Origin of the sequence: Massilia sp. GCM10023247, from assembly GCF_042653325.1 — a bacterium.
Taxonomy (GTDB): domain Bacteria; phylum Pseudomonadota; class Gammaproteobacteria; order Burkholderiales; family Burkholderiaceae_D; genus Telluria.
In genome coordinates, this window is sequence record NZ_JBHSIB010000010.1 from 31882 (window position 1) to 89552 (window position 57671).

A 57671-nucleotide genomic window follows, 5' to 3' on the forward strand; every position below is an offset into this window, starting at 1 on the left:
GGCTCACGCGCTGCTGGAGGCTGGGGGCGTCGCCGGAACCGGCCGGCCCCAGCGCAGGAGGCGGCAGCGGCGGCACCGGCGGCACCGGCGGCACCGGCTGCGCAGGGACGGCCGGGACCACCGAAGGGACGGCGCGAGGCGCGGCGACCGGCGCCGGTGCCGGCGGCGGCGCGGGAGGCGCCAGCATGCGCGCCGCGCGCTCGCCCTGCAGCCGCTCGAGCTCGGCCGCGATCCAGCTGCGCCTGTCCTCGGCGGGCAGGAAGCCCCAGCCGCCGTGGCGGCGGTAGCGCCGCGCGAGGTCGCTATTGAGTTCATCCAGCCGGTCGAGCTCGATTTCCGTGGCATAGGTGCCGAAGCTTTCCAGCACGTTCTGGCGCAGCAGGAAGACGGCGCTGGCCGTCACCGCCAGGATGGCGAGCAGGACGGAGGCGAACAGGCGCAGGCCGATCGATATCTTCAAGGGAGGTCGGGAAAAGATTGCGGACAGGCCATTCTAGGCCAGTTCCGCGGCAAGATGTCGGTGCGACGCGAGGATCCAGGCGGGGCAGCTTGCCGGGTTTTCGTGTCAGTAGACGTCGCGCCGGTAGCGTCCCTGCGCCGCCAGCTCGTCGAGGGCGCCGGCGCCCAGCGTGTCGGCCAGCACCGCGTGCACGCTCGAGGCCATGCCCTGCAGGCTGCCGCACACGTAGAGCGCGGCGCCGCGCGCGACCCATGCGCGCAGTTCGTCGCCGTGCGCGGCCAGCAGGTGCTGCACGTAGCGGAGCGCGCCGCCGTCGCGCGAGAAGGCAAGGTCGAGCCGCGCGAGCTGGCCGGCGTCAAGCCAGGCTTGCAGTTCCTCGCCGCACAGGAAGTCGTGTTCGGCATTGCGTTCGCCGAACACCAGCCAGTTCTCGTGCACGCCGGCCTCGATGCGCGCTTTCAGGTGGGCGCGCAGGCCGGCCAGCCCGGTGCCGTTGCCGATCAGGATCAGCGGCCGGCGGGCGTTCTCGCCGAGGCGGAAACGGGCATGCGGACGCACGCGCAGGGCGACGGTGTCTCCGGCGCCCGCGCCCTGGCACAGCCAGCCCGAGGCAGCCCCAAGGCTGCCGTCGGCATGGCGCTGCAGCCGCACCAGCAGGACGATGCCGCCTTCGGCCGGCACCGAGGCGATCGAATACTCGCGCGGCAGCGCCGGGTCGCTTGGCGCGCAGACCTGCACCAGGTCGCCCGCCTCCCAGTCCGGCAGCGCGGCATCGAGCGGCTGCAGCACGATGCGGTAGAGCGGGCCGCCGGCGCTGCCGGGGTTGAGCAGGGTGCGCTCGAGGATGCGCCAGTCGCCATAGGCCGGCGCTTCCCAGTCGGGCGCGTCGCTGGTGCCGGCCAGGTGGCTGAGCTGGTGCTGCCAGGCGGAGATCGCGTCAGGGTTGCCCCGGTCGACGTCGATGCGCTCGAACAGGGGCGTGGCGCCGCGCGCGCGCAGCCAGACGTCGAGCGCGCGCCCGAAGCCGCAGTAATTGGCGTAGCTGCTGTCGCCCAGGGCCAGCACGCCGTAGTGCAGCTGCGCGAGGTCGGCCTGGCCGGCCATGGTCACGCCGGCAAAACGGGCGGCGCTGTCGGGCGAATCGCCTTCGCCATAGGTGCTGGCAACGAACAGGGCGCGCGTGGCCGAAGCGAGGGTGGCGGCATCGAGCGCCGAGATGCAGACGACGCGCGCCGACAGGCCGCCGGTGATCAAGGTGGCGGCGGTCTGCTGCGCCAGGTATTCGGCGTTACCGGTCTGGCTGGCATACACCACCAGCCAGTCGGCCTCGGCGGCGGGCGCCGCCGCGGCGGGCCTGCGCAGCATGGCCGCGCACATGCCGCCGTAGGCCAGCACCAGGGCGAGGGCGCTGCCCCAGCGCACGGGATCGATCGTCATCATTGGAGCATCGCGCGCCAGGCGCTGGTAGTCAATTCCGTGAGTCCGGCGGGTTCGGCGGGTTCGCCACCCCTGGCGCCGCCGCGCAGCAGCAGGCGCGCGGCCAGCCGGCGCTCCTCGGCAAAGGCCAGGCCGGCCTCTGCCCCGAGCACGGTGATGGCGGTGGACAGGGCGTCGGCCGCCATGCAGTGTGCATGCAGCACGGTGCAGGAAGCCACGCCATTGGCGATCGGCATGCCGCTGCGCGGGTCGATCGTGTGCGATGCATGGGTGTCGCCGTGCGTGAACTGGCGCCGGTAGTCGCCCGAGGTGGCGATCGCGAGCCCGTGCAGCGCGGCCACGGTAGGGACAGTGTCCAGGCCAGGCACGGCTTCCAGCGCGACCCACCAGGGCTGGCCGTCCGGCTTCATGCCGGCGCCGCGCAGCTCGCCGCCGATCTCGACCACGTAATGGCGCACGCCGTGCCGTTCCAGGCACCAGGCCAGGCGGTCCACCGCGTAGCCTTTCGCGGTCGAGGACAGATCGAGCTGCACGCCGCCCGGCTGCAGCAGCCGGGCGCCGGCCAGGTCGAACGCGGGAGCTTGCGCGGCGCGCCGGCTGAGTTCCGCGCGCACGTCTTCCAGCGCGGGAGGCCGGAAGCCCGGCTCGTCATGACGGTTGGCCGGGCCGAAACCCCACAGGTTGACCAGCGCGCCGGCGAAGGGATCGTAGGCGCCGCCGCTGTCCCGGGCGACCTCGAGCGCATACGCCACCACTTCCAGCAAGCGCGGCGGCAGCCGGTGCCAGCTGCCGGCCGGCGCCCGGTTGTAGCGCCCCAGCACGGAATCGGCTTCCCAGTGGCTCATCTCGGCGACAATGCCGTCGAGTTCGCGCTGCATCTGTTCTCCGAGCGCGCTGCGCACGCCAGCCGGGACCAGCATATGCGCCGACCAGCGCGTGCCCATGGTCGCGCCGGCCGCGTCCGTGAGGACGCTGCCGGGCGGCGGCAGGGCAGGATCGATGTCGGCGGGAACGAGGACGTTGCGCATGTCGGGAACGGACGCGCAGGCGCGTCCGCAAGCGGCTTTACTCGGGCAGCACTTCGAGCGTTGCCGTATAGGCGTAGCGGCGCGATTCCGGCGGACCGTCCTCCGGCATGCCCTTGCCGGCATTGGCCGGCCAGACCGCGTTCATCCAGTACATGTTCGCCGCCGGCAGCTTGAAGCTGGCTTCGCCCTTGGCGTCGGTGCTCAGGCGGATCTCGCCGTTGACGCCGCGGTACTTGACGCCGCCGCCGACCAGGCTGAACGGCAGGTTCGGCACCGGTTTGCCGTCGAGCTGGAAGCGCACCCGCATGGTTTCGCCGGCACGCAGGTCGTTCGGGTGGGTCAGCGGTACCATTTCGAGGCCGGCGCCGGTCGGCTTCAGGGCGCCGTCGCTCGGCTCGTGCGCGGTGACGAAGGTTTCGATGCGCGCGTGGGTGACGGCCTTGCGCACTTCGGTGGCGCCGGCCGGCACTTCCTTGGCGAAATTGGCTTCGCTGCCGCGGAAACGCTTGATCTCGTTGCCGAGCTTGTAGCTGCCCATCACGTTGTTGCTGACCAGGGCGATGCGGTAGGTGCCTTCCTTCGGCAGCGGCAGGTCGATGCTCGAGCGCATCTTGCCGACCACCGGCGCCGGGGCCGGGGCCACGCTGCCGTCCGGGCCGGTGACGGTGGTGCCTTCCATGCGCAGCGGCACGTGGTTGACTTCGAACAGGCCATCCGAGACGGCGCCGTCGATGGTGACCCAGGCGTCCTTGGTCTCGACGATGGTCGAGGAAGGCAGCATCCAGCCGCGGTGGGCGCTGGCGCCGCCGGCCGTTGCCGCCAGGATCAGGGCCAGCAGGCCATGCTTGATGAAGGTGTTTTCCACTTTACGCTCCGCTTGTGTGACTTATTTAATCTGGATGGACACTGCGCCCAGTTCTTCCTGGCCCTTGGCATTCGCCGCGACCGCGCCCTTGGCCGGCAGCGTGAACGGCACCCGCACCAGTTCGCGCCCGCCCGCTTCGCGCGCCGCTTCCACGACCAGCTTGTAGTCGCCGGCCGGCAGCTTGTCGATGCCGGTCTGTGCCGGGCCGAAGCTCATCGTATGGGTGCCGGCCGCGCGCGTGGCGCCGGAGACGCCGTCGATCGGCAGCGTCGCCTCGCGTCCCGCCTTGCGCCACCAGGTGCGCATGTCCTTCACCCATTTCTCGCCGCCCTTGTCCTTCTTCTTGACGTCGTACAGCACAGCAAGCGTGGAAGCGATGGAGCCGTCGGCCTTTTCGATCCACATCGCGACATACGGCTTGTGGTACTCGGCCACGTTCAGTTGCGGCAGTCCGAACTTGACCGACAGGTCGGCGGCCACGGCGCCGCCCGACAGCAGGGGCAGGGTCAGGGCGAGCGAGGGAGACAGTTTCATGCAATGCCTTCGGTAGGGAGTGGTGATGATTAATGGATGAACAGCAGCGCCAGCACGGCCGGCAGCACGATGCCGAAGCCGATCACGGGCCAGGTCGAGGGCCGGTTGGCGGCATGCATCTTCATGATGAGGAAACCGGTGATGCAGAACACCAGGCTGGCCAGCGCGAAGAGGTCGATGAACCAGCTCCACACCGGGCCGGTGTTGCGGCCCTTGTGCAGGTCGTTCAACCAGGAAATGGCGCCGCGCGAAGTGACTTCGTACTCGGCCTTGCCGTCCAGGCCGACGCGCAGCCAGGCGTCGCCGCCGGGGCGCGGCAGGGCGACATAGGCGTCTTCCTCGCTCCATTCGGCGGAGCGGCCGCGCAGATCGACCGGGAAGGCGCCGTTGGCCCACTGCGCCAGTTGCGGCGGCACCGGCGCTTCGCCGTCGAGGTGCTGTTCGGCATAGTTCTTCAGGAGCGGGAGCAGGGCCGCCGGTACTTCGGCCGTGGTGCGCGTGACCTGCGGTGTCGATTCGATTTGCGCCGCATGGTTGAGCGTGAAGCCGGTGATGCTAAAAAGCAACATGGCCATCAGGCAGATCGCCGAGCTGATCCAGTGCCACTGGTGCAGCGTCTTGAGCCAGAGCGAACGCTTGGCGCCGGGGAGGGCGGCAGCGGAGGCATCGAGCGGACGCGGCGGGTTCTGGACAGACATGCAAGATTCCTGTTGAGTAGGTGCTGCAAATGATAACGATTATCATTTAGCCGGTCAACAAAATTCAGCCGTGGGCCTATGCGTGCCGTATGTTGCGTTACAATACCAGCCGCTATTGTGGAGAATCAGGCTAGGCTTGACTCGCAATAATTGTCCTTCCCCCACAACTTGATGTAAGTAAGTGCGATCCGCTAACCGGTCAGGCCGTGTCGCGGAAGGTTAAACCAACCCGCCAAACTCGCGAAGCGCGAAGAAAGGTGAGCAAGAATGATGCAACAACAGAACGCGAACTCGTACCTGTTCGGCGGTAATGCGCCGTACGTGGAAGAGTTGTACGAAGCCTACCTGAACAATCCAGGCTCGGTGCCGGACAACTGGCGCGCCTATTTCGACAACATGCAGCATGTGCCTGCAGTCGATGGCAGCAGCCGTCCCGACGTGGTCCACTCCTCGGTCATCGCCTCGTTCGCCGAGCGTGCCAAGCAGGGCCCGATCCGCACCGTCAGCGCCAACGCCGAATCCGATCCGGAAATGGGCCGCAAGCGCGTCGCCGCGACCCAGCTGATCGCCGCTTACCGCAACCTCGGCCTGCGCTGGGCCAACCTCGATCCGCTGCAGCGCCAGGAGCGCCCGCCGATCAACGAGCTCGACCCGTCGTTCTACGGTTTCACCGACGCCGACCTCGACACCAAGTTCAACATCTCGAATACCTATTTCGGCGGCGACAGCGCTTCCCTGCGCGACCTGCTGCAGATGCTGCGCGACACGTACTGCCGTTCGATCGGCGCCGAGTTTATGTACGTCAGCGACCCGACCGAAAAACGCTGGATCCAGGAGCGCCTGGAGTCGATCCGTTCGACCCCGACCTTCTCGGCCGAGAAGAAGCGCCACATCCTCGAGCGCCTGACCGCTGCCGAAGGCCTGGAGCGCTACCTCCACACCAAATACGTCGGCGCCAAGCGCTTCTCGCTCGAAGGCGGCGAGTCCTTCATCGCCTCGATGGACGAGACCATCCAGCGCGCCGGTGAAAAGGGCGTGCAGGAAATCGTGATCGGCATGGCCCACCGCGGCCGCCTGAACGTGCTGGTCAACACCCTGGGCAAGAGCCCGGCCGACCTGTTCGAAGAATTCGAAGGCAAGCACGCCGACGACCTGCCGTCGGGCGACGTCAAGTACCACCAGGGCTTCTCGAGCGACATCTCGACCCCGGGCGGCCCGGTCCACCTGTCGCTGGCTTTCAATCCTTCGCACCTGGAAATCGTGAACCCGGTCGTCGAGGGTTCGGTCAAGGCGCGCATGGACCGCCGCGGCGACCGCAAGGGCAAGGAAGTGCTGCCGATCCTGGTGCACGGCGACGCCGCATTCGCCGGCCAGGGCGTGGTCATGGAAACCCTGAACCTGGCGCAGACCCGCGGCTACGGCACGGGCGGCACCATCCACATCGTCATCAACAACCAGATCGGCTTCACCACCTCCGATCCGCGCGACGCCCGTTCGACGCTGTACTGCTCGGACGTCGTGAAAATGATCGAAGCGCCGGTGCTGCACGTCAACGCCGACGATCCTGAAGCTGTCGTTCTTGCGACGCAAATCGCGCTCGACTACCGCGTCGAATTCGGCAAGGACATCGTCGTCGACATCATCTGCTACCGCAAACTGGGCCACAACGAGCAGGACACGCCGGCGCTGACCCAGCCGCTGATGTACAAGAAGATCGCCAAGCACCCGGGCACCCGCAAGCTGTACGCGGAAAAGCTGTCCACGCAAGGCACGATTGCGGCCGACGAAGGCGACCAGCTGGTGGCCGCCTACCGCGACGCGATGGACGCCGGCAAGCACACTGTCGACCCGATCCTGACCGACTTCAAGAACAAGTACGCCGTCGACTGGGCGCCGTTCCTGAACAAGAAGTGGACCGACGCCTGCGATACCGCCGTGCCGCTGACCGAACTGAAACGCCTGGCCGAACGCATCACCAAGGTGCCGGAAGGCTTCAAGCCGCACTCGCTGGTCGAAAAAGTGCTGGCCGACCGCGGCACCATGGGCCGTGGCGAAATGAACCTCGACTGGGGCATGGGCGAACACCTGGCGTTTGCATCGCTGCTGTCGTCGGGCTATGCGATCCGCCTTTCGGGCCAGGACGCCGGCCGCGGCACCTTCGTGCACCGCCACGCCGTGCTGCACGACCAGAACCGCGAGCGCTGGGACCAGGGCATCTACCTGCCGCTGGCCAACGTGTCGGAAACCCAGGCACAGTTCACCGTCATCGACTCGGTGCTGTCCGAAGAAGCGGTGCTCGGTTTCGAGTACGGTTATTCGACCGCCGAACCGAACACGCTGACCATCTGGGAAGCCCAGTTCGGCGACTTCGTCAACGGCGCCCAGGTCGTCATCGACCAGTTCATCGCTTCGGGAGAAGTGAAGTGGGGCCGCGCCTCGGGCCTGGTCATGATGCTGCCGCACGGCTACGAAGGCCAGGGTCCGGAGCACTCGTCGGGCCGTATCGAGCGCTTCCTGCAACTGTGCGCGGACAACAACATGCAAGTCGTGCAGCCGACCACGGCCGCGCAGATCTTCCACCTGCTGCGCCGCCAGATGGTGCGCCAGTTCCGCAAGCCGCTGGTGATCTTCACGCCGAAGTCGCTGCTGCGTAACAAGGACGCCGGCTCGCCGCTGACCGACCTGGCCAAGGGTGCCTTCCAGACCGTCATCGGCGAATGCGACGACAAGATCGAGGCCTCGAAGGTCAAGCGCGTCATCGTCTGCTCGGGCAAGGTGTATTACGACCTGGTCGGCGCACGCAAGACCCGCGGCGTCTCGGACGTGGCGATCATCCGCCTCGAGCAGATGTATCCGTTCCCGCACAAGTCGTTCGCGGCCGAGCTGAAGAAGTTCAGCAACGCTACCGAGATCGTGTGGGCACAGGACGAGCCGCAAAACCAGGGTCCGTGGTTCCAGATCCAGCACAACATCTTCGAAAACATGGACGAAGGTCAGCGCCTGGCGTATGCCGGACGCCCGGCATCGGCAGCGCCGGCTGTCGGCTACTCGGACAAGCACGTGGCGCAGCAGAAAGAGCTGCTGGAAACGGCGTTCTCGAAGCTCAAGGGTTTCGTCCTGACCAAATAAGGTCCAGCGCAAACCGGTCGCCGCAAGGCGCCCGGTTTTTTAAGCGTTGACTTTTAGACTAAAGAATAACTAACGGAGTTTTACATGGCACAAATCGAAGTCAAGGTTCCCCAACTGTCGGAATCGGTTGCTGAAGCGACCCTGCTGTCCTGGCACAAGAAAGTCGGCGAGGCAGTCTCGCGCGACGAAAACATGATCGACATCGAAACCGACAAGGTGGTCCTTGAGCTGCCGGCGCCGAGCGCCGGCGTGATCGTGCAACTGCTCAAGGCCGACGGCGCGACCGTCGTCGCCGGCGAAACCATCGCCGTCATCGATACCGAAGCATCGGCACAGACCAGCCCGCTGCCAGTGAAGGCGATCCCATCGGCCGCCCCGGGCGCACCGATCGCAGCCGCAGCTCCTGCCCCGGCCGCCGGCGGCGCCATGTCGGGCGTGGCGATGCCTGCCGCCGCCAAGATCCTGGCTGACAACAACATGAGCGCCGCCGGCATGGACGGTTCGGGCCGCGATGGCCGCGTGACCAAGGGCGACGCCCTGGCCGCCGTTGCCAACAAGCCAGCCGCTGCAGCCGCACCGGCGCCTGCCGCCAAGCCTGCGCTCCAGCAAGTCGCTGCGCCTAGCGTGAACCTGGGCGACCGTCCGGAAGAGCGCGTGCCGATGAGCCGCCTGCGCGCCCGTATCGCCGAGCGCCTGCTGCAATCGCAACAGACCAACGCCATCCTGACCACCTTCAACGAAGTGAACATGGCCCCGGTCATGGACCTGCGTAACAAGTTCAAGGACAAGTTCGAGAAAGAACACGGCGTCAAGCTGGGCTTCATGTCCTTCTTCGTCAAGGCCGCCGTTGCCGCACTGAAGAAGTACCCGATCCTGAACGCTTCGGTCGACGGCAACGATATCGTCTACCACGGCTACTTCGACATCGGTATCGCCGTCGGTTCGCCGCGCGGCCTGGTCGTGCCTATCCTGCGCAACGCCGACCAGCTGTCGATCGCCGATATCGAGAAGAAGATCGGTGAATTCGGCCAGAAGGCCAAGGACGGCAAGCTGACCCTGGAAGACCTGTCGGGCGGTACCTTCTCGATCTCGAACGGCGGCGTGTTCGGCTCGATGCTGTCGACCCCGATCATCAACCCGCCACAGTCGGCGATCCTGGGCATCCACGCCACCAAGGAACGCGCTGTCGTCGAAAACGGCCAGATCGTCATCCGTCCGATGAACTACCTGGCGATGTCGTACGACCACCGCATCATCGACGGCCGCGAAGCCGTGCTGGGCCTGGTGGCAATGAAGGAAACGCTGGAAGATCCATCGCGCCTGCTGCTGGACTTGTAATCAGCGCAAACGGTAGAAGATAGGTGTGGTAAGTGCAGCGGGCTGGGCCAACGCTTTTTGGCTTGGACCAGTCCGTTTGCCTGACTTTTCAGGAGGAATACCATGATCTCCGACGAAATCCGTCGCCTGCACGAGCTGCACCAGGCCGGCGCCCTGAGCGACGCCGAATTCGAGCAAGCCAAGGCCAAGGTCCTGGCGGGAACGTCCTCCGGCAATGCCTATGGCAGCGCCGGGCCGCGCATCAACCTGGACAAGGACGAGGGGACGGCCGGCAACGGCTACGGCCCCCGCTGCACCTCCGCCGTGGAAACCCAGCTGCGGTCGCTGCGCCGTTCGCGCGCCGACCGCTGGCTCGGCGGCGTCTGCGGCGGCCTGGCCGGCATCCTCGGACTCGAATCCTGGGTCTGGCGCCTGATCTTCACCGTCTTCACCCTGATTACCTCCGGTTTCGGAGCGCTGGTCTATCTACTGATGTGGATCTTTGTCCCAGAAGAATAAATAAGGATTAATTCATGAGTAACGAGAAACAATTCGACGTCGTCGTCATCGGTGGCGGTCCTGGCGGCTATATCGCGGCCATTCGCGCAGCCCAGCTGGGCTTCAAGACCGCCTGCATCGATGAGTGGAGCAACGCGGCAGGCAAGCCGGCCCCGGGCGGCACCTGCACCAACGTCGGCTGCATCCCGTCGAAGGCACTGCTGCAGTCGTCGGAACACTTCGAGCACGCCGGCCACGCGTTCTCCGAGCACGGCATCAATGTGTCGGGCCTGGAACTGAACCTGCCGCAAATGCTCAAGCGCAAGGACACCATCGTCAAGCAGAACAACGACGGCATCCTGTTCCTGTTCAAGAAAAACAAGGTGTCCTTCTTCCACGGCCGCGGCGCGTTCGCCGGCAAGGCCGAGGGTGGCTACACCATCAACGTCAGCGGCCCGACCACCGAGACGCTGACGGCCAAGAACGTCGTTGTCGCCACCGGTTCGAACGCACGCCAGCTGCCGGGCGCGGAATTCGACGAGAAGCTGATCCTGTCGAACACCGGCGCGCTGGCCATCGAGGCCGTGCCGTCGAAGCTGGGCGTGATCGGCGCCGGCGTCATCGGCCTGGAAATGGGTTCGGTGTGGCGCCGCGTGGGTGCGGACGTGACCGTGCTCGAAGGCCTGCCGACCTTCCTCGGCGCAGTCGACGAGCAGATCGCCAAGGAAGCCCACAAGCTGTTCACCAAGCAGGGCCTGAAGATCAACCTGGGCTGCAAGATCGGCGCCATCACCAAGGGCGAGAACAACGTCACGGTGCAGTACGCCGATTCGACCGGCGCCGAGCAGACCGCCACGTTCGACCGCCTGATCGTCTCGATCGGCCGCGTGCCGAACACGACCGGCCTGAACGGCGAAGCGGTCGGCCTGCAGCTGGACGAGCGCGGTTTCGTCGTCGTCGACGACGAATGCCGCACCAGCCTGCCGGGCGTGTGGGCAGTCGGCGACGTCGTGCGCGGCCCGATGCTGGCGCACAAGGCCGAGGAAGAGGGCGTTGCCGTCGCCGAGCGTATCGCCGGCCAGCACGGCCACGTCAACTTCAACACGATTCCATGGGTGATCTACACCTCGCCGGAAATCGCGTGGGTCGGCAAGACCGAGCAGCAACTAAAGGCAGAAGGCGTGGCGTACAAAGCCGGCACCTTCCCGTTCATGGCCAACGGCCGCGCGCGCGCGCTGGGCGACACCTCGGGCATGGTGAAATTCCTGGCCGATGCCACGACCGACGAAATCCTGGGCGTGCACATCGTCGGCCCGGTGGCCTCGGAGCTGATCTCGGAAGCCGTCGTCGCGATGGAGTTCAAGGCCTCGTCGGAAGACATCGCCCGTATCTGCCACGCGCACCCGTCGCTGTCGGAAGCGGTCAAGGAAGCGGCCCTGGCCGTCGACAAGCGCTCGCTGAATTTCTAAAGCCGGCGCTGTTCCGTAGGGTGGGCGGATTTCCCGCCCACGCGTTCAAATCACGTGTCCTGGCCCGCTCCGTGGCTCGCATACGATGGTTGCACGCGTGGGCGGGGAACCCGCCCACCCTACATCCATTTTTGCCGACGGTGTGTTAATCCACCAAGGCCCAGCAACACGAACATGCAGATGAACGTCCAAGAGTTCTACCAGCACGCCCTCGCCGAACGCGGCTTCCAGTCCGATCCCGCCCAGCAGGCCGCGGTCGACCGCCTGCAGCAGGCGTACGACGACTGGGTCCAGTACAAGGCCCAGCGGTCGTCCGCTTTCAAGCGCCTCATCAACCGCCCGGACGTGCCGCGCGGCGTCTACATGTGGGGCGGGGTAGGGCGCGGCAAGTCCTTCCTGATGGACAGCTTTTATTCCGTGGTCCCGGTGGTACGCAAGACCCGCCTGCACTTCCACGAATTCATGCGCGCCGTCCACGGCCAGCTCGACGAACTCAAGGGCGTGGCCGATCCGCTCGACGAGGTCGCCAAGCGCATCGCCAGGAAATACCGCCTGATCTGTTTCGACGAATTCCACGTCTCGGACATCGCCGACGCGATGATCCTTTACAACCTGCTCACAGCCCTGTTCAACAACGGCGTCAGCTTCGTGATGACCTCGAACTACGAGCCGTCGACGCTGTATCCGGACGGACTGCACCGCGACCGCATGCTGCCGACCATCGCGCTGTTGAAGGAAAAACTCGATGTGCTCAACGTCGACGCCGGCAACGACTACCGCAAGCGCGCCCTGGAGCAGGTGCAGGCCTATTACACGCCGCTCGGCGCGGCCGCCGACCACGCCTTGCGCGAAGCCTATGCCAAGGTCGCCGATACCGCCGACGAAAGCCCGCTGGTGCACATCGAGAACCGCGAAATCCGCGCCTTGCGCCGCGCGGGCGGCGTCATCTGGTTCGATTTCGCGACCCTGTGCGGCGGCCCGCGCTCGCAGAACGACTACCTCGAACTGGCCACGCGCTTCCATACGGTGATCCTGTCCGGCATCCCGGCCATGTCGGCCGGACAATCGTCCGAGGCACGCCGCTTCACCTGGCTGATCGACGTGTTCTACGACCACAAGGTCAAGCTCCTGATGTCGGCGGCGGTCGAGCCCGAAGAGTTGTACACCAAGGGCGTGCTGTCGAACGAATTCCACCGTACCGTCTCGCGTATCATTGAGATGCAGTCGCGCGAATACATGCTGGCCGAGCGGCGCGGCGCCGCCGACGCCATCGCATAAGCGGCACAATCCGTAAAAAGAACAAGACAGGGAACACGATGAGAACAGCACAGTCCATGTTGCGCAGCGCCTGCGCCTTCCTCGCCTGCGGCCTGCTGGCCGCCTGCGCGTCGAACCGCGTGGTTCCGGAGAATGTCGCCGTCGCGCCGACCACCTCGGTGGCCCAGGCCGACCAGCGGCTGGCCGACGTCGCCGCCGAGCGCGCCGCGATCGAGGCGCGCTACGCCGCGCGCGAAGCAGCCTGCTACGACAAGTTCTTCGTGAACAGCTGCCTGGACGAAGCGAAGGAACGGCGCCGCACCGCATTGGCGGCGCAGGATGCGATCGAGGTCGAGGCGGAGTATTTTAAGCGCAAGAACAAGGTCGAGGAACGCGACCGCGCAATGGCCCAGGCGGCAGCCGACTACGCGGCCGAGGAAGCGCGCGCGGGCACCCAGCCACCGGCTGCCCCGAAAGACATTGCGCCGGTGCCGCCGGCGCGTCCCACGGCGGTCGCCAAGCGCATGGCCGAGCGCAAGGCACGGCTGCAAAAGGAGGCGGCCGCTGCGCCGGCCGAGGCCGCCAAACGGGCCGCGAATGCCGCTGCGTTCGACGAACGGCACCGCAAGTCGGAAGAGCGCCAGCGCGTGGTAGCCGAACGCAAGGCCCAGCGCGAAGCCAAGCGCGCCGCCAAGGCCGCGGAGGAAAAAGCCGCGGCAGAGAAGGCGGCGGCCCAGAAAGCGGCCGAAGCCACCCGCTGAAGCAGGCTCGGCGGGCTCGGAACGCCTACGCTTGTACGGCGAGGCGCTGCAACGCAGCTAAGGGGTTTTGTCAGGCGTTCCTAGCGGGCGGGCGTGGCCGGGAACGCGCCCGGGCTCTCCGGCACCGGTTTGACCAGTTTCAGGATCGCCATCGAGCAATTGCCGCCTTTGCCTTGCGCGCGTTCGCTCGCCTTGTCGATCAGCATTTCCGATGCCTGGCGCGGCGTCGAACGCGCCAGCGCCGATGCCAGTTCGGCATCGGTGAAGAAATGCCACAAGCCGTCCGAGCAAAGCAGGAAACTGTCGCCTGGCGCCAGGCCCATCTGCCAGCCGACCGTCACGAAGGGTTCCTTTCGGCTATTGCCGAGTACGTTGAGCAGCAGCTTCGAGCGCCGGTGGTTGCGCGCCGCGTCGGGCGGCAGCTTGTCGAGCGAGACCAGGTGTTCGACGTAGGCCTCGTCGCTGGTGCGCATCGCGGGCTGGCCGTCGTCGAAGCGGTACAGGCGCGAGTCGCCCACATGGGCCCAGGCCGCTTCGCCATGGGGCGAGAGCACCAGGCCGACAAAGCTCGCGTGCGATTCCTCGCCGGTGGTCACGGCGTTCATCTTGATGACGGTGTGCGTTTCCGCGACGATGTCGCGCAGCAGCTGGGCCAGGCGTTCCGGGCTGGCCGTCTCGCCCGGCTTGAATGCGTCGAACACGTGGCGCGCCGTATGCAGCACCTGCTCGCTCGCCGCGGCGCCGTTGATGCCGTCCGACAGCACGGCCAGTACATAGCCGGGCGCACGCGCGCCAGTGAGCAGGGCGACGCGATCGTTCTGGCGCGGGCGGTTGCCGATGTGTTGCGCGGTACCCGCCTCGATCTTGAAGTGATTCATAAACTTTGATGCTTTCCGTGGCTCAGGGCCGATCTTTGTTGGCGGCAACGTCGCTCTAGATTAAACTATGCACCGAGAAGCCTCCGTGTTGCAAGCCGCAAGCGTATATAAGCACTGCGCGGCCCTGCAGAGCCGGCACTGCGCGGCACAATGCGGCACAACGCCCGCCACCGCCAGCTGCCGCCCCGTCCTGTCAAAACTTCGTTTGGAACCGCCATCATGACCGATGTCCAAGACATCCAGCGCCGCATTATCGAACTCGACGTGGAACACCGCGACCTCGACGCGGTCATTGCGATGCTGACCGCGGATGGACATGCCGACCAGCTTCAGCTGCGCCGCCTGAAAAAGCGTAAACTACAGCTGAAAGACCACATCACCCTGCTGAAGATGCAACTCGTGCCGGACGTGCCGGCCTGATTGTCTTCGGCTCTTGCATTTACATCCGAAACCCGCCCATTTTGACCGATCACCTTCCCGTGCCCGGCGCCGCCGAGGCGTCCGGCAACCGCTCCGCCGACGCGCATAGCGATGCGCCGGTCGGCAAGTACGATGCCGAGCTCGACCGCCTGTTCGGCGTCGGCGGCCCGCTCGCGCCCGCCGTCGGCACCTACAAGCCGCGCCAGTCCCAGACCGAAATGGCGAAAGCCATCGCCAGCGCGATTGCTGACCAGCAAGTGCTCATGGCCGAGGCCGGTACCGGTACCGGCAAGACCTTCGCCTACCTGGTCCCGGCGCTGCTGTGGGGCGGCAAGACCATCGTCTCCACCGGTACCAAGAACCTGCAGGACCAGCTGTTCCTGCGCGACATCCCGACCATCCGCAAGGCCTTGAAAGCCCCGGTCTCGGTGGCGCTGCTCAAGGGGCGCTCGAACTATGTCTGCCATTACCACCTGGAGCGCACGCTGCAGAACGGGCGCCTGACCTCGCGCGACGACGTCGGCCACCTGCGCGAAATCTCGCGCTTCATCAAGATGACCAATTCGGGCGACAAGGCCGAACTGGCCAAGGTGCCGGAAAACGCCTCGGTGTGGAACCTCGTGACCTCCACGCGCGACAGCTGCATGGGCGCCGAATGCCAGTACTACCAGGACTGCTTCGTGATGAAGGCGCGCCGGGAAGCCCAGCAGGCGGACGTGGTCGTGGTCAACCACCACCTGTTCTTCGCCGACGTGGCCTTGAAGGATACCGGCGTCGCTGAGCTGCTGCCGTCGGCCAACACCATCATCTTCGACGAGGCGCATCAATTGCCCGACACGGCGACACTGTTCTTCGGCCAGTCGGTCTCGACTTCGCAGGTGCTGGAACTGTGCCGCGACGTGCTGGCCGAAGGCCTGGCGCATGCGCGCGCGGGCGTGGACTGGGCCAAGGTCGTGACCGTGGTCGAAAAGGCGGCGCGCGACCTGCGCCTGACCTTCCCGGAAGGCGGCACCCGCCTGTCGCTGCCGCAGGTGCCGCCGACCTCGAACTTCTTCCCGGCGCTCGACACGCTCAAGGAAGAGCTCGACGGCATGATAACCGTGCTCGAGGAGCAGGCCGAGCGCGCCGAAACCCTCGAGGCCTGCCGTGTGCGGGCGGTCGAATTGAAGGCATCCTACGACGCCTGGAAGGCCGACCCGAAGGGCAAGGTCGTCGAAGGCGACCAGGCCGTGCTGTGGGTCGAGGCCTTTGCTTCGTCGCTGCAACTGCACAAGACCCCGCTGTCGATCGCGCCGATCTTCCAGAACCAGCGCGAGGGGACGCCGCGCAGCTGGATCTTCACCTCGGCGACGCTGGCGGTGAAGAACGACTTCAAGCATTTCTCGGAACAGATGGGCCTGACCGGCGAACCGGCGCGCACCTGGCCGAGCCCGTTCAACTACGGCGAGCAGGGCGTGCTCTACGTGCCGACCGGGCTGCCGGAACCGAATTCGATGGGCTATACCGACGCCGTGGTCGACCACGCGCTGCCGGTGATCGAGGCTGCCGGCGGGCGCACCTTCTTCCTGTGCACCACGATCCGCGCCGTCAATCGCGTGGCCGAACGGCTGCGCGCCGAATTCGCCGACCGCGGGCTCGACTACCCGTTGTTCGTCCAGGGCGAGCGCGGGCGTACCGAATTGCTCGACTCGTTCCGGAATGCCGGCAACGCGGTGCTGGTGGGCAGCCAAAGTTTCTGGGAAGGGGTCGACGTGCGCGGCGAGGCGCTCTCGCTCGTCATCATCGACAAGCTGCCCTTCGCGCCGCCGGACGACCCGGTGCTGGCCGCCCGCATCGAAGTGATGGAAAAGCAGGGCATGAACGGCTTCATGCACCACCAGCTGCCGGAAGCGATCATCACCCTCAAGCAGGGTGCCGGCCGCCTGATCCGCGACGTCGACGACCGCGGCGTGCTGATGATTTGCGACCCGCGCCTGATCAGCAAGCCCTACGGGCGCAGGATCTGGCAGAGCTTGCCGCCGTTCAAGCGGACGCGGGTCCAGCAGGAAGTGATCGATTTTTTCAGGCCGAAGGCGCAAACCCCTGATCATGGCTGACGCACCCGAAGGGACGTAGGGTAGGCGGGTTTCCCGCCTACGCGTTCAAGCGGCGGATGAATAGCCGCTCCGGTTGATCGAACGTGGGTTGAACGCGTGCGCGGCGAACCGGCCGCGATACTTCATATGGCCGGGTGGAGCCGCCCACCCTACGCCCGTTACGGCACGATCACCACTTTCCCCGTCACCTTGCGCTCGGCCATGTCGTTCAATGCCTGCGCCGTATCGGCCAGCGCATAGCGCTTCGACACCAGCGGTTTGAGCTTGCCCTCGGCCATCCAGCCCAGCATCGTGCGCATTGCGGCCAGGTTCTCCTGCGGCTCGCGGCGCACCAGGTCGCCCCAGAACACGCCGACCACCGACGCCCCTTTCAGCAGCATCAGGTTCCACGGCAGCTTCGGGATCTCGCCCGCCGCAAAGCCGACCACCAGGTGCCGTCCGCGCCAGGCGATCGAGCGCAGCGCCGGCTCGCTGTAGGGCCCGCCAACGGGATCGTAGATCACGTCGGGCCCCTTGCCGCCCGTCGCGGCCTTGATCGCCTCGCGCAGGTCGGACGCGGCGTAGTTGATCAGGACGTCGGCGCCGTGTTCGCGGCAGACCGCCAGCTTGTCGTCGCTGGAGGCCGCGGCGATCACGCGCGCGCCCATCGCCTTGCCGATCTCGATGGCCGCCAGGCCGACCCCGCCCGCCGCGCCCAGCACCAGCAGCGTCTCGCCCGCCCGCAGTTGCCCGCGGTCGACCAGGCCATGCCAGGAGGTGCCGTAGGTGAGGGTGATCGCGGCGGCGGTGTCGAAGTCCATTTCTGGCGGCATCGGCATCAGGGCCTCGGCTGGCGCCAGCGCCTGTTCGGCAAACGCACCGGTGCGGGTAAAGCCGATCACGCGGTCGCCGGGTGCGAAAGCGGTGACGTCGGCGCCGACGGCGCGCACCACGCCCGCAAATTCGTTACCTGGCGTAAAAGGCAGGGGCGGGCGGATCTGGTACTTGCCCTGGACCGTGAGCACGTCCGGGAAATTGACCCCGGCCGAGCGCACGTCGACGACCACTTGCCCGCTTCCCGGTACCAGGTCCGGCAGATCCTGGAGTGCCAGCCTGTCGACGGGCCCCCAATCCTTGCATACGATGGCTTTCATGATTTTCTCCTGTAGAACTTCTAAAACGGGGCGAATTATGCCTGACGGAACCAACACGCCGGCTTGCGCCTGAGTCGGCCGGGGCGTTTGTGCGCCCGCAAAATACAGGGTGAATGGAACGCTAGAGTCATGGATGGACATGCGCGCAAATACTGGGCACTGAGCGGGCACTGAGTGTGCACTGAGGCATTGAATGGGAGAAATGGCGATGGCGATCAGGTACGGCTGTTTCTTCAGCTATGCCCACGGACGGCACGACTTGATGAAGCGGTTCAAGACCGCGCTGGCCGATGCGCTGCGCTGTTATCTCGAACCCCATTTCGACAACGAAGACGAACTCTTCATCGACACCGAACAGCTTGGCGGCGGGGACGACCTCGACCGCAAGATCGCCCGCGCAATGTGCGAGAGCGTCTGCATGATCCTGATCTACACACCCAAATACGAAGCGCACGCCTACACACGGCGCGAATACGCTGCGATGCGCCAGCTCGAAGCCGAACGCAGCCAGTGGTACACCTTGCCGAGCCACCTGATCATTCCGGTCATCATGACCCAGCACCCCGACCGCCTGCCGCCGCAGATTGCCGGTTCCACCTTCTACGTCGACTTTTCGCATTTCACGATGGCCACCGCCGACCTGAAATCGAATCCCGACTTCCTGCCCGATATCGACAAGATGGTGAAGCGGATCGCGACCCATTACCAGTACCAGAAAATGTACATGCCGCCTGGTCATGATTGCAACCAATTCGTGCTCCCCGATGTCCCACCCGAGTGGCGTGCCGTCCCGGATCTGACCTTTCCGAAAAAATGAGGAGCCCATGGAAATCAACCGCATCACGCTTCCCCCCATCAGCGGCCCCGGTCAAGTGACCGCCTTTTATTCGTTCGAGAACGGCGCCGCGCGCAGCCTCGCGCTGGCCGACGCCGCGGTGCTGCTCGCAAGCCGGCAAAACGCCACGGTGCCGGTGCTGATGATCGATTGGGACACCGAGGCGCCCGGCCTGCACCACCTGTTTCCCGGCTGCGACGAGCGCTACGAAATCGAGCCGCCGCGGGCGGCGCGGTACGGCTCGGCCGCTGGCGCCGCAAGGCGCGTCGAGTCCGCCGAAAACGATGGGGGGAGGCCAAGCCACGAACGGCCCGGCCACGAAAGGCCGGACAATGCCCGGCCGGGCAATGCCAGGCCCGATGCGCTGCGGCCGGGTGCGGTGCGGCCCGAGGTCGAGCGCTACGACGCCGCCCGCCCAGGCCTGCTCGAATACTTCGAGGCCTGCCGCGAGCAGCTCGACACGCTCGCTCGCAGCTGCCCCGGCCTCGACCATGCCGAACGCGCGCGGCTGGTGCTCGAGGCGATCGACTGGGAAGCCTACGTGGAGCGGGTCGACCAGAGCCGCACCCTGTACCTGATGCGCGCCGGCTGCTTCGACGACAGCTACGGCGAACGTGCCGACCGGATGGACTGGGACGGCCTGTTCGCTGCCTGCCCGGTGCTGTTCCGGGCCTTCGCCGACCACCTTGCGCGCCACTTCCGGCACGTGCTGATCGACTGCCGCGGCGGACGCTCGGCGGCGGTCAGCGTCTGCACGACCCTGCTGCCCGACCGGCTGGTCGGGCTGTTCACCCCCAACGCGCGCAGCCTCGAGGGCCTGGCCGGGGTGGTGACGCGCGCCATCGAGTACCGCTGCAGCCACGAGGAGGCGCAGCACCCGCTGCTCGTCTATCCGCTGCCGTGCGGGGTGGACAGCCTCGATTGCGAGCGCCGCATGCTGTGGCGCCGCGGCGATCCGCACAAGGGCAGCGTCGGCTACCAGGCGGTGCTCGAGCAACTGCTGCGAAGCTGCTACGGACTGTCCCAGGTGTCGCTCGACAGCTATCTCGACGAGGTGCAGCTGCATGGCGCGGTGGCGGCCGGCGCGGCCGAGCACCTGGGCGCCGCACCGGAACGCGATGCCGACCGGCTCTCGCAAACCCGCGCCATCGAGGCACTGCTCGGCTGGCATGCCGCCGGCCGCTTCCCCTGGCAGTCGCGCGCCGAGCTCGACTTGACGGACGCGGTCGGCGCCGCGCGCGCGGCCCTCGCGGCCGGCGAGCGCCACGGCGCCCGCCCTCTCGACAGCGTCGATGCGAACGGGGCGCTGCTGGCGCGCGAGCTGATGCGCCTGGGCGAGCTGTACCAGCGCCAGGGGCGCCTGGGCGAGGCGCACGGATGCCTGGCCGAGGCCATGCTGCTGCGCGCACGCCTGCTTGGCGACGAGCATCCCGATACCCGCGCCAGCCGCGCCGCCCTGGCCAGCGTCCTGCGCGAGGGCGGACGCCTGCGCGAAGCGCACCGCCAATGCGAGGCGCTGCTCGAGCACTGCATGCATGCGCTCGGGGCCGACCATCCGGAAACCCTGGCCGCGAAATCCGGGCTGGCGGCCACCCTGGCGCGGCTGGAGCAGTTTGCGCGCGCGCTGGCCTTGCACGAGGAAGTAACCGAAGCTTGCGAGCGGCTGTATGGTCCCGGCCATATCGCCACCCTCGACGCCCTGGCCGGCCAGGCGCGCACGCTTGCCGGGCACGGCGAATACTCGCGCGCGCGCATGCTCTACGAGCGGGTACTCGAGGGCCGCCAGCGCATCCTCGGCACCGAGCACGAGGACACGCTGCGCTGCACGGCATTGCTGGCGACCCTGCTGCGCGACATGGGTGACCTCGGCAATGCGCGCAAGCTGCAGGAGCTGGTGTTGCGGGTGCGCGAGCGCCGCCTCGGGCCGGAGGCCCCGGTGACGCTGCAGGCGCGCGAGGCGCTGGCCGAGATCTTCGCCGCCCAGGGCGACCTGGGAGCGGTGCGCGACATGCAGCAGTCGCTGGCCACGGCGCGCGCGCGCCGGCTGGGGGACGACCACCCCGATACCCTCGGCGTGCTGCTCCGGCTGGCGTCGACATTGAGCCAGCAGGGCGAGCTCGAGGAGGCCAGGCAGTTGCAGCAGCACGTCGTCAGCCGGCACGAGCGCCTGCGCGGGATGGACGACCACGAAACGCTGCGCAGCAAGCGCATGCTGGCCGAGACCTTGTCCAGCCAGGGCCATAGCGGAGCGGCGCGCCGTCTCGAGCAGAGCGTGGAGGAGGGCGGCAACCGCCTGTTGCAGCTGCGCGCGATGTCGGCCGGCCTGCACGATGCGCCCGGCGCGGCAGGCGTCCCCTGCGCCGCCACGTCCTCCGCGGCCGGCATGGGCGCAGGTGCCGCCGCGGCGGCGCCCGGCGCCGGCGGCGGCCCGGATACGAGCCCCCGTACGATGCGCACGGGGCCCGGACAGCCGGTCCCGCACGAGGCGCTCGAGCACCGGCTGGGCCAGCTCCACAAGCTGGTCGAGGCGGGGCGGGCGCGCGAAGCGCGCCAGCTTGCCGACAGCCTGCGCGAAACCATCCTGCGTCCGACCGTCGCGCAGCCGCTGCGACGGCGCGGGGTGGCGCTGATCAAGCAGGTCTACCTCGACGATGGCGACAAGGACGCCTTGCTCGCCTTTGCAGAAGACGAGGTTGCCTCACTCGAGGGGGCGCTGCTGGAGGCCGCGGGCGGAAGGCCGCTGGCGCTGCGCTAGCGGCGCACGCGCCGCGCTGCGCGGGCCGGGACGAGCCGGCGCGGGTGGTCAAAAATGCAAGCCGGGCCGCCGCGGAGCGAGCCTGGCCGCGGCCGCACCGCCAGCGCCGGCCAGCGCCGGCGCGCGGCCGTGGCATCATGGCAAGGCCAGGCGGCGAACCTGGTCAGCCGGGCAAGAAGCGGCGGGCGGCGTCGTGTTCCGACAACGGCGTCATGCCCCGCAGGCGAGAATTTATCTGTCCTGAATGCGCGATCAAAGCGTTGCTTCAGGTAAAATCGCGTGATGCGAATTCTTATCAGTAACGACGATGGCTATCTCGCGCCCGGCATCAACGCCCTGGCCGAGGCACTGGCGAGCGTCGCCGAGATCATTGTGGTCGCACCCGACAGCAACCGCTCGGGGGCGTCGAACTCGCTGACGCTGGATCGCCCGCTGTCGGTCACCCAGGCCGCCAACGGCTATTATTTTGTGAACGGGACGCCCACCGATTGCGTCCACATCGCCTTGACCGGCATGCTCGATGCGTTGCCCGACCTGGTCGTTTCCGGCATCAACAACGGCCAGAACATGGGTGACGACACGCTGTATTCCGGCACCGTCGCGGCGGCCACCGAAGCTTTCCTGTTCGGCATTCCGGCCATCGCTTTTTCGCAGGTCAACCATGGCTGGGAGCACCTCGATGCCGCGGCCCGGGTCGCGCGCGAGGTCGTGCTGCGCGGCTTCGACGTGCTGGCCTCGCCTTATTTGCTGAACGTAAACATTCCGAACCTGCCTTACGAGGCGATGGGCCCCTTGACGCCCACCCGCCTCGGGCGCCGCCACCACGCCGAGCCCGTGATCCGCGCGCAAGACCCGCGCGGGCGCGACATCTTCTGGATCGGCGCGCCGGGCGCCTGCCGCGACGCGGCCGAGGACACCGATTTCCACGCTGCCGCGAATGGACTGGTGTCCATCACGCCGCTCCAGGTGGACCTGACGCACAAGCCGCAGCTCGAACTGTTGACCCGGGGACTGGCATGAAAGACACGACCGAACGCAGCACTTTCCCCTTGCCGCTGTCGTCGGTCACCAGCGGCGCCCGCAAGACGGGCGTTCCGGCGCCGGTCGCGACACCGCAGACGGCAACCCAGAATGCCGCGCGCGCGATCGGCGGCGCCCAGCCGCCCAAGGGGCCGCAGCCCGGCCCCAAGTTGCCGGGGTATGCGATGCCGGCGGCGCCCAGCGCCCCGGCCGCGACCCGCTCGGACTTGATGGCGACCGAGGCGATCCGCCGCGCGATGGTGGCCCGCGTCGCGGGGCAGGGCGTGCGCGACCCGCTGGTGCTCGCTGCCCTGGAAGCCGTGCCGCGCCACCTCTTCATCGAACCGGCGCTGTCCGGCCAGGCCTATATCGACGCCTCGCTGCCGATCGGCCACCACCAGACGATTTCGCAGCCCTATATCGTTGCCCGCATGATCGAAGCGATGCGTGAAGGCAAGGGTACGCTCGGCCGCGTGCTCGAGATCGGTACCGGCTGCGGCTACCAGGCCGCCGTGCTGGCGCGCGTGGCGGGCGAGGTCTATTCCATCGAGCGCATCAAGCCGTTGCACGAACTGGCGAAGGCCAACCTGCGATCATTGCGCCTGTCCAACCTGCGCTTGCACTACGGAGATGGTATGCTCGGGCTCGCGCAGGTTGCGCCGTTCGACGGCATCATCCTGGCCGCGGCCGGAATGGAAGTGCCGCGCGCCCTGCTCGAACAGCTGGCCATCGGCGCACGGCTGGTCGCCCCGGTCGGCGGCCAGGTGCAGCACTTGCAGCGCATTACCCGCACGGCGAAGTCGGAGTGGGCCAGCGAGACGCTGGAAGCCTGCCATTTTGTCCCCTTACGCCCTGGCATTGCCTGACTTGCCCAGGTCCCGTAATACATATTAGATGAGAATGAAACAAACACCCCGTTTAGTCCTGCTGACCCTTACCTTTGGCCTGATCGCCGGCTGTACCAGTTCCCCCCGCACGGTTCCGATCATCGAACGTCCCGTCGGCTCGAGCGCACAGGCACGCACGCCGGCCCGCGCCGAGGCGCCTCGTCCGGATGCCCGCGGCACCTACACGGTGCGCCGCGGCGACACGCTGCTGCGCATTGCGCTCGACAATGGCCAGGATTACCGCGATCTGGTGGCTTGGAACAACCTGCGCGACCCCGACGACATCAAGGTCGGCCAGGTGCTGCGCGTGGCCCCGAACGAGCGTGCCGAGCGCACGGCCGCCGTCGTGACCCGGCCGGTGCCGATGCCGCCGGAAAACGCTTCGACGGTGCCGCGCAAGACCGCGCCGCGTGCCGACAAGCGTCCGGCCGACAGCGAGGTCGCCGAAGCGCGGTCCGGCGAAAAGGCCGAGACCGTGGTTGCGGCCACGAATACCGCCGCGGCGGTACCGGCTGCCGGCGCCCGTGTCGGCGCCACCGTCACGGCGCTCGATGACGAGAAGCTGAGCTGGATGTGGCCGGCGGACGGGCGTATCGTTGCCACCTTCGACGACGGCAAGAACAAGGGCATCGATATTGCCGGGCGCGCCGGACAGCAAGTCATGGCGGCAGGCGCCGGCAAAGTAATGTACGCTGGCAGCGGTATTCGAGGTTATGGTAACCTCGTCATCGTTAAACACAGCAACAGCTTGCTGTCGGCCTATGCCCATAACCGCGCCATTGTCGTGAAGGAAGGCGACAACGTGGCCAAGGGCCAGGTAATCGCCGAGATGGGCGATTCCGATGCCGATTCGGTGAAGCTGCATTTCGAGATTCGCCAGCAGGGCAAACCGGTCGATCCGTCGAGGTTCTTGCCCAGCCGTTAGAGAGGGCCAATGACGCTGCCGCCGCACTCCCAGGATCACGACGTTTCCGACGAACCGCCTGACGAACTGGAGGGCGAAGGCGCGTCCGGCGAGAACCAGAGTGGAGACGACTACGGTCCCCTCGCTTCGAACGATGGTGCCGATGTCGGCGCCATGCTGCCGGGCGCAGCCGCCGAGGTCGACAGTGTCGACGAACTCAAGAAAGTCCTTGCCGCCGAGCTCTCGACCGATACCACCCAGCATTACCTGAACCAGATCGGCACCCGGGCGCTGTTGTCGGCCGCCCAGGAAGTGCATTACGCGACCCTGGCCAAGGCGGGCGACTTCGACGCGCGCCAAAAAATGATCGAGCACAACCTGCGGCTCGTCGTTTCCATCGCCAAGCACTACATCAACCGCGGTGTCGTCCTGCTCGACCTGATCGAGGAGGGCAACATCGGCCTGATGCGCGCGATCGACAAGTTCGAGCCCGAGCGCGGTTTCCGTTTTTCCACTTACGCCACCTGGTGGATTCGCCAGAGCATCGAACGCGCCATCATGAACCAGGCACGCACCGTGCGCCTGCCGGTGCACATGGTGCGCGAACTGAACAGCGTGCTGCGCGCCAAATACCACCTCGAGGCACGCCACCACGACGGCAAGGATGCCACCGCCGAAGACATTGCCAGCCTGGTCGGGCGTCCGGTGGAAGAGGTGCAGGACATCCTCGCCCTGTCCGAGCACGCCGCCTCGCTCGATGCCCCGCTCGACAACGACCCCGGATCGAGCTTGATGGACATGCTGCCGGGCGAAGCCGAGGACGGCCCGGACCTGCAGGCCGAGCAGCACGAGATGACGGCCCTGGTGCGCGACTGGCTCACGCGCCTGCCGGAAAAGCAGCGCCTGGTCGTGATGCGCCGCTTCGGTCTCGACAATGACGATCCGGCAACGCTGGAGACCCTGGCCGAGCAGATGGGCGTCACGCGCGAGCGTGTGCGCCAGATCCAGCAGGAAGCCCTGGTCAAGCTGAAGCGGGCCATGGCGGCCCGTGGCGTCGTGCGCGATTCCTTGCTATGATGCCGCCGGTCTTGTGACCTGATACCGCCCTCCCTGGCGCGGCAGCAGGCCGAACGCGCGGCCGGCGAGTCGCCCGGAATTCCGCTTTCCAATATTCATATTTCCGCGTGGGCACGGAGTGCCCACCCTACCCATGCAAGAAACTTTTATCGAAATTAAGTCGCTCGACGCGGATGCGCGCGGCGTCGGCCACCTCGAGAACGAGGACGGCACCCCGGGCAAGGTCATTTTCGTCGAAGACGCACTGCCGGGCGAACGCGTCAGCTACGAAGTCAAGCGCAAGAAAAAGAACTGGGAGGCGGGCCGCATGCTCACCTTGCAGCGCGCCTCCTCGATGCGGGTCGAGCCGCGCTGCGAGCATTTTGGCTATTGCGGCGGCTGCTCGATGCAGCACCTCGAGCCCGGCGCCCAGGTGGCGATCAAGCAGCGCACGCTGGAAGACAACCTGTGGCACTTGAGCAAAGTTAAGGCGGAAAACATCATGCGCCCGATGTACGGCCCGACCTGGGGCTACCGCTTCCGCGCGCGCCTGTCGGTGCGCCATGTCGAGAAGAAGGGGACGGTGCTGGTCGGTTTCCACGAGCGCGCTTCCTCGTATGTCGCCGACATCCGCTTCTGCCACATCCTGCCGCCGCACCTGGGCGGCATGCTGATGCCGCTGCGCGAACTGGTCGGCTCGTTGTCGCTGTATAACCAGGTGCCGCAGATCGAGGTCGCGGTCGGCGAGGAAACCACGGCGCTGGTGATGCGCATCATGGCGCCGCTGACGCAGAAGGACGAGGAGCTGGTCAAGGCCTTTGCCGACGAGTGGGGCATCCAGTGGTGGCTGCAGCCGAAGGGGCCGGACACGGTCTACCCGTTCTATCCGCTGGACAAGGAGCTGTACTACACGTTGCCGGAATTCGGCGTGCGCATGCCCTTCAAGCCGACCGATTTTACCCAGGTGAACCACCAGATCAACCGCGCGCTGGTGCACAAGGCGCTCGGCCTGCTCGAGGTGCAGCCGGAAGACCGCGTGGCCGACCTGTTCTGCGGCCTGGGTAACTTCACGCTGCCGCTGGCGACCCAGGCGCGCGAAGTCGTCGGCATCGAAGGCAGCACGGTGCTGAGCACGCGCGCGCTGGAGAATGCGAAGGCGAACGGCCTGTCGGAGAAAACGACGTTTTATACCCGCAACCTGTTCGAAGTGACGGCCGACGACCTGGTCGCGCTGGGCAAGTTCGACCGCATGCTGGTCGACCCGCCGCGCGACGGCGCCATCGCGCTGGCCCTGGCCCTGGCCGAGCTGCGCGAAAGCGGCAGGGCGGAACTGATGCCGCAACGCATCGTCTACGTGTCGTGCAGCCCCTCGACGCTGGCGCGCGACGCCGGCATCCTGGTCCACCGCGCCGGTTACGTGATGAAGAAGGCGGGCGTCGTGAACATGTTCCCGCACACCTCCCACGTGGAATCGATCGGGGTGTTCGAGCTGGCGTAGGGTCGGCGGCCAGATCGTCGAGCACGATATCGAAGCCGGCACGTATCACCGCGTGGGCGGAGCCCACCCTACACAAGACGTAAAAAAGCCGACCCGCAGGTCGGCTTTTTCATTAGGGCAATTCCGCTTAGTCGTCGCCACCCATGATGCCCAGCAGGCGCAGCAGGGCGGTGAAGACGTTGAACACGTCCAGGTAGATTGCCAGGGTGGCAGTGATGTAGTTGGTCTCGCCGCCGTTCACGACGCGCTGCACGTCATACAGGATGAAGGCCGAGAACACGGCAATCATCAGCACCGAGATCACGATCGTGAGGATCGACATCTGCAGGAAGATGTTGGCGACGATTGCCAGCAGGATGACGACCGCGCCGGCCGTCAGCCAGCTGCCCATGCCCGAGAAGTCGCGCTTGGTGGTCGTCGCGATGCTGGCCATCACGGCGAACACGGCAGCGGTACCGCCGAAGGCGGTCATGATCAGGCTGCCGCCGTTCGAGAAGCCGAGCGTGTGGCGCAGCAGCGGGGTGAGCATCAGGCCCATGAAGAAGGTAAAGCCGAGCAGCACGAACACGCCGACCGCCGATTCCTTGGTCTTTTCGATCGCGTACATGAAGCCGAAGGCGATCGCCATGAAGACGATGAAACCCATGAAGCCGCTGAAGATTTGCAGCTGCATCGACACGCCGACAAAGGCGCCGAGCACGGTCGGGATCATCGACAGCGCAAGCAGCCAGAAGGTGTTGCGCAGGACTTTGTTGCGCGCGACCTGGCCTACGGCCACGTCGTAAGCGGGTTGCTTTTGCAGGATGGGATTCATGATGCCTCCGGTTAAATAAACGTAAATTTTAACTAAGCATAGCACGCCGCGCGGCGACCGGGAACCAGCCTTAAGCCATCCATAAGTCAGTGGGGTGGGAGTGCCGCCGGCGGGTGGTGCGCATTGACAGGGCGGATTTTCGCCGCCACGCTGGCACTTCGCCGGCCGATGCCGCAATATCGGCTATATGGGGCCAGGTATGGTAAAATCGAAGGTTAATTGAGTTCTCTTCTTCTCGATTTAAACCTTTCTTTTTATTGGAGTTTTTACATGGCAATCGAACGCACCCTGTCGATCATCAAACCAGATGCAGTTGCAAAAAACGTGATCGGCCAAATCTACAGCCGCTTCGAAGGCGCCGGCCTGAAGATCGTTGCCGCTCGCATGACCCAACTGTCGCGCGAACAAGCTGAAGGTTTCTACGCTGCCCACAAGGAGCGCGGCTTCTTCAAGGACCTGGTCGACTTCATGGTGTCCGGTCCTGTCATGATCCAGGCCCTGGAAGGCGAAAACGCCGTCCTGAAGCACCGTGACCTGATGGGCGCGACCGATCCGAAGAAAGCAGAAAAAGGCACCATCCGCGCCGATTTCGCCGATTCGATCGATGCCAACGCCGTCCACGGTTCGGACGCTGTCGAAGCTGCAAAAGTCGAAATCGCTTTCTTCTTCCCAGAACTCAAGTAATCGACAGCAGCAATAGATTTGCTGCATCAACAACCGCTCGCCTGATGCCCCGGGCCCGGCGAGCGGGGCCTGACCCTTTTCAGGCATCACTTTTTTAGGTACCAGAACATCATGACGACTCTCACCAACCTGCTGGACTTCGATCCCGCGCAACTCGTCGCTTATTGCGCCGAATTGGGTGAGAAGCCGTTTCGCGCCAAGCAATTGCAGCGCTGGATACACCAGTTCGGAGCGAGCAGCTTCGACGACATGACGGACCTGGCCAAGTCGCTGCGCGAAAAACTCAAGACCCGCGCGACCGTCACGGCACCCGGCATCATCAGCGACCATACCTCGACTGACGGTACCCGCAAGTGGCTGGTCGACGTCGGCGACGGCAACGCGGTCGAAACCGTGTTCATCCCGGAAGAAAACCGCGGCACGCTGTGCATCTCGACCCAGGCCGGCTGCGCCGTGAACTGCCGCTTCTGCTCGACCGGCAAGCAGGGCTTCAACCGCAACCTGACGGTGGCCGAGATCATCGGCCAGCTCTGGATGGCCGAGTTCGAACTGCGCCGCACCAAGGGTATCGAGCCCGGGCCGAAGGGCGAGCGCCAGATCACCAACGTGGTGATGATGGGCATGGGCGAGCCGCTGCTGAACTACGAGCCGACCGTCACCGCGCTCAAACTCATGCTCGACGACAACGCCTACGGCCTGTCGCGCCGCCGCGTGACCCTGTCGACCTCGGGCGTGGTGCCGAACATCGACAAGCTGTCGCAAGACGTGCCGGTGGCGCTGGCGGTGTCGCTGCACGCGTCGAACGACGCCCTGCGCGACATCCTGGTGCCGCTGAATAAAAAATACCCGCTGCGCGAGCTGATGGCCGCGTGCAAGCGCTACCTCGAATTCGCGCCGCGCGATTTCATTACCTTCGAGTACTGCATGCTCGACGGCTTCAACGACAGCGACGAGCATGCGCGCGAACTGATCGCGCTGGTCAACGATCCGGTGGTGGGCGTGAACTGCAAGTTCAACCTGATTCCGTTCAATCCCTTCCCGGAGTCGGGCCTGACGCGTTCGAAAAATCCGCGCATCAAGGCTTTTGCCCAGGTGCTGATGGATGCCGGGATCGTCACCACCGTGCGCAAGACGCGCGGCGACGACATCGACGCCGCCTGCGGCCAGCTGGCCGGCGAGGTGCAGGACCGCACCCGCGTCGCCCAGCGCATGGAAAAGATGGCCGAATACCAGAAGAAATTCGGCGCCGATTTCGGCCGCATCGTGGAGATCCCTTCTTGAAAGGGGACGCGCCAGGCTCGTTTAGCCGCCAAGGCTCAAAAGGCCGGGTCATGCCCGGCTTTTCGTGGTTTACTGCCCTGGCCGCCGTTGGCATGGCCTGCCTGTTGGCAGCCTGCGCGGCGCCGGGCGAGGGCGGCGGCGAACTCAAGACCGCATCCGACCAGACGGCGCTCGAAAAGCGCGCCGCGATCCGCCTGCAGCTGGCGGTCGGTTACTACCAGCAGGGCAAGTACGACATCGCCCTCGACGAGGTCAAGCAGGCGATTGCCGCCACGCCCGATTATGCCGACGCCTACGGCATGCGCGCACTGATCTATACCGCGATGGGGCAGGTGCCGCTGGCCGACGAGAATTACCGGCACGCGCTGCGCCTGGCGCCGCGCAATCCGGAGCTGGCGAATAACTATGGCGCCTTCCTGTGCCAGACCGCGAACCGCCCGCAGGACGCCATGCGCCAGTTCGAGGCGGCGCTGAAGAACCCGTCCTACCAGACGCCGGTGAGCGCCATGGTGAACGCCGGCGCCTGCAGCCTCAAGACCAGGAATTACGATGCAGCCGAGCGCTACCTGCTCGATGCGCTGCGTTACAACCCCGAACTGCCCGCCACCCTGGCCGGCCTGGGTCGGGTGTACTACGAGCGGCGCGATTACCAGCGCGCCGGATTTTTCATTAACCGCCTGACAGAAGTGTCGAAGCTCGATACCCTGTCCGCCGACGCGTTGTGGCTTGCCTTGCGAGTGCAGCGTAAACTGGGCGAACGCTCGATGGAGGCCAGCCTCGTGGCGCAGCTGCGGCGGCGCTTCCCCGGCTCGCCCGAATACTTGGCGTACGAGCGCGGGGCATTCGATGAGTGAGACGATTATGACTTCAGAGCGCGCAGAGCAGGGCGCCACGCCGGACAACCACCAACGCGAGCCGGGAGCGACGCTCGCGGCCCAGCGCGAAGCGCTGGGATGGAGCGTCGAGCAGGTGGCCGAGCAGCTCAAGCTGGCTGTGCGCCAGGTGGTGGCCATCGAGAAGGGCGATTTTGCGTCCCTGCCGAGCCCCGCCGTCACCCGCGGTTTCGTGCGTGCCTACGCCAAGATCCTGCGCGTCGACCCGGCGCCACTGGTGGCGATGATTCCGATGGACAATCCGCTCCCGGCCGAGACCGGCGCCCCCGTGCGCCGCGAACGCTCGTTCTCGCACTCGCGCTACCCGACCCACGGCAAGCGCTCGAACCTGCCGCTGGCCTGGATTGCCGGCGTGGCGGTGGTGGCGCTCGCGGGCGCGGCAGTCTGGCACTTCGGCCTGGTATCGCTGCCCGGCAGCACGACCGGCAACACGACCGGCAGCGGCGCCGGCAACGGCGAGCTCCTGCATCCGCCGCTCGAGACCGTGCCGGGCTCCCACCTGGGCGGCGAGACCGGACATAATCCGTCGGTACCGCTGATCTCGGTGCCGGCACCGGCCCCCGCCGGTGGCGCGGCCGCGCCGGCCGGCAACGCTGCGCCTGGCCCGGCAGCGCCCGGCAGCGCCACGCCGCCGGCCGCTGCCGCACCGGCTGCCGTCCCGCCGGCCACCCTGGCGCCGGCCGCGGCCGTTCCTGCGGTGGCCCCTGCACCCGGCGCCAACACGCTGGTGCTGACGGTGCGCGAGGATTCCTGGATCGAAGTGCGGCCACAGGGCGGCAAGGCCCTGGTGTCGCGCCTGGTCAAGGCGGGCAGCACCGAAACGGTCGAGATTCCGGGTGCGTCCACGCTGGTGGTCGGCAATCCGGCCGGCGTGTCGGCCACGCTGCGCGGCGCCGAGCTCGCGCTGCCGCCGGTGCCGGGCAAGACGGTTTCGCGCGTGGCGCTGAAATAAAACGAACCGGCGCGGCCGCGGCGCCCTTGTGAAACAACGTATAACGAGCAAAGCAATGACTTCTATGAACCTGCCCATTCCTTCCGGACCGATGGCACGCCGCGCCAGCCGCCGCGTGCTGGTCCAGCATGGCGAACGCAAGGTCTGGATCGGCGGCGACGCCCCGGTGGTGGTGCAATCGATGACCAACACCGACACCGCCGACGTGATCGGCACGGCCATCCAGATCAAGGAGCTGGCACGCGCCGGCTCCGAGATGGTGCGCCTGACCGTCGACAAGCCGGAAGCGGCCGCAGCCGTGCCGGCGATCCGCGAGCAGCTCGACCGCATGGAAGTCGATGTGCCGCTGGTCGGCGATTTCCATTACAACGGCCACATCCTGCTGCGCGACTTCCCGGAGTGCGCCGCGGCCCTGTCGAAGTACCGCATCAATCCCGGCAACGTGGGGCAGGGCGCCAAGCGCGACGCCCAGTTCGCGCAGATGATCGAAGTGGCGATCCAGCACGACAAACCGGTGCGCATCGGCGTCAACTGGGGCAGCCTCGACCAGTCGCTGCTGGCGCGCATCATGGACGAGAACGCGGCACGCGCGAACCCGTTCAGCGCCCAGGCCGTGATGTACGAAGCGCTCATTACCTCGGCCATCGAGAACGCCGTGCGCGCCGAGGAAATCGGCCTGGCGCGCGACAAGATCATCCTGTCCTGTAAAGTGTCGGCCGTGCAGGACCTGATCGCGGTCTACCGCGAACTGGCGCGCCGCTGCGACTACCCGCTGCACCTGGGCCTGACCGAGGCCGGGATGGGCAGCAAGGGCATCGTCGCCTCGACCGCGGCCTTGTCGGTGCTGCTACAGGAAGGCATCGGCGACACCATCCGTGTCTCGCTCACGCCCGAGCCGGGCGGCGACCGCACGAAAGAGGTGGTCGTGTCGCAGGAAATCTTGCAGACCATGGGCCTGCGCAAGTTCACCCCGATGGTGATCGCCTGCCCGGGTTGCGGCCGCACCACCTCGACCGTGTTCCAGGAACTGGCCGACAACATCCAGAGCTTCCTGCGCGATTCGATGCCGGAATGGAAGAAGTCGTATCCGGGCGTGGAAGCGATGAACGTGGCCGTGATGGGCTGCATCGTCAACGGCCCGGGCGAATCGAAGCACGCGAACATCGGCATCAGTTTGCCGGGCACCGGCGAATCGCCGGCGGCGCCGGTGTTCGTCGACGGCCAGAAGGTGGCCACGCTGCGCGGCGAGCGCATCGTCGACGAATTCCAGAACATCGTGCTGGAATACGTGAAGAAAAATTACAGCAAGCAAGCGTAGGGTGGAGTCCTGACTCCACCGCTGGTGCGCATGCACGCCGCGCCACAGATCGAATGCCGCAACGGTGGAGTCAGGACTCCACCCTACGAATAGAAGAAGCTATGTCCAAACCAGAAAAAATCGTCGCCATCAAAGGCATGAACGACATCCTCCCGCTTGACGCACCGCTGTGGGAGCTGTTCGAAAACACCGCCGAGACCATCCTGAAAAGCTACGGCTACCAGAAGATCGTCACCCCGATCGTCGAGGAAACGGGCTTGTTCGCGCGCGCCATCGGCGCCGTCACCGACATCGTCGAAAAGGAAATGTATTCCTTCACCGATTCGATGAACGGCGACCAGCTGACGCTGCGTCCGGAAGGCACGGCCGGCGTCGTGCGCGCCGTGCTCGAGCACAACATGGTGTACGACGGCCCGAAACGCCTCTGGTACAAGGGCCCGATGTTCCGCCACGAGCGTCCGCAGCGCGGCCGTTATCGCCAGTTCTTCCAGTTCGGCGCGGAAGCGGTCGGCTTTGCCGGCCCGGACATCGACGCCGAGCTGATCATGCTGTGCCGCCGCCTGTGGGACGACCTCGGCCTGCAGAACGTGCGCCTCGAACTCAATTCGATCGGCAATGCCGAGGAGCGCCTGCGCCACCGCGCCGACCTGATCGCCTACTTCGAATCCCACGCCGATATCCTCGACGCGGAAGCCAAGCGCCGCCTGCACAGCAACCCGCTGCGCATCCTCGACACGAAAAACCCTGCCATGCAGGAGATGGTGAACGGCGCCCCGCAATTGCTGTCCTACCTGGGCGAAGAATCGCTGGCGCACTTCGAAGGCGTCAAGAAGCTGCTCGACCGTAACAACGTGCAGTTCACCGTCAACCCGCGCCTGGTACGCGGCCTCGATTACTACAACCGCACCGTGTTCGAATGGGTCACCGACGAGCTCGGCTCGCAGGGCACCATCTGCGCCGGCGGCCGCTACGATCCGCTGATCGAGCAGTTCGGCGGCAAGGCGACCCCGGGCGTCGGTTTTGCGATGGGCATCGAGCGCATCATCGAGCTGATGAAGGGCCTGGGCGAACCGGCGCAACCGAGCCAGTGCGACGTCTACATGGTGCACCAGGGAGAAGAAGCGCAAGTGCAGGCCTTCATCCTGGCCGAGCGCCTCCGTGATGCCGGCCTGGACGTTGTGTTACATTGCGCAACGCCAACGGGTGCGGGCAGCTTCAAGAGCCAGATGAAGAAGGCCGACGCCAGCGGCGCGTCCTTCGCGGTGATCCTGGGCGAGGACGAAGTGGCCAACAACGTGGCCGCGGTGAAGTCGCTGCGCGGCGAATCGGGCGAGCAGCAGCAGGCCAGCGTCGCCTTCGACAAGGTGGTCGACCACGTGGTCGACGCCATCATCGGCGATCACGACCACGACCACGATCACGTGCATTACCATCCGTAATACTCCGCTTGCGGAGCAGGCAGCACCGGGGCCCCGGCCCATCGGTTTACTTCATCACTACTACTAGACGAACGACATGGCATACGACCACGAAGAACAAGAACAGATCGCCTCTTTCAAGGCGTTCTGGGCAAAGTACGGCAACCTGATCACCTGGGTGCTGATCCTGGCGCTCGGCGCCTTCGCCGCCTACAACTTCTGGAACAAGCACCAGCGCGACCAGGCGGTCGGTGCCTCGGCCCTGTACGACGAGATGAGCGATGCGGTCACGGCGAAAGACAATGCCAAGGCCCAGCGCATTGCCGCCGACATCCAGTCGAAGTTCAAGCGCACCGCCTACGCGCAGATGAGCGCCCTGGGCGCGGCCAAGACCGCGTTCGACGCGAACGACCTGAAGACCGCGAAGACCCAGCTGCAATGGGTGATCGACAACGGCAACGACGAATACAAGTCGGTCGCCCAGCTGCGCCTGGCCGGCGTGCTGCTCGACGAGAAGAACTACGACGGCGCCATGAAACTGCTCGACGCCAAGTATTTGCCGCAGTTCACCGCCGAAGTGTCGGACCGCAAGGGCGACGTGTTCGTCGCGCAGAACAAGATTGCCGATGCCCGCGCCGCGTATGTCGCCGCGCTGGCCGCGATGGGGCCGAAGCATCCGGGCAGCCAGCTGGTGCGCATCAAGCTCGAAGCCATCGGCGGCACCGCGCCGGCTGCGGCGGATGCGCCGGCCGCACCGAAGGCGGCTTGATCAAGCACACTCGAGAATGAACGCAGCCAACGCCTGCCGCTCCGGCAGGCGTTGGCGTTCGCGTCCTTCCATCGTCCTCTACAGACTCAGAACAAGGTAAAAGAAAATGCGTATTACCCGTAAGCTGGTTGGTGTCGGTGTCCTGGCCCTGATGACGGGCTGCTCGACCTTGAGCTCGCTCAATCCGTTCGCGTCCAAGTCCAAGGGCAACGAACCGGCCCCGCTCGTCGAACTGAAGGGCACGATGGCCGTGCGCACCGCCTGGAAGCTCGACATCGGCAAGGCACGCGGTTACCAGTTCTCGCCTGCGCTGGCCGGCAATACCGTGGTCGTGGCCGGCGCCGATGGCGACATCGCCCGCGTCGAAGCCGCGGATGGCCGCCAGATGTGGCGCATCAAGGCCGGCACCGGCCTGACGGGCGGCGTCGGTACCGACGGCAACGTGATCGTCGTCGGCGCCGCCGACGGCGTCCTGATGGCCTTCGACATGGACGGCAAGGCGCTCTGGAAGACCCAGCTGTCGAGCGAGATCCTGTCGAGCCCGGCCGTCTCCCAGGGCATCGTCGTCGCGCGCAGCATCGACAACCGCATCGTCGGCCTCGACGCCGCCACCGGCCAGAAGAAGTGGACCGTGCAGCGCACCTCGCCGGCGCTGACCCTGCGCACCGCGCCGGGCATGGTCGTGTACAACGCCGACGTGATCGTCGCCCAGCCGGCCGGCAAGCTCGGCTCCTTCCTGCTCGCGACCGGCGCGCCGCGCTGGGAAGTCGAAGTGGGCACGGCGCGCGGCGCCACCGAACTCGAGCGCGTCACCGACATCGGCGGCGCGCCCGTGGTCTTCGAACAGGATGTCTGCGCCGTGGCCTACCAGGGCCGCGTCGCCTGCTATGAGCTGGCCTCGGGCACGCCGCGCTGGACGCGCGACCTGTCCTCGCTGGTCGGCGTCGCCGTCGACCAGCGCTTCGTGTTCGCCGCCGACGACAAGGGCGCGCTGCACGCCTTTGACCGCGACAGCGGCGCCAGCGTCTGGAAAAACGACAAGCTGGCCTTCCGCAGCCTGTCGACCCCGCTGTCCTACGGCCGCGCGGTCGCCGTCGGCGACTACAAGGGTTACGTCCACTTCCTGTCGCGCGAGGACGGCAGCTTCCTCGCGCGCGCCGCCACCGACGGCAGCCCCGTCATCGGCACGCCTCTGGTTGCTGGATCGAACCTGATTTTTCAAACACAAAATGGAACTGTGACCGCGATCGCGGTCGAATAGAATAACTACATGAAGCCGGTAATTGCACTCGTTGGTCGCCCGAACGTCGGGAAGTCGACCCTATTCAACCGCCTGACCCGTTCGCGCGACGCGTTGGTGGCCGACCTCCCTGGCCTGACGCGCGACCGCCACTACGGCGAAGGGCGTATCGGCGAGCGGCCGTTCCTGGTGATCGACACGGGCGGTTTCGAACCGGTCGCCAAGGAAGGCATCATGCACGAGATGGCGCTGCAGACGAAGCAGGCCGTGGCCGAGGCCGACGTCGTCGTCTTCCTCGTCGACGGCCGCCAGGGCCTGACCCCGCACGACAAGACCATCACCGACTTCCTGCGCAAGTCCGGCCGCAAGGTCATGCTGGTCATTAACAAGTCCGAGGGCATGAAGTACACCTCGGTCACCGCCGAGTTCTACGAGCTCGGCATGGGCGACCCGTACGTCATTTCCGCCGCCCACGGCGACGGCGTGCACGACCTCGTCAACGAAGCGCTCGACGAAGCCTTTGCCGCGCGCCCGGACGACGAGGAAGAGCTCGAGCACCAGGACTACGGCGTCAAGATCGCGCTGGTCGGCCGCCCGAACGTGGGCAAGTCGACGCTGATCAACACCCTGGTCGGCGAACAGCGGGTGATCGCCTTCGACATGCCGGGCACCACCCGCGATTCGATCGAAGTCCCGTTCGAGCGCGACGGCAAGCAGTACACGCTGATCGACACGGCCGGCATCCGCCGCCGCGGCAAGGTGTTCGAGGCGATCGAGAAGTTCTCGGTCGTGAAAACCCTGCAGTCGGTGTCGGAGGCAAACGTGGTCGTGCTGATGCTCGACGCCCAGCAGGATATTTCCGAGCAGGACGCCCACATCGCCGGCTTCATCCTCGAGTCGGGACGCGCCCTGGTGGTGGCGGTCAACAAGTGGGATGGCTTGACGTCCGACCAGCGCGACCAGATCAAGAACGACATCGACCGCAAGCTCGACTTCCTCGGGTTTGCCGAAATGCGCTTCATCTCGGCGCTGAAGGGCACCGGCATCAAGCAGCTGATGACCTCGGTCGACACCGCGTACGCGGCGGCCACCGCCAACCTGTCGACGCCGCGCCTGACGCGCGCCCTGCAGGAAGCGATCGAAAAGCAGGAACCGAAGCGCAAGGGCGGCACCCGTCCGAAGATGCGCTATGCCCACCAGGGCGGCCAGAACCCGCCGGTCATCGTCATCCACGGCAATGCCCTCGACGGCGTCACCGAGCCGTACAAGCGCTACCTGGAAAAGCATTTCCGCGAGACCTTCAACCTGATCGGCACGCCGCTGCGGATCGAGCTGCGCAGCGGGAAGAATCCGTTCGCCAGGGACCAGGGCTAAGGGCGCATCACCCGGCCGCTGCGCAGCAAACCGAGCAGTTCCTTAGCAGTGACTTAAGCGCAGCGGTTTTCCCGGCCATTTCAGGCTAGCAGTACGACAAAATCCGGCAAAACAGGTTACAGTACTTCCAGGCTATCGTTCGCCAAGCTGAATCTTGCCCCGTGCACTTGAAAAGGAGGCGCTTGCCTCCATTTTTTAAACTACAACAACATTACGGAGCTGTTATGAGCAACAAAGGGCAACTGTTACAAGACCCATTCCTCAATGCCTTGCGCAAAGAGCACGTCCCTGTCTCGATCTACCTGGTCAACGGGATCAAACTGCAGGGCCACATCGAATCGTTCGACCAGTACGTCGTCCTGCTCCGCAACACTGTGACCCAAATGGTGTACAAGCATGCCATTTCCACCGTCGTTCCGGCCCGCGCGGTCAATCTCAACCTCGAATCCGAAGCTGAGTAAGGCCGATGGCTGACGCCCCCGGCACTCCAGTCATGCGCGCCGCACTCGTCGGCGTCGATTTTGGCGCCGTCGACTTCACGGCCAGCCTCGAGGAGCTGGCCTTGCTGGCCCGTTCCGCCGGCGCTGAGCCAATCAACACCATCACGGTCAAGCGCAACGCTCCCGATCCCGCGTACTTCGTGGGCAGCGGCAAGGCCGACGAGATCGGCCTGGCTGCCAAGGCAGACGGCGCCGAGATCGTCATCTTCAACCATGCCCTGTCCCCGGCGCAGCAGCGTAACCTCGAGCGGCGCCTGGACATGCGTGTCATCGACCGCACCAGCCTGATCCTCGACATCTTCGCGCAGCGCGCCCAGAGCCATGAGGGCAAGCTGCAGGTCGAACTGGCCCAGCTGCAGCACCTGGCCACGCGCCTGATCCGCGGCTGGACCCACTTGGAGCGCCAGAAGGGCGGTATCGGCCTGCGCGGCCCCGGCGAAACCCAGCTCGAGACCGACCGCCGCCTGATCGGCGAACGCGTCAAGGCCTTGCGCGCGCGCCTGGCCAAGCTGCGCAAGCAGCACGAAACCCAGCGCCGCCAGCGCGGGCGCAACAATACCTTCTCGGTCTCGCTGGTCGGCTATACCAACGCCGGCAAGTCGACCCTCTTCAATACGCTGACGAAAGCCGGCGTGTACGTGGCGAACCAGTTGTTCGCGACCCTCGACACCACCAGCCGCCGCCTGTACCTGGGCGACGAGGCGGGCAGCGTCGTCATTTCCGACACGGTCGGTTTTGTCCGCGAACTGCCGCACCAGCTGGTCGCCGCCTTCCGCGCCACGCTGGAAGAAACGATCCATGCCGATCTGCTGCTGCACGTCGTCGACGGTTCGTCGCCGGTGCGCATGGAGCAGATCGAGCAGGTCAACGAAGTCTTGCGCGAAATCGGTGCCGACCATATTCCACAGATCCTCGTGTGGAACAAGATTGACGCCGCCGACCTCCAGCCGGGGGTCGAGCGTGATGAATATGATAAAATCAGCCGCGTTTTTATCAGCGCCAGGAGCGGCGCCGGTCTCGATCTGCTGCGCGATGCGATTGTCGAAGCAGCTATGTCGGGCATTGCGCCGGGAGTCAACTCCGTGCCAGGCTTGAGCCCTAAAAACGAAGAGCAGGACGATGCAGCGCTGTATTCGTCGCTGGACGACGACGGCGAAAGTAATCCAACCTCCACCCATATCGGGCCACATTAGAAGCCTATGCTTGTTCCTTTATTAAAACGATTCGGCATTAAGTTATCGCTGAACGACCCACGCTGGGGGAAAAATCCCGGCGGTGACCACAAGGCCCAAGAGGGTCGCCGTCCGGGCGAAGGCCCACCCGACCTCGATCAGATGTGGCGCGACTTCAATGCGCGCCTGAACCGCCTGTTCGGCAGCCGCGGCAACAACGGCGGCGATGCCGGCGGCCCGTACCGCGGCGAAGGCCGCGGCGCGGGCATCACCGCATCGGTCATCGGTTTCATCGTGCTCCTGATCTGGCTCGCCAGCGGCGCCTTCATCGTGCAGGAAGGGCAGGTCGGGGTGGTTACCACCTTCGGCCGCCTGTCGCACACCACCGGCGCCGGTTTCAACTGGCGCTGGCCGGCCCCGATCCAGGCCCACGAGACGGTCAACGTCTCGCAGGTGCGGACCGCCGAAGTCGGCTACCGCGACAACGTGCGCAACAAGCAGCCGGCCGAGTCGCTGATGCTGACCGACGACGAAAACATCATCGACATCCAGTTCGCGGTGCAGTACACGCTGAAGGACCCGGTCGCCTGGGTCTTCAACAACCGCGACCAGGACGCCACCGTGCGCCAGGTCGCCGAGACCGCGATCCGCGAAGTCGTCGGCCGCAGCAAGATGGACTTCGTCCTGTACGAGGGCCGCGAAAAGGTGGCGCTCGACGTCCAGAAACAGATCCAGGAGATCGCCGACCGCTACAAGCTGGGCGCCCTGATCACCAACGTGACCATGCAGAACGTGCAGCCGCCGGAGCAGGTGCAGAGCGCCTTCGACGACGCTGTCCGGGCCGGCCAGGACCGTGCGCGTGCCCGCAACGAGGGCGAAGCCTATGCCAACGACGTGATCCCGCGCGCCAGGGGCGCCGCCTCGCGCCTGCTGCAGGATGCCGAAGCCTACCGCTCGATGGTCGTGGAAAACGCCACCGGTAACGCCTCGCGCTTCTCGCAGGTCGTGACCGAGTATGCCAAGGCCCCGGGCGTGACCCGCGACCGCATGTACCTCGACACGATGCAGGACATCTTCAGCAGCACCAGCAAGGTCATGGTCGACACCCGTTCGAACTCGAACCTGCTGTACCTGCCGCTCGACAAGCTGATCGCCCAGGTGGCCGCCAACGACGCCGCCGTCGGCAGCGCGCGCTCGGGCGCGGTGCAGGTGCCGCAGGAGCAGGGCGCCGCCGCGCCGTCGCAGGAAGTGAACCAGAACACGGAGCAGGCGCGCCAGCGTGACAGCCGCTCCCGCGATACCTCACGTGACAGGGAGAGCCGTTAATGAACCGCCTCGTAACCATTTTCGTGGCGGGCTTCATTGCCCTGATGCTGCTGTCGTCGACCGTGTTCGTGGTCGACCAGCGCCGCTATGCCATCGTGTTCGCGCTCGGTGAAGTGCGTGAAGTGATCTCGGAACCGGGCCTGCACTTCAAGCTGCCGCCGCCGTTCCAGAACGTGATCTATCTCGACAAGCGCATCCTGACCCTGGATACGCCCGACGCCGACCGCTTCATCACGGCCGAGAAGAAGAACATCCTGGTCGACGCCTTCGTGAAGTGGCGCATCGTCGAGCCGCGCCTGTACTACGTCAGCTTCAGCGGCGACGAGCGCGCCGCCACCAACCGCATGTCGCAGATCATCAAGGCGGCCCTGAACGACGAAATCACCAAGCGCACCGTGCGCGAAGTGATCTCCGGCGAGCGTGGTGCCGTGATGAAGGCGGTGCAGAACAAGGTCATCGCCGAAGCCAAGCAGATCGGCGTCGGCATCGTCGACGTGCGCTTGAAGCGGGTGGACTACATCGAGCAGATCAACAATTCGGTCTACGACCGCATGCGCGCCGAGCGCGTGCGCGTGGCGAACGAGTTGCGTTCGACCGGTTCGGCCGAAAGCGAGAAGATCCGCGCCGACGCCGACCGCCAGCGCACCGTGATCCTGGCCGAAGCCTTCCGCGAAGCCGAGAAGATCAAGGGTGAGGGTGATGCCAAGGCATCGGCCATCTACGCCGGCGCCTTCGGCAAGAACCCCGAGTTCTACAAGTTCTACCGCTCGCTCGAAGCCTACCGCGCCAGCTTCAAGCCGCAGGGCGACGTGATGGTGATCGACGCGAATTCGGAGTTCTTCAAGTATTTCAAGAACCCGAGCGCGAAGTAAAAAAACGCCGCGTGAAACGCGGCGTTTTTTTACGTAGGGTGGGCGCTCCGCGCCCACCCTACCGTTGGAGTCCCGGCTCCACGCTTGAATATGCCCTGCACCCAGGCTGTTGTATAGTCAATTTTTTAGTGGCAGTCGGGCAAGCTCTTCAGCCATCCTCCATCATCCACGCCCTGTCCCGTTGCATTTTCAGGTAAAATTGCCGATTCGGCGCGCACTTCGCATACTGCGGGCGCGCCCTGTTGCTTCATTCTTAACAATCCCTCATTTACAACCTAGCTGTCGCCCATGCCGAACTGGCTTTTGCCTGAGAATATCGCCGACGTCTTGCCGTCGGAAGCGCGCAAGATCGAAGACCTGCGCCGCGAGATGCTCGATACCTTCCGTCTGTACGGCTACGAGCTGGTCATGCCGCCGATGCTCGAGTACGTTGAGTCGCTGCTGGCCGGCGCCGGGCAAGATACCGACCTGCGCACCTTCAAGCTGGTCGACCAGCTGTCCGGACGCCTGCTCGGCCTGCGCGCCGACATGACCACGCAAGTGGCGCGCATCGACGCCCACCTGCTGAACCGCGATACCGTCACCCGCCTGTGCTACGCCGGCAGCGTGCTGCATACCCGTCCGTCGGGCCTGCACGCGACCCGCGAACCGATCCAGATCGGCGCCGAGATCTATGGCCATGCCGGCCTCGAGGCCGATGCCGAGATCCAGGAACTGGCGCTCGCTTCGGTGGCAATGGCCGGCTTCCTCGACGTGCGCCTCGACATGGCCCACGTCGGCGTACTGCGCGCGCTGCTGGCGCAAGACCCCGCCGCCCAGCGCGACGAAGCCCAGATCACCGCGCTGCTGCGCGCCAAGGACGTGCCCGGCCTGGCCGAACTGACCCGCCACTACGTGCCCGAGACCCGCGCCGCGCTGCTGGCGCTGCCGAACCTGTACGGCGACGTGGAAGTGCTGGCGCGTGCGAAAGAAGTGCTGCCGGCGCTGCCGGGCATCACGCGCGCCCTGGCCGAGCTGGCTGCGCTGGCCGCCGGCGCCCTCGGCCGCGCCGAGGTGGCGATCGACCTGGCCGACCTGCGCGGCTACCAGTACGAAAGCGGCGCCATGTTCGCGCTCTACGTGCCGGGTCTGCCGAACGCCGTGGCACGCGGCGGGCGCTACGACCATGTGGGCGAAGCCTTCGGACGCGCGCGTCCGGCGACCGGCTTCTCGCTCGACCTGCGCGAGCTGGCCAGGCTGCTGCCGACGGCAGAACGCAAGCACTCGGTGCGCGCCCCGTGGGGCAACGCGCCCGAGCTGCGCGAAAAAATCGCTGACCTGCGCAAGGCAGGCGAAGTCGTGATCCAGTCCATGCCGGGTCACGATAATGTTCAGGACGAGTTCGAGTGCGACCGCGTGCTCGTCCTCGAAGATGGAAATTGGATTCTCAAAAACTTAGGTTAAGTGATGTCAAATACAAACGTGGCAAAGAACGTCGTTGTCATCGGCACCCAGTGGGGCGATGAGGGCAAGGGTAAGATCGTCGACTGGCTGACCGATCACGCAGCGGGCGTCGTCCGTTTCCAGGGCGGCCATAACGCCGGCCATACGCTGGTCATCAACGGTCAGAAGACCGCCTTGCAGCTGATCCCCTCGGGCATCATGCGCGAAGGCGTGGCCTGCTACATCGGCAATGGCGTCGTCGTCTCGGTCCCGGACGTGATGCGCGAGATCGACAAGCTGGCCGCGGCCGGCGTCGAAGTCGTGTCGCGCCTGAAGATTTCGGAAGCCTGCCCGGTCATTCTTCCCTACCACGTCGCCATCGACAAGGCCCGTGAAGCCAAGCGCGGCGAGAACAAGATCGGCACCACCGGCAAGGGCATCGGCCCGGCCTACGAAGACAAGGTGGCGCGCCGCGCGATCCGCATCGCCGACATGCTCAACGAAGAGCGCTTCGCCGAGAAGCTCAAGGAAAACCTCGAGTACCACAACTTCGTGCTCGTGAACTACCTGGGCGGCGAAGCGATCGACTTCCAGAAGACCTTCGACGACGCGATGGCCCTGGTGCCGCGCCTGCGCCCGATGGTCGGCGACGTCTCGACCGCCCTGTACGCCGCCTACGACGCCGGCGGCAGCCTGCTGTTCGAAGGCGCGCAGGGTTCGCTGCTCGACGTCGACCACGGCACCTATCCGTTCGTCACCTCGTCGAACTGCGTGGCCGGCAATGCCGCTGCCGGCGCCGGCGTCGGTCCGGGCATGCTGCACTACATCATGGGCATCACCAAGGCCTACACGACCCGCGTCGGTTCGGGTCCGTTCCCGTCGGAACTGCCGACCGATGCCGGCGTCGGCGAGCACCTGTCGCGCGTGGGCCACGAGTTCGGCACCGTCACCGGCCGCGCCCGCCGCTGCGGCTGGTTCGACGCCGCGCTGCTGCGCCGTTCGGTCCGCATCAATGGCGTGACCGGCATGTGCCTGACCAAGCTCGACGTGCTGGACGGCATCGAATCGCTGAAGCTGTGCACCGGCTACAAGATCGACGGCCGCGAGGTCGACATCTTCCCGGTCGGCGCCGAGGAAGCCGCCGCCTGCGTGCCTGTCTACGAAGAAATGCCGGGCTGGACCGAGTCCACCGTCGGCGCCAAGACAATGGAAGAGCTGCCGGCGAATGCCCGCGCCTACATCCAGCGTATCGAAGAACTGGTCGGTATCCCGGTCGACATGGTATCGACCGGTCCGGACCGCGTGGAGACGATCGTCCTGCGCCATCCGTTTGCGGCCTGAGCAACTCAATAAGAATAGGAATAGCCTGAAATGAACACTCCTGCATCGACCGACAAGGACCTCTGGGTGTCGTGGGACCAGTACAACCGCCTGGTCGAGCGCCTCGCGCTGCAAGTGCATGAATCGAACTGGAAGTTCGACATGGTGCTGTGCCTGGCGCGCGGTGGCGTGCGTCCCGGCGACGTGATCTCGCGCATCTTCGACGTGCCGCTGGCGATCCTGTCGACCAGCTCCTACCGCGAAGAAGCCGGCACCAAGCAGGGCAACCTCGACATCGCCAAGTACATGACGATGACCAAGGGCCCGCTGGCCGGCCGCATCCTGCTGGTCGACGACCTGGCCGATTCCGGCGTCACCCTGCAGAAAGTGCGCGAGCACCTGCAGGCGAATTATCCCGAGGTGAGCGAAGTGCGCTCGGCCGTCATCTGGGTCAAGGGCACCTCGGCCTTCAAGCCGGACTACCACCTGGAAGACCTGCCGCACAACCCGTGGATCCACCAGCCGTTCGAGGACTACGACGGCCTGCGCCCGCACCAGCTGTCGGCCTGGCTGAAGAAGTTCGAGCAGTAATCGCTTGCAGGAAGGCGCCTGCGCAGCCCTGCTGCGCGGGCCCATCGCGGAAAGCAAGGGCCTCGGCGGACAACGCCGAGGCCTTTTTTTCTTTGGAGTCAATACAGCGTCATCCATGCGAATCAGTTAAGATTCCCGCAGCGCTGTATAGGCCAAGAAACTAACAACAAGAACAACCATGACCCAAAGTTTTTTCCAGACATTCATCCTGCTCATCCTCGTCACTGACCCCTTCGGCAACGTCCCCCTGTTTGCCGCCGCCCTGAAAGACACGCCGCTGCAGCGGCGGCCGCGCATCGTCGTGCGCGAATGCGCGATCGCGTTCCTGTTACTGCTGGTATTCATGTTCTTCGGCCAGCACTTCCTGGCCGCGCTGCACCTGAGCCCGGTCGCGCTGCGCATCGGCGGCGCCGTGATCCTCTTGATCATCGCGATCCGCATGATCTTCCCGCACCCGGACGGCGTGCTCGGCCGTAGCGCCGATGGCGAGCCCTTCATCGTGCCGCTTGCCATCCCGGCGCTGGCCGGACCGTCGGCGCTGGCGACCGTGCTGCTGTTCAGTTCCGACTCGCTGTCGGAAACCATGGTCCATGTCGCGGCGCTGGCGGCCGTGGGCGTGGTCTGGCTGGCCGTGTTCCTGAGCGCCGAGCGCCTGCAGCAAAAGCTGGGGCCGCAGGTGATGACGGCCTTCGAGCGCCTGATGGGCCTGATCCTGACGGCGATGTCGGTCGAGATGCTGCTCGGCGGTATCCGCGAATTCGTGAAGACACTCTGACATGAGCGACCCTGGCCCAACATCATCGACGACGGGCGGCAGCGAGGCCGCGCAGTTGGGCTTCCTCAGCGACGGCGGCGAGACCGGCGCCCTGATGCGCGCGCACGACTGGTCGCGCTCGCCGCTTGGCGAGCCGGCCAGCTGGCCGCAGGCGCTGCGCACGGTCGTTTCGCTCATGCTCGGCTCGAAATTCCCGATGTTCTGCGCCTGGGGCAAGGAGCTCGGCTTCCTGTACAACGACCCCTATGTGGAGATCCTGGGCGACAAGCATCCGGCCTCGCTCGGCGCGCGCTTCTACGATATCTGGTCGGAGATCTGGGACGACATCTATCCCTTCATCGAGCGCGCCCTCAAGGGCGAAGCGACCTATGTCGAAAAGCTGCCGCTCTTGATGAATCGCCACGGTTACGACGAACAGACCTGGTTTACCTTCTCGTATTCGCCGGTGCGCGACGATTCCGGGCAGATCGCCGGCATGTATTGCGCCTGCGTCGAAGTCACCGGGCAGGTGCTGGCCGAACGCTACCGCGACCAGGAGAACCAGCGCCTGGTCGACCTGTTCGAACAGGCCCCGGGTATCATCGCCGTGCTGCGTGGCCCCCAACATGTGTTTGAGATCGCAAACAAAAGTTATTGCGAGTTGATCGGACGATTTGACCTGGTCGGCAAGACCGCGCGCGAAGTGCTGCCGGAAGTGGAAGGGCAGGGCTTCTTCGAGCTGCTCGACCAGGTTTACCGGACGGGCGCGCCCTTCGTGGGACACGCGCTGCCGATCGACGTGGTACGCGGTTCCGGAGGCCCCCTCGAGCGCCGTTATCTCGATTTCATCTACCAGCCGATCCGCGATCCCGGCGGCACCGTGGCCGGTATCTTCGTCGAAGGCAGCGACGTCACCGTGCGCAAGCAGGTCGAGGACGATCTGCGCGCCGCCAACCGCCAGAAGGACCAGTTCCTGGCGATGCTGGCCCATGAGCTGCGCAACCCGCTGGCCCCGATCACGACCGCGGCGCACCTGCTGAAACTCGGCCGGCTCGACGCCAAGGCGGTGCGCAACGCCAGCGAGATCATCGCGCGCCAGGCCGAGCACATGACCGACCTGGTGAACGACCTGCTCGACGTGTCGCGCGTGACGCGCGGCCTGGTGACGCTGGAAAAGGAAGAGATCGACGTCAACGCCGTGGTCGCCGGGGCCTTCGAGCAGGTGCGCCCGCTGGTCGAATCGAAACGCCATTCGCTGACGATGCAGCTGTCGGGCGAGCCGGTGCATGTGCTGGGCGACCGCACGCGCCTGGTGCAGGTGCTGTCGAACATCCTCAACAACGCCGCCAAGTACACGCCGCCGGGCGGCCAGATCACGCTCGCCGTCACCGCCTCCGGGGACCAGGTGGCGGTCACCGTTACCGATAACGGGATCGGCATCGAGCCGGACGTATTGCCGTATATTTTCGACCTGTTCACCCAGGCCGAGCGCACGCCGGACCGCTCGCAGGGCGGGCTCGGGATCGGCCTGGCGCTGGTGAAAAGCCTGGTCGCGCTGCACGGCGGCAGCGTCGACGCCCGCAGCGAGGGGCCGGGGCGCGGCAGCCAGTTCGAGATCCGCCTGCCGCGCATCGGCCAAACGGCCGCGCTGGCGGGCGCCGGCAGCGGCGACGATGCCGCCGCGCAGGGGCTGCCGCTGCGCGTGATGGTGGTCGACGACAACCAGGACGCGGCCCACATGCTCGCCACCCTGCTCGAAGTGCAGGGCCATTCCGTCTCGGTCGAATACGACGGCCGCGGCGCCTTGCAGCGGGCGCGGCGCGAACTGCCGCAGGTGATGCTGCTCGATATCGGCCTGCCCGACACCGACGGTTATGCGCTCGCGCGCCAGCTGCGCGCGCTGCCCGAGTTGCGCGGCGCGACCCTGGTCGCCCTGACCGGCTACGGCCAGAACGAGGACCGCCGGCTGGCGCAAGAGGCCGGCTTCGACCATCACCTCGTCAAGCCGGCCGACCTCGACCAGGTGGCGCAGATCCTGGCGTCGAGCCAGCGCAACCCTCGCTGAGCTTGTGCGAATTGTCCGAGTAAGGAATACTGCGCGCACAGCCGTATTAATGCCAGCGTGCAATCTGATCGGCTGATCGCATCGAGCCGCTCATTCTTCCAAAGGTAAAACCATGAAAACGACACTCTCCGCCTTCGGCCTGGCCCTGTTCCTGAGCGCCGCCGCTGCCGGCGCCGCGCCGGCCGAGCCTGCCAAAGCAGCGGCCGCTGCGCCACAAGTCCAGAAAATCGACACCGTCGCCGGCAAGGGCAAGGAAGCGATTGCCGGCAAGACCGTCACCGTTCACTACACGGGCTGGCTGTACGCGCCGAAGGCGCCGCAAGGGCGCGGCGCGCGCTTCGATTCCTCGGTCGGCACGGCGCCGTTTACCTTCCCGCTCGGCGCGGGCGCCGTCATCCCGGGCTGGGACCAGGGCGTGGCCGGCATGAAAGTAGGCGGCAAGCGCACCTTGATCATCCCGTCGCCCCTCGGCTATGGCGCGCGCGGCGCCGGCCCGATTCCGCCGAACGCCAACCTGATCTTCGAAGTGGAATTGCTGGACGTCAAATAAACATTTGTCACAGAAATTTTTTGTGTCGGTAACATTTACACTTTGAAATTCTGACCGTTTGTTAACTACCTAACATATTGAATCGACGAACTATTTTCCGTTTGGCATGGTTATTGCTGAGTGTCCAGTGCACGGGGGAGGGGCCACCGTGAAGAGACACTCACAAAAAAGGAAAACAAATGCTGAACTGGAAACTGTCGTCGAAATACGTCGCAGGTAGTGTGGTTGCAGCCGGACTGGCATTCGGCATGGGCACGGCCCAGGCATCCGTTGCCCGCATGCCGAATACGATCGTCACCCCGGCAATCACCTCGGGTGCGCTGCCCGACACCCCGGGCGCGCACGTGGACCCGAACGTCCCGAGTTCCAAGTACTCGGGCGTGGTCAGCATCAACATCCGTTACGACGGCCAGTCCTTCATCTGCTCCGGCGCCATGATCGCAAAGCGCTCGGTGATGACCGCCGGCCACTGCGTCGACACGGCCGGCAACGGCACCTACGTCGACCTGAAGAAGGCCGGCACCGACGTGCGCGTGGTCTTCAACAGCAACGGCAACATCAATGCCCTGATCAACGCGACCAAGGTCGACGTCCACCAGGGGTACCAGGGCTTTAACAACTGCCCCGACGGCAGCCGCGGCTGCGTCAACGACGACGTCGCCGTGCTGACCCTGGCGCAGGATGCACCGGCCAGCGCCAAGATCTACAAGGTCGCCGTCAATCCGCTCAATACCGGCACCCACATCACGATGGCCGGCTATGGCACCTCGGGCGACGGCACCCTCGGCTACTACGTGTCGCCAAGCTTCACCATCAAGCGTACCGGCGAAAACGTCATCGACCTGTTCGACCTCGACGACGAACAGGACTTCGCCGCCGGCAAGAAGGAAGTCTATTACGCCGACTTCGACGGCGCCGGTAAAGACACCTTCTGCGACCTGTTCGGCGTGTGCACCGAGATCCTGCCGAACGACCGCGAGTCGGGTATCGGCGGCGGCGATTCGGGCGGCCCATCCTTCGTCAACATGTACGGCCAGATGATGATCGTTGCCAACAACACCTTCAGCGGCCGCTTCGAGGGCCAGACCCCGGGCACCTTCGGCACCTACTTCGGCGGCATGCTGATGAGCGGCTACGGCGACTTCCTGCACAACGCCACCAACGGCCGCGTGACGTTGGTGCCGGAGCCGGCCAGCATCGCCTTGCTGGGCCTGGGCGCCCTGATGATCGGTGGCATGCGCCGCCGCAAGCAGAAGTAAGCCACGAAGCTTTATTCTGCATGAAGCAAAAACGGCCTGCGGGCCGTTTTTGTTTCATGCCACAAGCCGGCCTGGCAAGCCGGCTTTCTGTCGATAATTCTTACAGCATCGAAATTCTTTCCTCGAGAAAATTTTGTAAGTACTTGAATGTAAGCATTATTTTCCATGTGGCACAGCTATTGCTTATCTGCATTTGCTCGGGCGCGGTTGGCCCGTGAAGAGAGACATTCACACCATAAAAAGTAAAAGGAAAAGAAATGCTGAATCGGAATCTGTCGTTGAAACAAATCGCCGGTGGCGTCATTGCAGCCGGCCTGATGTTCGGCATGGGCTCGGCCCACGCATCGGTCGCCCGCATGGAGGGCTCGATCGTTACGCCAACGATTACCTCGGGCGCTCTGCCCGACACGCCGGGCGCGCACGTCGACCCGAACGTCGCGAGTTCCAAGTACTCGGGCGTGGTCAGCATCAACATCCGTTACGACGGCCAGTCCTTCATCTGCTCCGGCGCCATGATCGCGAAGCGCTCGGTGATGACCGCCGGCCACTGCGTCGACACCGCCGGCAACGGCACCTACGTCGACCTGAAGAAGCCCGGCACCGACGTGCGCGTGATCTTCAACAACAACGGCGCGAAGTACGATCTGATCGCTGCTACCAAGGTGGACGTGCATGCAGGCTACCAGGGCTTCAACAACTGCCCGGACGGCACCCGTGGTTGCGTCAATGACGACGTCGCCGTGCTGACCCTGGCAGCAGACGCCCCGGCCAGCGCCAAGATCTACAAGGTTGCCGTCAATCCGCTGAGCGAAGGCACCCACATCACGATGGCCGGCTACGGCACCTCGGGCGACGGTACCCGCGGCTACTACATCAGCCCAAGCTTCTTCACCAAGCGCACCGGCGAGAACGTCATCGACCTGTTCGACCTCGACGACGAGCAAGGTTTCGCTGCAGGCAAGAAGGAAGTCTATTACGCCGACTTCGACGGCGCCGGCCGCGATACCTTCTGCACCTATTTCGGCGTCTGCACCGACATCCTGCCGAACGACCGCGAGTCGGGCATCGGCGGCGGCGATTCGGGCGGCCCATCCTTCGTCAACATGTACGGTGAGCTGATGATCGTTGCCAACAACACCTTCAGCGGCCGCTTCACCAGCCTGGGCTATGCCGAAGGCTCGTTCGGCACCTACTTCGGCGGCATGCTGATGAGCGGTTACGGCGACTTCCTGCACACCGCCACCGACGGCCGCGTGTCGCTGGTTCCGGAACCGACCAGCATCGCACTGCTGGGCCTGGGCGCACTGATGATCGGTGGCGCGCGCCGCCGCAAGCAGCAGAAGTAATCCTTCCGCACGTAACAAAAAAAACGGCCTGCGGGCCGTTTTTTTCGTTGATGGCGGGCAGATGCGAGCCGTGCGCGGCCGTGACGGGGCGCCATGTATGCTGGTGCCATCGACATTCACGACGTGGAGCCACATGCGAGCCTGGAGAATTGCAATCGAAAAAGCGGCGCTCGACCGCAGCTGCGCAGGCGCCCGCGCCAGCGGCGGCCACTGGCACAGCGAGGGCCAGCCGGCCCTGTACGCCGCCATGACGGTGGAGCTGGCCGTACTGGAAAAGTTCGTGCATACCGAAGAGGTCGACGAAGAGCGCCTGGTACTGGTCGCCATCGACCTGCCCGACGATCCTACGCTCGGCCTCGACCTGGACCACGCCGACTTGCCGGTGGGCTGGGACGATCTCGACGATGGCGGCAGCGCCACCGCCTTCGGCACCGCCTTCCTCAAGAAACGCGAATACCTGTACATGCGGGTGCCGTCGGTGATCGTGAGCGAGGGCGTCAACCTCGTCATCAATCCGGCCCACCATGCGTACGACCAGGTCGAATTAAGTATTGCGCGGACCTTCAGGTTCGATCCGCGGATGTTCAAGCGCTAAAGCCGCACAGCTTGGGAAATTCGCGATGGCCTGTTAAAGACCGCTGGCGAAAGCAGATATCCAGATAAGAAGTCCTGCGGAAATGAACGATATGAGCAAACGAGCGAAAAATGCTTTCGTGAAAATGCCGATTTTTCGTTTTGGTATATCTTCCGGTAAAAAATAGGTCGATACATTTGTCGAAAATATAATACCAAAAAGTAGAAGAGGAGATAGACTTATTTTGTTTGGAAACACAATCGGTATCAGAACCGTACTTGCTGAGATTGTCAGGCCGAGGATGATCCAATCCAAAGCTTGGCGTTTATTTTCATGATTGCTTATCATGAGTCCTCCACCAACATGTTAGAAGAGTAAACGCCTACCTCTACGGGTAGGCGCCGAGCTTATCTCAAGCACACGTTACACGGCCAGTCTATACGTCACGTAAGCGATTCCACCAAAAATAATTGCACCTCCGACCATCCCAGCGATACCAAGAACGACACCGCGTAATGCTCCCATTCCCGCGGCACGTGCAATAGCCGAACCGGCGCTCTACCCGCCCATCCCGCCGGCGACAGCCCCTGCCGCACTGGCGTCCCCCCTGTCGGCTCCGGAAACCATAGAAATCTCATCCATAGTCAAAACTTGCATAATGTTCTCCTGAGCGTTAGTTAAACACTTGTTTCCTATGTGCAACCATGTTAGTCAGAAGAAAATTTTAAAGTCTTAACTATCCGCAAATACTCGTCTGCTGAGCTCATTTGCGCAGCTCGAAATTTCTTTTCGAAAGGAGTCGCAGTCCCGAGATCTTGATGAATACCAAGAGGCGAAGCGTTCGCATCCAAGGATGCTGAAAATTGGGATTAATCAAGGTATTTTGATGAGCCGATCATCCCATGGATCGGACAAAGCAGCCTGGCTATTTCCCCAACATCGACACCACGTTGTCCGCCCCCGGCGCCCCGAAGGCCTGCTGCTTGAGGATGTGCAGCTGGTCGCGCACCTGCGCCGCCTTTTCGAACTCGAGGTTCTTGGCGTGGTCGACCATGAGTTTTTCGAGGCGCTTGATCTCCTTGCCGATCTGCTTCTCGCTCATCGCCTCGATCTTGGCCGTGGCGGCCGCGTCTTCCAGGTTCTGGGCGCCCTCGAGCATCGCCTTCTGCGCCGCATTGCTGTAGACGCCGTCGATCAGTTCCTTGATCTTCTTTTGCACGCCGACCGGGGTGATGCCGTTGGCCTCGTTGAAGGCGATCTGCTTGGCGCGGCGGCGTTCGGTTTCGTCGATCGCGCGGCGCATCGAATCGGTCACGTGGTCGGCGTACAGGATGGCAACGCCGTTCAGGTTGCGCGCGGCGCGGCCGATGGTCTGGATCAGCGAGCGCTCGGAACGCAGGAAGCCTTCCTTGTCGGCATCGAGCACGGCCACCAGCGACACTTCCGGCAAGTCCAGGCCCTCGCGCAGCAGGTTAATGCCGATCAGGACGTCGAAGGTGCCCAGGCGCAGGTCGCGCAGGATCTCGACCCGCTCGACGGTTTCGATGTCGCTGTGCAGGTAACGCACCTTGATGCCGTGGTCGGATAGATATTCCGTCAGCTGCTCGGCCATGCGCTTGGTCAGGGTGGTGATCAGGACGCGCTCGTTCTTCGCGATGCGGTCGTTGATCTCGCTCATCACGTCGTCGACCTGCGACAGGGCAGGGCGCACGATGATCACCGGGTCGACCAGGCCGGTCGGGCGCACCACCTGCTCGACCACGTTGTCGGCATGCGCTTTTTCGTATTCCGCGGGCGTGGCCGACACAAAAATCGTCTGGCGCATCTTGCCTTCGAATTCCTCGAATTTCAGCGGGCGGTTGTCCAGCGCCGAAGGCAGGCGGAAGCCGTAGTCGACGAGATTCGTCTTGCGCGAGCGGTCGCCGTTGTACATGGCGGACAATTGGCCGACCAGCACGTGCGACTCGTCCATGAACATCAGCGCGTCCTTCGGCAGGTAGTCGACCAGGGTCGGCGGCGGTTCGCCCGGCATCGCGCCCGACAGGTGGCGCGAGTAGTTCTCGATGCCCTTCGTGAAGCCGATCTCGGCCATCATTTCCAGGTCGAAGCGGGTGCGCTGTTCCAGGCGCTGCTCTTCGATCAATTTGTTTTGCTGGCGGAATTCCTCGAGCCTGTCTTTCAGCTCGGCCTTGATCGACTCGATCGCGCGCAGGACGGTAGAACGCGGGGTCACGTAGTGCGAGCCCGGGTACACCGTAAAACGCGGAATCTTCTGGCGCACGCGGCCCGTCAGCGGGTCGAACAATTGCAGCGACTCGATCTCGTCGTCGAACATCTCGACCCGGATCGCCAGTTCGGCGTGCTCGGCCGGGAAGATGTCGATCGTGTCGCCGCGCACGCGGAAGGTGCCGCGGCTGAAGTCCATCTCGTTGCGCGAGTATTGCATCTGGATCAGGCGCGCGATGATGTCGCGCTGGGCCACCTTGTCCTTGTGGCGCAGCGTCAGGATCATCTTGTGGTATTCGTTCGGGTTACCGATACCGTAGATCGCCGAGACGGTGGCGACGATGATGACGTCGCGCCGCTCCATCAGCGACTTGGTGCAGGACAAGCGCATCTGCTCGATGTGCTCGTTGATCGACGAGTCCTTTTCGATGAACAGGTCGCGTTGCGGCACATAGGCTTCCGGCTGGTAGTAGTCGTAATAGGAGACGAAATACTCGACCGCGTTCTGCGGGAAAAATTCGCGGAACTCCGCATACAGCTGGGCAGCGAGCGTCTTGTTCGGGGCGAACACGATCGCCGGACGGCCGGCGCGGGCGATCACGTTCGCCATCGTGTAGGTCTTGCCGGAACCGGTCACGCCGAGCAGGGTCTGGTACATCAGCCCGTCTTCGATACCTTCGACCAGGCCGTCGATCGCGGTCGGCTGGTCGCCGGCCGGAGGGAAGGGCTGGTGCAGCTTGAAAGGCGAGTTCGGGAAAGTGATCACAGTCGGTTCCGGACCGGTTGCGATGGATACATCAGCCATGTTTCGAGACCTTTGCTAGAATAGGAGTTCGTTTGCGGCACTGCAGCAACGTGTCGCTTGTCCATACAACCGCTGCGAACCCACCGACAAAATCAGTTTATCACGATGACTTCCACCGCCTCCGCCAGCCTCTTCGGCGCCATCGACATGGCCCCACGCGACCCGATTCTGGGCATTACCGAAGCATTCAACGCCGATACCAACCCGGCCAAGATCAACCTGGGGGTGGGCGTCTATTACGACGACAACGGCAAAGTGCCTTTGCTGCAGTGCGTTCAAAAGGCGGAAGCGAAGTTGATGGAGCAGTTGTCGCCACGCACCTATCTGCCCATCGAGGGCCTGGCAGCGTACGACAAAGCCGTGCAAGAGCTCGTATTTGGGGCCGGCAGCGCCGTAATTCAAGAGAAGCGCGCAGTCACCGTGCAGGCCATCGGCGGCACCGGCGCGCTGAAGATCGGCGCCGATTTCCTCAAGCGCTTCTCGCCCGATTCGCAGGTCTTCATCAGCGATCCGAGCTGGGAAAACCACCGCGCCCTGTTCGAAAGCGCCGGCTTCGTCGTCAACCATTACACCTATTACGATCCCGCCACCCACGGCGTGGATTTCGACGGGCTGATGGCGTCGCTGCGCAAGATGGATGCGGGGGCTATCGTCGTGCTGCATGCCTGCTGCCATAACCCGACCGGCGCCGACCTGACCCAGCAGCAGTGGGGCCAGGTGATCGAAGCGGTCAAGGCCGGCGGCCTGATTCCCTTCCTCGACATGGCCTACCAGGGCTTCGGCAGCGGCATCGCCGAGGACGGCGCCGTGGTCGCCCGCTTCGTCGAGGCCGGCGGTCCGCTGCTGGTGTCGAACTCGTTCTCGAAATCGTTCTCGCTGTATGGCGAGCGCGTCGGCGCGCTGTCGGTCGTCGCATCGAGCAGCGAGGAAGCGGCGCGCCTGCTGTCGCAACTGAAACGCGTGGTGCGCACCAATTACTCGAACCCGCCGCTGCATGGCGGCAAGGTCGTTGCCACCGTGCTGTCCACGCCCGAGCTGCGCCAGCTGTGGGAAGAGGAGCTGGCCGGCATGCGCGTGCGCATCAAGGAAATGCGCGAAGCGCTGGTGCAGAAGCTGGCCGACAAGGCGCCTGGCCGCGACTTCGGTTTCGTGCGCGAGCAGGTCGGCATGTTCTCGTATTCGGGCTTGACCAAGGAGCAAGTGGGCAAGCTGCGCGACGAATCGATCTATGCCGTCGACACCGGCCGTATCTGCGTCGCCGCGCTGAACTCGAAAAACATCGATCTCGTCGTTGACGCGATTGCCAAAGTCCTCTAAAATCTTGGCTCTTCGCGCTTGAAGTCATCTTGAGGCAAGCGAGTACGAAGAGCAACACTATTCCCTGATAGCTCAGTCGGTAGAGCGACGGACTGTTAATCCGCAGGTCCCTGGTTCGAGTCCAGGTCGGGGAGCCAGAATTGAGAAAAGGGCCGCGTGCAAATGCGGCCCTTTTTGCATTGCGCGCGCGGATGTTGTCGTGGTTGTCGACAATATTTACAGCCCTAAGCTGGCGACCGCTATCCCTTCGCAACAAGTTGTTGATCAAAAAGCATATTTGCTTTTTGGCATGGTAATTGCTTATCTGTAAATGTTTCGCCCGGTGCCAGGCGCCGGGAACATAAACCAGAAAGCCTCCTGAAAGGATTACCATGATCAAGCACACCGCTTCCCGCACAGGCCTTCGCATCGCCGTTGCCGCCTTGCTCGCCAGTGCAGCCCTGGCGGCCGCGCCAGGCGCCAGCGCCGGCGTCCTGAACTGGACGCTGGCAGGGCCGGGCACTGTCTCGACCGAACACAGCGACGACACCGTCAAGCTGAACTACAACCTGTCCGGCTGGGAGGTGTATTCGCCCCAGACCTGGACCGCGAGCGCGGTTGCCGACAAGGCGGGCGAGTACAGCGTCCTGTGGAACTACAGCGGTTTCCACGCCTATTTCAACGTGACGGCCCGGCTCGCCGCCGACTCGCCCAGCGGCACCGACTGGCTGGTCAATGCCGGCCCGGCCAATTGCTGCAGCACGCCGTCGGGCGGTTTTACTTATACGGGGGCATACACCTTTACCAACGTGCAGGCGGGTGACCTGCTGCGCTTTCACTTCGGTGGAAGCAACAGCGATTCCGACGCGCGCATGTTCGGTTCGCTCTTGCTGACCCAGCAGCAGAACGACGTGCCGGAACCGGCATCGCTCGCGCTGCTCGGCCTGGGCCTGGCCGGCGTCGCCGCCGCGCGCCGCGCCCGCAAAGCCTGATTCCCGGAAAGACGCACGTGGCCGCATCGACGATGCGGCCTTTTTTCGTTCTGTGGACGCGCCCGGCGCGAACTTGCGTGCGGGGCCTTGCGCAATACTGTCGAGCGGTTATAATGCCAACCTCAATTCCCTGATAGCTCAGTCGGTAGAGCGACGGACTGTTAATCCGCAGGTCCCTGGTTCGAGTCCAGGTCGGGGAGCCAGAATTGTGAAAGCCACGTCGGTTGACGTGGCTTTTTTTTTGCGTTTTTCCGGCCGGGAGCACCAATGCGTGTCACCCCGCTCGCCGATAGCGACCGACTTCGCTGGCCCTCGGTTTTCCTGCTGGCGCCTAGCCGTGTAATACTTGATAATCGGCATGATTGTCCGACTTTGTTACCCTGGCTTTCCGCGTGGGCGAAAAAAACGAGAACGAATACATGACCAAGGCATCCCCTGACGCGTTACCCTCCTTCGATGTGAGTGATCCGGACATCCGGGATAAGCTGAGGCAACATATCGACGGGCTTCTCGCCGCAAACGATGGCGGGGCGATGTTTACATTCGCGCGGCGATGCCAGCGCGGCGAATTCGGGGATCCGGACTTCGCCATGATCCGCAGCTTGTACGAGCGCGAAGTCGAATTGGGAAGCAAGGCGGCGATGTTCAATCTGGCCTTGATGTATAGGCGTGGCGAATGCGCCGGTGTCGATGCCGAGAAAGCGAACATTGCGGCGAAAGGCTTATATGAGCAAGCGGCCGCGAAGGGCCACCATAACGCCATGCTCAACCTGGGGGCCATGTATCGTCGAGGCGATGGCGTACCCCAGGATCATGCGAAAGCTTTCGCCCTGTTCGAGGCTGCGGCAGCGAAAGGCAATACTTCTGCGCTGTTCAATCTTGGGCAAATGTATGGACGGGGGGATCTTGGGAGCCCCGACCTC

50 protein-coding genes, 2 tRNA genes and 1 pseudogene (1 of these 53 running past the window's edge) are annotated in these 57671 nt (G+C 65.0%); 42 read left to right on the forward strand and 11 right to left on the reverse strand.

Going from position 1 to position 57671, the window contains the following annotated elements; all coding sequences use genetic code 11:
• The 6 genes and pseudogenes from ACFPAH_RS09375 to ACFPAH_RS09400 all read right to left on the reverse strand — a co-directional run.
• Positions 1–460 (reverse strand): annotated as a pseudogene (locus ACFPAH_RS09375) (hypothetical protein); the annotation flags it as partial.
• A gap of 105 nt (positions 461–565) precedes the next feature.
• Entirely contained in the window at positions 566–1900 is a 1335-nt protein-coding gene (locus ACFPAH_RS09380) for a sulfite reductase subunit alpha (protein ID WP_379744034.1), read from the reverse strand.
• Positions 1897–2925, reverse strand: a complete 1029-nt coding sequence (locus tag ACFPAH_RS09385; protein ID WP_379744036.1) for an FAD:protein FMN transferase — start codon at positions 2923–2925, stop codon at positions 1897–1899. Before ACFPAH_RS09385 ends, ACFPAH_RS09380 begins: the two co-directional genes overlap by 4 nt.
• A gap of 37 nt (positions 2926–2962) precedes the next feature.
• Positions 2963–3790, reverse strand: coding sequence for a DUF4198 domain-containing protein (locus ACFPAH_RS09390; protein ID WP_379744038.1), 828 nt, complete (start codon positions 3788–3790; stop codon positions 2963–2965).
• A gap of 21 nt (positions 3791–3811) precedes the next feature.
• Positions 3812–4324, reverse strand: coding sequence for a DUF2271 domain-containing protein (locus ACFPAH_RS09395; RefSeq protein WP_379744040.1), 513 nt, complete (start codon positions 4322–4324; stop codon positions 3812–3814).
• 29 nt (positions 4325–4353) lie between these two features.
• Positions 4354–5022 (reverse strand): PepSY-associated TM helix domain-containing protein, encoded by a 669-nt coding sequence (locus ACFPAH_RS09400; protein WP_379744042.1) that lies wholly within the window; start codon positions 5020–5022, stop codon positions 4354–4356.
• Between the two features lie 267 nt (positions 5023–5289).
• Here ACFPAH_RS09400 and ACFPAH_RS09405 point away from each other — a divergent pair, with 267 nt between their 5' ends.
• The 6 genes from ACFPAH_RS09405 (at position 5290) to ACFPAH_RS09430 (ending at position 13453) form a co-directional block, all read left to right on the forward strand.
• Entirely contained in the window at positions 5290–8151 is a 2862-nt protein-coding gene (locus tag ACFPAH_RS09405; RefSeq protein ID WP_379744044.1) for a 2-oxoglutarate dehydrogenase E1 component, read from the forward strand.
• A gap of 84 nt (positions 8152–8235) precedes the next feature.
• Entirely contained in the window at positions 8236–9489 is a 1254-nt protein-coding gene (odhB, locus tag ACFPAH_RS09410; protein ID WP_379744046.1) for a 2-oxoglutarate dehydrogenase complex dihydrolipoyllysine-residue succinyltransferase, read from the forward strand.
• Between the two features lie 102 nt (positions 9490–9591).
• Positions 9592–9987, forward strand: a complete 396-nt coding sequence (locus ACFPAH_RS09415; RefSeq protein ID WP_379744048.1) for a PspC domain-containing protein — start codon at positions 9592–9594, stop codon at positions 9985–9987.
• Positions 9988–10001: 14 nt separating this feature from the next.
• Positions 10002–11435, forward strand: coding sequence for a dihydrolipoyl dehydrogenase (gene lpdA, locus ACFPAH_RS09420; RefSeq protein WP_379744050.1), 1434 nt, complete (start codon positions 10002–10004; stop codon positions 11433–11435).
• A 180-nt stretch (positions 11436–11615) separates the two neighbouring features.
• On the forward strand, positions 11616–12713 hold the full coding sequence (gene zapE, locus ACFPAH_RS09425; protein ID WP_379744052.1) for a cell division protein ZapE: 1098 nt from the start codon (positions 11616–11618) through the stop codon (positions 12711–12713).
• A gap of 38 nt (positions 12714–12751) precedes the next feature.
• Positions 12752–13453: a hypothetical protein gene (locus ACFPAH_RS09430; protein ID WP_379744054.1), complete on the forward strand. Its 702-nt coding sequence runs from the start codon at positions 12752–12754 to the stop codon at positions 13451–13453.
• 80 nt (positions 13454–13533) lie between these two features.
• On the opposite strand, the gene ACFPAH_RS09435 is transcribed toward ACFPAH_RS09430, so the two are convergent.
• Entirely contained in the window at positions 13534–14331 is a 798-nt protein-coding gene (locus tag ACFPAH_RS09435; RefSeq protein ID WP_379744056.1) for a PP2C family protein-serine/threonine phosphatase, read from the reverse strand.
• 219 nt (positions 14332–14550) lie between these two features.
• On the opposite strand from ACFPAH_RS09435, the gene ACFPAH_RS09440 reads away from it, so the two are divergent.
• Together ACFPAH_RS09440 and ACFPAH_RS09445 are read left to right on the forward strand one after the other, a co-directional pair.
• Positions 14551–14751, forward strand: coding sequence for a YdcH family protein (locus ACFPAH_RS09440; protein WP_056333185.1), 201 nt, complete (start codon positions 14551–14553; stop codon positions 14749–14751).
• Between the two features lie 41 nt (positions 14752–14792).
• Positions 14793–16847 carry an ATP-dependent DNA helicase gene (locus tag ACFPAH_RS09445; protein ID WP_379744058.1) on the forward strand — a complete coding sequence of 685 codons (2055 nt, stop codon included), beginning with the start codon at positions 14793–14795 and terminating at the stop codon, positions 16845–16847.
• Between the two features lie 158 nt (positions 16848–17005).
• Here ACFPAH_RS09445 and ACFPAH_RS09450 read toward each other — a convergent pair whose 3' ends face one another.
• Positions 17006–17980, reverse strand: coding sequence for an NADPH:quinone oxidoreductase family protein (locus ACFPAH_RS09450; protein WP_379744060.1), 975 nt, complete (start codon positions 17978–17980; stop codon positions 17006–17008).
• 208 nt (positions 17981–18188) lie between these two features.
• On the opposite strand from ACFPAH_RS09450, the gene ACFPAH_RS09455 reads away from it, so the two are divergent.
• From ACFPAH_RS09455 to rlmD, 7 genes are all read left to right on the forward strand, one after another.
• Positions 18189–18797 (forward strand): toll/interleukin-1 receptor domain-containing protein, encoded by a 609-nt coding sequence (locus ACFPAH_RS09455; RefSeq protein WP_379744392.1) that lies wholly within the window; start codon positions 18189–18191, stop codon positions 18795–18797.
• 7 nt (positions 18798–18804) lie between these two features.
• Positions 18805–21570, forward strand: a complete 2766-nt coding sequence (locus ACFPAH_RS09460) for a tetratricopeptide repeat protein (RefSeq protein ID WP_379744062.1) — start codon at positions 18805–18807, stop codon at positions 21568–21570.
• A 282-nt stretch (positions 21571–21852) separates the two neighbouring features.
• Entirely contained in the window at positions 21853–22590 is a 738-nt protein-coding gene (surE, locus tag ACFPAH_RS09465) for a 5'/3'-nucleotidase SurE (protein WP_379744394.1), read from the forward strand.
• Entirely contained in the window at positions 22587–23456 is an 870-nt protein-coding gene (locus tag ACFPAH_RS09470) for a protein-L-isoaspartate(D-aspartate) O-methyltransferase (protein ID WP_379744064.1), read from the forward strand. Before surE ends, ACFPAH_RS09470 begins: the two co-directional genes overlap by 4 nt.
• Positions 23457–23490: 34 nt before the next feature.
• Positions 23491–24402, forward strand: coding sequence for a peptidoglycan DD-metalloendopeptidase family protein (locus ACFPAH_RS09475; RefSeq protein ID WP_379744066.1), 912 nt, complete (start codon positions 23491–23493; stop codon positions 24400–24402).
• Positions 24403–24411: 9 nt separating this feature from the next.
• On the forward strand, positions 24412–25458 hold the full coding sequence (rpoS, locus tag ACFPAH_RS09480) for an RNA polymerase sigma factor RpoS (RefSeq protein ID WP_379744068.1): 1047 nt from the start codon (positions 24412–24414) through the stop codon (positions 25456–25458).
• 133 nt (positions 25459–25591) lie between these two features.
• Positions 25592–26935: a 23S rRNA (uracil(1939)-C(5))-methyltransferase RlmD gene (rlmD, locus tag ACFPAH_RS09485; protein ID WP_379744070.1), complete on the forward strand. Its 1344-nt coding sequence runs from the start codon at positions 25592–25594 to the stop codon at positions 26933–26935.
• A 127-nt stretch (positions 26936–27062) separates the two neighbouring features.
• Here rlmD and ACFPAH_RS09490 read toward each other — a convergent pair whose 3' ends face one another.
• On the reverse strand, positions 27063–27749 hold the full coding sequence (locus tag ACFPAH_RS09490) for a Bax inhibitor-1/YccA family protein (RefSeq protein ID WP_379744072.1): 687 nt from the start codon (positions 27747–27749) through the stop codon (positions 27063–27065).
• 270 nt (positions 27750–28019) lie between these two features.
• On the opposite strand from ACFPAH_RS09490, the gene ndk reads away from it, so the two are divergent.
• The 22 genes from ndk to ACFPAH_RS09600 all read left to right on the forward strand — a co-directional run bounded on the left by ndk (position 28020) and on the right by ACFPAH_RS09600 (position 51450).
• Positions 28020–28433 carry a nucleoside-diphosphate kinase gene (gene ndk / locus ACFPAH_RS09495; RefSeq protein WP_182989213.1) on the forward strand — a complete coding sequence of 138 codons (414 nt, stop codon included), beginning with the start codon at positions 28020–28022 and terminating at the stop codon, positions 28431–28433.
• Between the two features lie 111 nt (positions 28434–28544).
• Positions 28545–29714, forward strand: coding sequence for a 23S rRNA (adenine(2503)-C(2))-methyltransferase RlmN (rlmN, locus tag ACFPAH_RS09500; RefSeq protein ID WP_379744074.1), 1170 nt, complete (start codon positions 28545–28547; stop codon positions 29712–29714).
• Between the two features lie 50 nt (positions 29715–29764).
• Positions 29765–30568 (forward strand): type IV pilus biogenesis/stability protein PilW, encoded by an 804-nt coding sequence (gene pilW, locus ACFPAH_RS09505; RefSeq protein WP_379744076.1) that lies wholly within the window; start codon positions 29765–29767, stop codon positions 30566–30568.
• 7 nt (positions 30569–30575) lie between these two features.
• Entirely contained in the window at positions 30576–31559 is a 984-nt protein-coding gene (locus tag ACFPAH_RS09510; RefSeq protein ID WP_379744078.1) for a helix-turn-helix domain-containing protein, read from the forward strand.
• A gap of 55 nt (positions 31560–31614) precedes the next feature.
• The gene (ispG, locus tag ACFPAH_RS09515; RefSeq protein WP_379744080.1) at positions 31615–32877 is read left to right on the forward strand and encodes a flavodoxin-dependent (E)-4-hydroxy-3-methylbut-2-enyl-diphosphate synthase; all 1263 of its coding nucleotides are present in this window, start codon (positions 31615–31617) and stop codon (positions 32875–32877) included.
• Between the two features lie 101 nt (positions 32878–32978).
• A complete protein-coding gene (gene hisS / locus ACFPAH_RS09520; protein ID WP_379744082.1) occupies positions 32979–34316 on the forward strand; it encodes a histidine--tRNA ligase in 1338 nt (445 codons plus the stop codon).
• A gap of 76 nt (positions 34317–34392) precedes the next feature.
• Complete coding sequence (locus tag ACFPAH_RS09525) at positions 34393–35064, forward strand: YfgM family protein (protein WP_379744084.1); 672 nt, start codon at positions 34393–34395, stop codon at positions 35062–35064.
• 106 nt (positions 35065–35170) lie between these two features.
• Positions 35171–36325, forward strand: coding sequence for an outer membrane protein assembly factor BamB (gene bamB / locus ACFPAH_RS09530; protein WP_379744086.1), 1155 nt, complete (start codon positions 35171–35173; stop codon positions 36323–36325).
• Positions 36326–36334: 9 nt separating this feature from the next.
• On the forward strand, positions 36335–37678 hold the full coding sequence (gene der / locus ACFPAH_RS09535; protein ID WP_379744089.1) for a ribosome biogenesis GTPase Der: 1344 nt from the start codon (positions 36335–36337) through the stop codon (positions 37676–37678).
• A gap of 224 nt (positions 37679–37902) precedes the next feature.
• Positions 37903–38139 carry an RNA chaperone Hfq gene (gene hfq / locus ACFPAH_RS09540; protein WP_019141241.1) on the forward strand — a complete coding sequence of 79 codons (237 nt, stop codon included), beginning with the start codon at positions 37903–37905 and terminating at the stop codon, positions 38137–38139.
• A gap of 32 nt (positions 38140–38171) precedes the next feature.
• Entirely contained in the window at positions 38172–39371 is a 1200-nt protein-coding gene (gene hflX, locus ACFPAH_RS09545; protein ID WP_379744397.1) for a GTPase HflX, read from the forward strand.
• 6 nt (positions 39372–39377) lie between these two features.
• Positions 39378–40676: an FtsH protease activity modulator HflK gene (gene hflK, locus ACFPAH_RS09550; protein WP_379744092.1), complete on the forward strand. Its 1299-nt coding sequence runs from the start codon at positions 39378–39380 to the stop codon at positions 40674–40676.
• Positions 40676–41548: a protease modulator HflC gene (gene hflC / locus ACFPAH_RS09555; RefSeq protein ID WP_379744094.1), complete on the forward strand. Its 873-nt coding sequence runs from the start codon at positions 40676–40678 to the stop codon at positions 41546–41548. Before hflK ends, hflC begins: the two co-directional genes overlap by 1 nt.
• 288 nt (positions 41549–41836) lie before the next feature.
• Positions 41837–42991 (forward strand): ATP phosphoribosyltransferase regulatory subunit, encoded by a 1155-nt coding sequence (locus ACFPAH_RS09560; protein WP_379744096.1) that lies wholly within the window; start codon positions 41837–41839, stop codon positions 42989–42991.
• Positions 42992–42994: 3 nt separating this feature from the next.
• Positions 42995–44311, forward strand: a complete 1317-nt coding sequence (locus ACFPAH_RS09565; RefSeq protein ID WP_379744098.1) for an adenylosuccinate synthase — start codon at positions 42995–42997, stop codon at positions 44309–44311.
• A 30-nt stretch (positions 44312–44341) separates the two neighbouring features.
• Positions 44342–44881 carry a phosphoribosyltransferase gene (locus ACFPAH_RS09570; RefSeq protein WP_379744100.1) on the forward strand — a complete coding sequence of 180 codons (540 nt, stop codon included), beginning with the start codon at positions 44342–44344 and terminating at the stop codon, positions 44879–44881.
• Between the two features lie 178 nt (positions 44882–45059).
• Positions 45060–45656, forward strand: a complete 597-nt coding sequence (locus ACFPAH_RS09575) for a MarC family protein (RefSeq protein WP_379744102.1) — start codon at positions 45060–45062, stop codon at positions 45654–45656.
• 1 nt (position 45657) lies between these two features.
• Positions 45658–47700, forward strand: coding sequence for an ATP-binding protein (locus ACFPAH_RS09580; RefSeq protein WP_379744104.1), 2043 nt, complete (start codon positions 45658–45660; stop codon positions 47698–47700).
• Positions 47701–47812: 112 nt separating this feature from the next.
• Entirely contained in the window at positions 47813–48250 is a 438-nt protein-coding gene (locus ACFPAH_RS09585; protein WP_379744106.1) for an FKBP-type peptidyl-prolyl cis-trans isomerase, read from the forward strand.
• Between the two features lie 179 nt (positions 48251–48429).
• A complete protein-coding gene (locus ACFPAH_RS09590) occupies positions 48430–49509 on the forward strand; it encodes a trypsin-like serine protease (RefSeq protein WP_379744108.1) in 1080 nt (359 codons plus the stop codon).
• Between the two features lie 257 nt (positions 49510–49766).
• The gene (locus ACFPAH_RS09595) at positions 49767–50855 is read left to right on the forward strand and encodes a trypsin-like serine protease (protein WP_379744110.1); all 1089 of its coding nucleotides are present in this window, start codon (positions 49767–49769) and stop codon (positions 50853–50855) included.
• A 133-nt stretch (positions 50856–50988) separates the two neighbouring features.
• Positions 50989–51450, forward strand: a complete 462-nt coding sequence (locus tag ACFPAH_RS09600) for an RES family NAD+ phosphorylase (RefSeq protein ID WP_379744112.1) — start codon at positions 50989–50991, stop codon at positions 51448–51450.
• Between the two features lie 33 nt (positions 51451–51483).
• Here ACFPAH_RS09600 and ACFPAH_RS09605 read toward each other — a convergent pair whose 3' ends face one another.
• On the reverse strand, positions 51484–51777 hold the full coding sequence (locus ACFPAH_RS09605; RefSeq protein ID WP_379744114.1) for a hypothetical protein: 294 nt from the start codon (positions 51775–51777) through the stop codon (positions 51484–51486).
• A 577-nt stretch (positions 51778–52354) separates the two neighbouring features.
• Positions 52355–54460 carry an excinuclease ABC subunit UvrB gene (gene uvrB / locus ACFPAH_RS09610; protein WP_379744116.1) on the reverse strand — a complete coding sequence of 702 codons (2106 nt, stop codon included), beginning with the start codon at positions 54458–54460 and terminating at the stop codon, positions 52355–52357.
• Between the two features lie 105 nt (positions 54461–54565).
• On the opposite strand from uvrB, the gene ACFPAH_RS09615 reads away from it, so the two are divergent.
• The 5 genes from ACFPAH_RS09615 to ACFPAH_RS09635 all read left to right on the forward strand — a co-directional run.
• Positions 54566–55777, forward strand: coding sequence for an aromatic amino acid transaminase (locus ACFPAH_RS09615; RefSeq protein WP_379744118.1), 1212 nt, complete (start codon positions 54566–54568; stop codon positions 55775–55777).
• 61 nt (positions 55778–55838) lie between these two features.
• A tRNA-Asn gene (locus ACFPAH_RS09620) sits at positions 55839–55914 on the forward strand.
• Between the two features lie 234 nt (positions 55915–56148).
• Positions 56149–56748, forward strand: a complete 600-nt coding sequence (locus ACFPAH_RS09625; RefSeq protein WP_379744120.1) for a PEP-CTERM sorting domain-containing protein — start codon at positions 56149–56151, stop codon at positions 56746–56748.
• A 127-nt stretch (positions 56749–56875) separates the two neighbouring features.
• Positions 56876–56951: transfer RNA gene (locus ACFPAH_RS09630), tRNA-Asn, on the forward strand.
• Between the two features lie 216 nt (positions 56952–57167).
• Positions 57168–57671, forward strand: partial view of a tetratricopeptide repeat protein gene (locus ACFPAH_RS09635; RefSeq protein WP_379744122.1) — the 5' end (the start) only. It continues 1473 nt past the right edge of the window; only the first 504 of its 1977 coding nucleotides appear in the window; the start codon lies at positions 57168–57170; the stop codon falls past the right edge of the window.

Coding starts and splice junctions, on each gene's coding strand:
- uvrB (WP_379744116.1), bottom strand. CDS start 54,460: ATGGCTGATGTATCCATCGCAACCGGTCCGGAACCGACTGTGATCACT.
- rlmD (WP_379744070.1), top strand. CDS start 25,592: ATGCAAGAAACTTTTATCGAAATTAAGTCGCTCGACGCGGATGCGCGC.
- ACFPAH_RS09580 (WP_379744104.1), top strand. CDS start 45,658: ATGAGCGACCCTGGCCCAACATCATCGACGACGGGCGGCAGCGAGGCC.
- rpoS (WP_379744068.1), top strand. CDS start 24,412: ATGACGCTGCCGCCGCACTCCCAGGATCACGACGTTTCCGACGAACCG.
- ACFPAH_RS09415 (WP_379744048.1), top strand. CDS start 9,592: ATGATCTCCGACGAAATCCGTCGCCTGCACGAGCTGCACCAGGCCGGC.
- ACFPAH_RS09615 (WP_379744118.1), top strand. CDS start 54,566: ATGACTTCCACCGCCTCCGCCAGCCTCTTCGGCGCCATCGACATGGCC.
- ACFPAH_RS09455 (WP_379744392.1), top strand. CDS start 18,189: ATGGCGATCAGGTACGGCTGTTTCTTCAGCTATGCCCACGGACGGCAC.
- ACFPAH_RS09585 (WP_379744106.1), top strand. CDS start 47,813: ATGAAAACGACACTCTCCGCCTTCGGCCTGGCCCTGTTCCTGAGCGCC.
- surE (WP_379744394.1), top strand. CDS start 21,853: ATGCGAATTCTTATCAGTAACGACGATGGCTATCTCGCGCCCGGCATC.
- zapE (WP_379744052.1), top strand. CDS start 11,616: ATGAACGTCCAAGAGTTCTACCAGCACGCCCTCGCCGAACGCGGCTTC.
- ACFPAH_RS09430 (WP_379744054.1), top strand. CDS start 12,752: ATGAGAACAGCACAGTCCATGTTGCGCAGCGCCTGCGCCTTCCTCGCC.
- hflK (WP_379744092.1), top strand. CDS start 39,378: ATGCTTGTTCCTTTATTAAAACGATTCGGCATTAAGTTATCGCTGAAC.
- ndk (WP_182989213.1), top strand. CDS start 28,020: ATGGCAATCGAACGCACCCTGTCGATCATCAAACCAGATGCAGTTGCA.
- ACFPAH_RS09605 (WP_379744114.1), bottom strand. CDS start 51,777: ATGATAAGCAATCATGAAAATAAACGCCAAGCTTTGGATTGGATCATC.
- ACFPAH_RS09395 (WP_379744040.1), bottom strand. CDS start 4,324: ATGAAACTGTCTCCCTCGCTCGCCCTGACCCTGCCCCTGCTGTCGGGC.
- ACFPAH_RS09575 (WP_379744102.1), top strand. CDS start 45,060: ATGACCCAAAGTTTTTTCCAGACATTCATCCTGCTCATCCTCGTCACT.
- ACFPAH_RS09385 (WP_379744036.1), bottom strand. CDS start 2,925: ATGCGCAACGTCCTCGTTCCCGCCGACATCGATCCTGCCCTGCCGCCG.
- ACFPAH_RS09595 (WP_379744110.1), top strand. CDS start 49,767: ATGCTGAATCGGAATCTGTCGTTGAAACAAATCGCCGGTGGCGTCATT.
- der (WP_379744089.1), top strand. CDS start 36,335: ATGAAGCCGGTAATTGCACTCGTTGGTCGCCCGAACGTCGGGAAGTCG.
- bamB (WP_379744086.1), top strand. CDS start 35,171: ATGCGTATTACCCGTAAGCTGGTTGGTGTCGGTGTCCTGGCCCTGATG.
- hfq (WP_019141241.1), top strand. CDS start 37,903: ATGAGCAACAAAGGGCAACTGTTACAAGACCCATTCCTCAATGCCTTG.
- ACFPAH_RS09435 (WP_379744056.1), bottom strand. CDS start 14,331: ATGAATCACTTCAAGATCGAGGCGGGTACCGCGCAACACATCGGCAAC.
- lpdA (WP_379744050.1), top strand. CDS start 10,002: ATGAGTAACGAGAAACAATTCGACGTCGTCGTCATCGGTGGCGGTCCT.
- ACFPAH_RS09460 (WP_379744062.1), top strand. CDS start 18,805: ATGGAAATCAACCGCATCACGCTTCCCCCCATCAGCGGCCCCGGTCAA.
- ACFPAH_RS09600 (WP_379744112.1), top strand. CDS start 50,989: ATGCGAGCCTGGAGAATTGCAATCGAAAAAGCGGCGCTCGACCGCAGC.
- hisS (WP_379744082.1), top strand. CDS start 32,979: ATGTCCAAACCAGAAAAAATCGTCGCCATCAAAGGCATGAACGACATC.
- ACFPAH_RS09590 (WP_379744108.1), top strand. CDS start 48,430: ATGCTGAACTGGAAACTGTCGTCGAAATACGTCGCAGGTAGTGTGGTT.
- hflC (WP_379744094.1), top strand. CDS start 40,676: ATGAACCGCCTCGTAACCATTTTCGTGGCGGGCTTCATTGCCCTGATG.
- ACFPAH_RS09450 (WP_379744060.1), bottom strand. CDS start 17,980: ATGAAAGCCATCGTATGCAAGGATTGGGGGCCCGTCGACAGGCTGGCA.
- ACFPAH_RS09625 (WP_379744120.1), top strand. CDS start 56,149: ATGATCAAGCACACCGCTTCCCGCACAGGCCTTCGCATCGCCGTTGCC.
- ACFPAH_RS09400 (WP_379744042.1), bottom strand. CDS start 5,022: ATGTCTGTCCAGAACCCGCCGCGTCCGCTCGATGCCTCCGCTGCCGCC.
- ACFPAH_RS09440 (WP_056333185.1), top strand. CDS start 14,551: ATGACCGATGTCCAAGACATCCAGCGCCGCATTATCGAACTCGACGTG.
- ACFPAH_RS09380 (WP_379744034.1), bottom strand. CDS start 1,900: ATGATGACGATCGATCCCGTGCGCTGGGGCAGCGCCCTCGCCCTGGTG.
- ACFPAH_RS09470 (WP_379744064.1), top strand. CDS start 22,587: ATGAAAGACACGACCGAACGCAGCACTTTCCCCTTGCCGCTGTCGTCG.
- ACFPAH_RS09525 (WP_379744084.1), top strand. CDS start 34,393: ATGGCATACGACCACGAAGAACAAGAACAGATCGCCTCTTTCAAGGCG.
- ACFPAH_RS09560 (WP_379744096.1), top strand. CDS start 41,837: ATGCCGAACTGGCTTTTGCCTGAGAATATCGCCGACGTCTTGCCGTCG.
- ACFPAH_RS09475 (WP_379744066.1), top strand. CDS start 23,491: ATGAAACAAACACCCCGTTTAGTCCTGCTGACCCTTACCTTTGGCCTG.
- ACFPAH_RS09570 (WP_379744100.1), top strand. CDS start 44,342: ATGAACACTCCTGCATCGACCGACAAGGACCTCTGGGTGTCGTGGGAC.
- rlmN (WP_379744074.1), top strand. CDS start 28,545: ATGACGACTCTCACCAACCTGCTGGACTTCGATCCCGCGCAACTCGTC.
- ACFPAH_RS09405 (WP_379744044.1), top strand. CDS start 5,290: ATGATGCAACAACAGAACGCGAACTCGTACCTGTTCGGCGGTAATGCG.
- hflX (WP_379744397.1), top strand. CDS start 38,172: ATGCGCGCCGCACTCGTCGGCGTCGATTTTGGCGCCGTCGACTTCACG.
- pilW (WP_379744076.1), top strand. CDS start 29,765: ATGCCCGGCTTTTCGTGGTTTACTGCCCTGGCCGCCGTTGGCATGGCC.
- ACFPAH_RS09490 (WP_379744072.1), bottom strand. CDS start 27,749: ATGAATCCCATCCTGCAAAAGCAACCCGCTTACGACGTGGCCGTAGGC.
- ACFPAH_RS09565 (WP_379744098.1), top strand. CDS start 42,995: ATGTCAAATACAAACGTGGCAAAGAACGTCGTTGTCATCGGCACCCAG.
- odhB (WP_379744046.1), top strand. CDS start 8,236: ATGGCACAAATCGAAGTCAAGGTTCCCCAACTGTCGGAATCGGTTGCT.
- ispG (WP_379744080.1), top strand. CDS start 31,615: ATGACTTCTATGAACCTGCCCATTCCTTCCGGACCGATGGCACGCCGC.
- ACFPAH_RS09510 (WP_379744078.1), top strand. CDS start 30,576: ATGACTTCAGAGCGCGCAGAGCAGGGCGCCACGCCGGACAACCACCAA.